Source organism: Solirubrum puertoriconensis (genome assembly GCF_001483135.1).
GTDB lineage: Bacteria > Bacteroidota > Bacteroidia > Cytophagales > Hymenobacteraceae > Solirubrum > Solirubrum puertoriconensis.
On sequence record NZ_LNAL01000002.1, the window covers coordinates 1 to 56,352 of the forward strand.

Here is a 56,352-nt window from a genome sequence, read left to right on the forward strand (position 1 = left end):
GCCATGAAGRGCGTGGGCGAGGTTATGGCCATCGGCAAAACCTTCGAGGAAGCCGTGCAAAAGGGCCTGCGCATGCTCGACACCGGCCGGCGCGGCTTCGTGGCCAACAAGCCCGAGCCCATCGACCTGGCGGACCTCGACCGGCTGCTGAGCGAGCCGAACGAGGAGCGCATCTTCGCCATCAACGAGGCCTTCCAGGCCGGCTACGACGTGGAGCGCGTGTACGAGCTGACGCGCATCGACCGGTGGTTTTTGCAGCGCCTCTACGGCATCTACCAGCTGAGCCTGCAGCTCGGTGAGAAGCGCCACGAGGGCGGCCTCGACGCCCTCGACACCGACCTGCTGCGCCAGGCCAAAAAGTCGGGCTTCTCGGACCAGCAATTGGCCGTGCAATTGCTCGGCCCGGCCGAGGTGAAGGCCAACGAAATGCTGGTGCGCGCCCGCCGCAAGGCCCTGGGCGTGCTGCCCGTCGTGAAGCAAATCGACACGCTGGCGGCCGAATTCCCGGCCCAGACCAACTACCTCTACCTGACCTACCACGGCACCGAAAACGACCTGGCGCCGGAAACCGACAAGTCGGTGGTGGTGCTGGGCTCGGGCGTGTACCGTATCGGCTCGTCGGTGGAGTTTGACTGGTGCGGCGTGAATGCGGCCCAGACGGTGAACGAGGAGGGCTACAAGTCCATCATCATCAACTACAACCCCGAAACCGTAAGCACCGACTACGACGTGTCAGACCGCCTGTACTTCGAGGAACTGAGCTACGAGCGGGTGATGGACATCCTGGACTTTGAGGCGCCGCAGGGCGTGATTCTGAGCACCGGCGGGCAGATTCCGAACAACATTGCCACCCGCCTGGAGCAGGCCGGCGCGCCCATCCTGGGCACCGCCGCCGCCCGCATCGACGAGGCCGAAAACCGCCACAAGTTCAGCAGCATCATGGACGAGCTGGGCATTGCTCAGCCGCGCTGGAGCGAGTTGACCACGATGGAGGCCATCTACGGCTTCGTGAAGGAAGTCGGCTTCCCGGTGCTGATCCGGCCGAGCTACGTGCTGTCGGGTGCGGCCATGAACGTGGTATCGAACCGGCAGGAGCTTGAGGAGTACCTGAAGCTGGCCGCCGAGGTCAGCGCCGAGTACCCGGTGGTGGTGTCGCAGTTCATCCAGGATGCCAAGGAAATCGAGCTGGACGCGGTGGCCGACAAGGGCGAAATCGTGTCGTACGCCATTTCGGAGCACGTGGAGTTTGCCGGCGTGCACTCGGGTGATGCCACCATGTACTACCCGCCGCAGCGCGTGTACGTGGGCACGGTGCGCAAGCTCAAGGTCATTGCCGAGAAGATTGCCCGGCGGTTCCAGATCAGCGGGCCGTTCAACATCCAGTTCCTAGAGAAAAACCGCGAAATCCGCGTCATCGAGTGCAACCTGCGCGCCTCCCGCAGCTTCCCGTTCGTGAGCAAGGTATCGGGCAACAACCTGATTAAGAAGGCCACGAAAGTGCTGCTGGGCCTGCCCGTGGAGCGCGACGCGAGCGAGTTGGTGTACGACCTGCCCTTCGTGGGCGTGAAGGCCTCGCAGTTCTCCTTTACCCGCCTGCAGGGCGCCGACCCGGTGCTGCGCGTGGACATGACGAGCACCGGCGAAGTGGGCTGCCTGGGTGACACGGCCGAGGAAGCGCTGCTGAAGTCCCTGCTGTCGGTGGGCTACCGCATTCCGGAGAAAACGGTGCTGATGTCCAGCGGCCCGCTGACGTCCAAAGTGGCCCTGCTGGAATCGGCCCAGGTGCTGGTGCAGCGCGGGTACACCATCTACGCCACGCACGGCACGCACAGCTTCTTCGCCGAAAACGGCGTGCCCAGCTCCCTGGTCTACTGGCCCGACGAGCTGCAGGAGCCCAACGCCCTGACCTACCTGCGCGAGCGGAAAATCGACCTGGTCATTAACATCCCGAAGAACACGACCAAGGGCGAGCTGGACAACGACTACAAAATCCGCCGCACGGCCGTCGACTTCAACATCCCGCTCATCACCAACGCCCGCCTGGCCAAAGCCTTCATCCACGCCTTCACTACGCTGAAGCTGCAGGATTTGAGCATCAAGAGCTGGAAGGAGTTCAAGGCGCAGGCAGTAGAGGCGTAGTTGGCCGCTGACATTCGAAAAGAAAGCACGTCAGCCGGAAAAGGCCGTCTGTCGTCATGCTGAGCTTGTCGAAGCATCTCTACTGCTTCGTTGTATGGCGTCAGCGCTGACCGACTGAAACCAGAACGTCATGCTGAGCGAAGCCGAAGCATCTTTACTGATAGTAACTCCTCTCGTGAGGACGACCCCAGTAGAGATGCTTCGACAAGCTCAGCATGACGTTCTAAAGTTTCGGCGGTTCTGCGTAACGTAGCCGCATGTACGTCTACATCCTGACCAACCCGACCCAAACCGTACTCTATATCGGCGTCACCAACGACCTGGCCCGCCGCCTTTATGAGCACAGCCAGGGCCGCGGCGACGCAAATAAGTTCACCGGCCGCTACCAAGCGGACTTACTGGTGTATTTCGAGCAGTGCCCGGATGCCAAGCAGGCCATTGCGCGGGAAAAGCAGTTGAAAGGCTGGACGCGGCAAAAGAAGGACGCGCTGATTGCCGCGTTCAATCCAACGTGGCAGGCTATTGATTTGGAAACGTGGGACGGTTAAGCAACCAACAATCGTTGTTATGTCTGAGGTAAGAGTTTACAGATCACGCAAGGCTTTCGACAGTCAAAAGCCCTCTTTGGCATTTGACACAAAAGGAATACACACTTTTCAAATAACGGAGTATACAAATTCTCGAAGCGTCAACAGCTATTGTTTTAAGCTTACAGTTGACGACAAAGAGTATGCATTCTGTTATGGTAAAATCCACAACAGGGATGAATGCTTAAGCCGATTAATTCTTGGAATTAAATCCATTCAGGAGCACAACATTCCTCTCGTAAACGTCATGCTATACTAGATAATCGGCCTTTGTGATTAGACCAACGAAGCGGTAGAGATGCTTCGACAAGCTCAGCATGACGGCCTTTTCTGTCTGCCGTTCTGAAATACCGTAGAACCACCTCATGAAAAAATTCACCTCGTTCGCCGACGTACCGGACTACCGCGCCCTGCTGCAACAGGCGCTGGAGATTAAGCAGAACCCCTTCGGCTACCAGCAGCTAGGCAAGAACAAGACCGTCGGGCTGATTTTCTTCAACCCCAGCCTGCGCACCCGGCTCAGCTCCATCAAGGCGGCCTACAACCTAGGGGCGCAAGCCTGGGTGCTCAACGCCGGCGCCGACTCTTGGACCCTGGAAATGGCCGACGGCGCGGTGATGAACGGCAGCACGCAGGAGCACATCAAGGAAGCCATTGCCGTGATGAGCCAGTACTGCGACGTGTTGGGCGTGCGCACCTTCCCCGGCCTCAAGGACCGCGACGAGGACTACAACGAGGTGGTCTTCAATAAGATTCTGCAGTACGCCACCGTGCCCGTCATCAGCCTGGAAAGCGCCACCCTGCACCCGCTGCAAAGCTTCGCCGACCTCATCACCGTGGCCGAAACCAAGCAGACCGAGCGCGTGAAAGTGGTCTTGACCTGGGCCCCGCATGTGCGCGCCCTGCCCCAATGCGTGCCCAACTCCTTTGCCGACTGGTTCTCGGAGGTAGACTGGGTAGACTTCGTCATCACCCACCCCGAAGGCTACGAGCTGGCCGAGCAGTTTACCAAGGGCGCCCGCATCGAGTACGACCAAGCCAAGGCCCTGGAAGGCGCCGACTACGTGTACGCCAAGAACTGGAGCAGCTACCGCAACTACGGGCAGGCCATCACCCAGGACCCGAGCTGGATGGTGGACGCCCGCCACATGGCCCTGACCAACAACGCGAAATTCATCCACTGCCTGCCCGTGCGCCGCAACGTGGAAGTTTCGGACGCCGTGCTCGACTCGCCCAACTCCTTGGTGGTGCAGGAGGCTGGCAACCGCGTATTCTCGATGCAAACGGTGCTGCACGAAATGCTGAAGTAGCCGCTTCTATCCTACTGCTGAAAACAAGAAAGCCGGACCTAGGTCCGGCTTTCTTGTTTGGTACATGGCAGCGCGCTGCGCCTAGGTGCTAGTGTCCTAAAGCGGGTCGGCGGTTACCTTAAATTTGGAATCGGCGCGCATGGTGATGTCCTGCGTTACGGCCGCCCGGATGCGTGCTTCGGTAGTGAGGGTGTAGCTCGAAGCCTTGATGTACTTATCGAGCTTGGCGCCGCTGGGCTGCAGATCGATGGTGCGCACGCCACGCGGAATTGAGCTAAGAGAGGCCAGGGGCACGCGGTCGTTCTGGTCGGTGCTGATGTAGATGGTGATGCTTTCGAGGAAGTCGAAGTTGGCGGTGTTGGGGTCGGTGATGGTGAGCGTGAGTTTGGTAAGGCTTACGTCCTTTACCAGGTCGGCGCGGGTGTCTTCGTTGCGGAAACGGTCTTCTGACTTGGTGGTAACCGAAACCGGCGCCACCGGAATAACCGAGCCGAAGGGCAGGTTGCTACCGGCAACCCGGATGTTCTGCGAGTCTTCGATGGTGAAGGTGAGGATCTTATCGAGTTTTTTGCAGGCAGCCGCCCCGATGAGCAGCGCAGCAGCGAAGAGCAGGAGGAAATTTCTCATGGCAGGTGAAGAAGAATGGGCGAAAATACGGTGCCCCGTTTCCGCTGGTTTGGCAGAAACGGGGCACCGAGCAATTTTCGTTCCGGAGTACTACAAGGCAATAATTAAATGCCATGTCGCGCCGGCAGCAAAACCATTTGCTAGCCGGCCCATTCGCGCACAATAAAGCGCTGCAACAACCACAAAAGCAGCGCACTGTTGCCCGCTATGCTAAGCACCAACGCTGCTTGGCGCACGCGGGGGTGGGTACTCGCCGTAGCCAGCACCACCATGGCGGCCAAGCCAAGCAATAAATAAGCAGTCAGCGTCCGGACGTGACCGTAGGTCCGGAAAAGCCCCAACCAGCATACTTCGGCGGCCAGCCACACCCAAAGCAAACGCTTGCAATCCAAACGTACCTGGCCGAGCACCCACCCAAGCAGCACCACAAAGAATGGCGAGGCAAATGCATAGCGGCTGAGGCTAGCCATAATGCCTCCTTTGGTAGCCACGGTAATGGTAGCCACGCCCGCTATATAAAGCATCGAGAATATCACCCCAAAAGGCAGTGAGGCCGCTTTGCTGGGTTGCAACAACAAGTAAGCAAGGTATAAAGCGCAGGCAACGGCCACCAGCAGCGCCAGCGACTCGTAGCGGGTCATCGTATCGCCACCCCAGCTAGACAAGGGCCACGCGGGCACCTGCAGGTGGTTGTTCCATCCTTCGCGCTGAGCCCGCACGAATGCCAGCCAGATACCGGTGTCGCGGTAGTGCACCCATAAGCTAATTAGCATGCCTGCAACCGAAGCCAGCACTCCACCTAGGGCTTGCCGCCATACCAACCGAGCGCCCTGATGACGCAACAGCCAAGCAGTGAGCAGCAAGGCCGGGACAAACATGAATGCTACCGAGCGCGTGCAGCTACACAGTAGCAGGCCTGCCCACGCCAATGGCATTTGCTGTTGGCGCCACCCGATTAGCGTTGCCGCGCCACCTACAAAAAACAGGGCCTCGCTGTAAGCCACGCCCATGAAAAACATCGACGGTATTGATAGCGCGAGCAGCTGTTGCCCCACCGGGAGGCGCCACGCTCGGGCCAAGGCCGCAAACGCCAGCACAAAGAGCCCTAGGTTGAGCACGCATATGCCAACCGTACCCAGCCCCGTAGCACGCCAAAGCAGCGGAAATGCCGGGAAGAAAGCCGTTCGGATGAGGTCGTAGCCCTGGTTGCAGATGAACAGGTAATGCTCGGCATCCCATTCTTGCAGTCCGCGCGCGGTAATGGGCTGTGCCCCTAGGTAGGGCAGCAGCACAGCCGCCAGCAGCACCATGCTGGCAGTATACAAGGCGGGCACCAGCAAGTAGCGCCAAAAGATGCCCGGCTTGCTGGCTTCGTCGGTGGCTTGTGCCGGGCCGATAATAGTACCGGACGCTGCGGTGGCAGCGTCCGGTACATTTGATTGTGACATACTATGCACTCTGGGTTAATCCATCATGTCGGCCGGTTTGGGGCCGGCGTGTGGGTAATCGGGGTTCCAGCTCATGGGGTAGCCGGTGTCTTCGTACTGAAGGGCCGTTTCGGTGAGGTAGAGCGGGCGGAAGGTGTCGACCATTACAGCCAGCTCGTGGGTTTCCTTTTTGCCGATGCTGGCCTCCACGGTGCCCGGGTGAGGGCCGTGTGGCAGCCCCGAGGGGTGCAAGGTAAACGAAGCCAGATCGACGCCGCGGCGCGACATGAAGTTGCCGGCCACGTAGTACAGCACCTCGTCGGAGTCGACGTTGCTGTGGTTGTAGGGCGCCGGAATGGCCTCGGGGTGGTAGTCGAACAGGCGCGGCACAAAGGAGCAGATCACGAAGTTGTGAGCCTCGAACTGCTGGTGCACGGGTGGCGGCTGGTGAATGCGGCCCGTAATCGGCTCGAAATCGTGGATGCTCATGGCGTACGGAAAAAAGTACCCGTCCCAGCCAACCACATCAAAAGGCGTGTGGGCATAAACTAGCTCGTGCAGGGCGCCTTCGCGCTTTACCAGCACGCGGTACTCGCCGCGGTCGTCGTCTTCGGTTACCAGCTCGTGCGGCGGCCGGATATCCCGCTCGCAGTAAGGCGAGTGCTCGAGCAGCTGCCCGAAGTGGTTGCGGTAGCGGCGGCAGGTTTCGACGGGGCTGAACGACTCGATGACGAGCAGCCGCACGGGCCCTTCTTCGAAGTGAAACTGGTGAATGATGGTGCGCGGAATCACCACGTAGTCGCCAGGCTCGAACGCGACTTTACCCAGCTGGCTCCACAGCTCGCCGCGGCCCTCGTGCACGAAGATGACCTCGTCGGCCAAGGCGTTTTTGTAGTAGTAGTCCATGCGCGTCTGCGAGGGGTTGCAGATGCTCAGGGCCACATCGGCGTTGGCCAGCAGGGTTTGGCGGGCGCCTAGGTAGTCGGTGCCGGTGCTGGTTTGGGGCAGCGTACGCAAGTGCGTGGGCTGCAGCGGGCGGTCCTTCAGCAGCTTGGGGCTGAAAGGCTGCGGCTCGCCCACGCGCTTAATCTGAGTGGGCGGGTTTTTATGGTACAGCAGCGACGACAAGCCCGAGAAGCCCAGCGTGCCCACCAGCTGCTCGGAGTAGAGCGAGCCATCGGGCTGACGGAACTGGGTGTGGCGCTTGCGCGGAATCTGACCTAGGCGGGTGTAATACGGCATAAGCAGATGAGAAACTGGGTGGGAATACGAGCAGATTGGGTAGCCGTGAAGGTACGAAAAAGGCCCGCCGACCGATGAATACGCTCCGGCTTTGGCTGCCGCTGCCATTCACGGGCATTCACATGATTGTGCTATGGCGCCCGCCCTGCCTGCGTGCTTAATTGCCTGAGTATTGCCGCTATTCTTTCGCTCACATACCGCTTTCAGCCATGACGCTACGCCTACGCTTGCCTTACGTTGTTGCGTTTCTGCTCTGCACGCTGGTGTTTACGGAACTGCACGAGCTGGCGCACCTCACGGTGGCCGGCCTGGTGTGCGGCTGCTACGGCCCGCGCGACTTCAACGTATGGGAAACCTGCGTCCAGTGCAGCAACCCCGAGCTAGGCTTTTTGGCCAGCGCTGCGGGGCCGCTGTTCTCGTACGCCATGATGTGGCTCGGCATGTGGGGCCTACGCTCGGCTAACCCGGTGCGGCGCGGCCTGGGCTTAACGCTGCTGTTTGCCAACCTGCCGTTTGCGCGCCTGCTCACGGTGGCCATGGGCGGCGGCGACGAGCTAACGCTGGTGCGCGCACTGGCAGGCAGCAGCGAAGCTTACGCCTTGTACCGCGGCATTGCCACCGCCGTGGTGTTCGCCCTAGGTGGCATTCCACTGATAGTGGCCCTGCGGCGCATCGGTAACCGCCGCGCATGGCTGTGGGTAGCAGGCCTTTGCGTGGCACCGCTGCTGTTCGAGTTCGGCTACCTGTTTCAGCTGATGAACGGCTTGCTCGAGCGCGGCACCTTGGCCGATGTGTGGTTTATGGGTACGCCGGGCCTAATTTGGGTGCACAGCCTCTTGGCCCTGATGTTGTTGCTGCTAATGCTGCCCTACTTGCCCAGTATTGATGCCAACGTAACCATCTCCAAAGGCACTCAGCTGATTACCGAGTCCGAAGCTGCGCCCGTAGCGGTGCGGGCCTAAACAGCCTGTATTCAACAAGCAATATTTATTCGCTTGGCTGCTTAAGCGCCAGCTTGGTGCTGCCGTTTTGCAGAGCACGCAGGGCCTGCTGCAGCTCTAGGTCCTGGTCGCGCATTACGGCGTAGTAGGCATCCTTGCCGTAGGCGCTGCGAGCCACGAGGGCTTTCAGCTGCACACGCAAGGCGGCAGCGCTGCGGCGCAGGCTCGCGGCATCGGTGCGTACGCCATCCTGCGCACCGCGGGCGGCCAAGGCTTGCAGCTGCACGTCGCTTACCTCGAAAGTGCGCGCAAACTGCTGCTGCGTCATTTGCTCCAGCTCGGGGCGGTGCTGCTGATACAGGTTTAGGGCAAACTCGCGCACCACGTTGGCCGCTTGCAGGCGAGCGTAGTAGCGGTTGTTTACGAGGGTATCGCGCGGCACAAACAAATCGGGCATAATGCCGCCGCCGCCGTACACGGTGCGCCCGTGCGAGGTACGGAAGCGCAGCTCGGGCGCGAAATGCACGCTATCGGCGTGAAAGGCTTCGCCGCGGGCGTAACGCTCCTGCAGCTCCCGGTCGTAGGCAGCCACGCCGTTGCGGTAGGGCTTCTGGATGGAGCGGCCCGAGGGCGTGTAGTAGCGCGCAATGGTCAGGCGCAGCTCCGAGCCATCGTTGAGGGTAATGGGCTGCTGCACCAAGCCTTTGCCAAAGGTGCGGCGGCCCACCAGCAAGGCGCGGTCGTGGTCTTGCAGGGCGCCGGCCAATACCTCGGAGGCCGAGGCGCTGCCTTCGTCGACGAGTACTACTAGCTGCCCGTCCTCAAACTCGCCCAACACGCGCGAAAACGTTTGGCTGTCGTATTGGTCGCCTTTGCCATCGGTGTACACGATTTTGCGCGTACCGGCAATAAACTCGTCGGCCACTTTGGTAGCGCGGTCGAGGTAGCCGCCGGGGTTGCCGCGCAGGTCGAGCACCAGCTTCTCCATTCCCTCGCGGCGCAGCCGACCTAGGGCCGCCTTAAACTCGTCGTAGGTGCCAGCAGCAAAGCGGCTGACTTTGATATAGCCCGTTTGCTCATCGATGAGGTAAGCCACATCAACTGAGCTATTCGGGATACGGTTGCGCGTGAGGGCAAACATCATGGGCCGCGTTTGGCCGCGGCGCAGCAACAGCAAGCGCACGGTGCTGCCACGTGGGCCCCGCAAGCGGGCAAATACGTGATCGGTGGTGTAGTGCTGGCCCGATACATTCTGGCCATCCACGGCCAAAATCCGGTCGCCTGGCTGCATGCCGGCTTGCTCGGCGGGCCCGCCGCTCAGCGGCGATACCACCGTTACCGTGTCGCGAAACAGGTTAAACTCCACCCCTACCCCATCGTAGTCGCTCTGCAAGAAAGCAGCGGCCTGCTGTTGCTCTTTGGCCGGAATGTAGGTGGAGTGCGGATCGAGGCGCTCGAGCAGGCGCTTGATGGCGTAGTCCGATAGCTCCTCGGCGTTAACCGAATCGACGTACTCGCGGTCGACGTAGCTCAGGATTTCCTTGAACTTAAGGTACCCACGCGCGGTGGCGTCGGGGTTTTGCTCCGAAGGCCGAAACGGGTTGGCACCCAAGAGCACACCGCAAGCCAATGCTGCGCTCAACAGTATGGGCTGCCGCCAACGCGCCCACACGCTTCGCTTACGCGCGGCCACAACAGGCTGAGAGGCTTCGAGCCCTGAAGCGAGTTTCATCTGTTAGTGGAGCGGGTAAATGTGAGCAATAAGCGACGGGTAAGCCAACGGATACTACTCAAAAATACTACAACTATTCCAAGACAACGGGGTAGCAGATGCAGACATTCTTATTTTCTAATAAAAAGACAAATTAACATTATATAAACGCAAATTCAACCGCATTAACCCGTAACTATAAGTAAAAATACCCTAGGTGCTGAGACACCGACTCAAGCTGAGGAGCAGCCACGAAATAGCACATTTCCGTAACCTCGGGCATTCGAGCCTGTTGGGCTCAAAACGGCACAAAAGCGACAACTCCCAGACTTGGTGAGCAAGCCTGGGCGCCGGGGTGGTACCGCCGTGGCGGCTATTGCCGCACTAACTTCAGGCGGCTTACCTGCGCACCTTGCTGCAGCACGAGCACGTAGGTGCCCGCGGCCAATTTGCCCGCGCCTACCACCTCAACTTCGGAGGTGCCTACTGCCAGCTGTGCTTGTTGTTGCAGCACCTTCCGACCTAGGGCATCGGATACCACCAGGGTAGCGGGGCCCGGCACAGGCGTGCGTACCTGCAGCGTCAGCCCATCGGCACCGAAAGGCAGCGGCCACGCCACAGCGGCAAAGGTTGCTAGCGCACCCACCCGCACGGTGCGCACCGGCGAAAGGTGCTCGGTACCATCGGCATCAATCTGGCGCAGGCGGTAGTACACCAGCTCGGCGCCGTAGTTAAGCAGGCGGGCATCGGTGTACTGGTACTCGGTGCGCTGGGTGCGGTTGCCGGCCCCGGCCACGGTGCCCAGGTGCTGAAAAGTGCTGCCGTCGGCGCTACCCTCTACCTCGAAGCGGTTGTTGTTGCGCTCCGTGGCTGTGGCCCACCGCAGCCAAGCGGCATCGTTGCGGCGCTCGGCCGTAAAACTGATCAGCTCAACTGGCAAGGGGTTTTGCGCCGTCGAAACCGTCCAGCGCGAAAACTGCGTGGCATCAACGCTAATGCTGCGCGTGGCCGTGGCATTGCTGGCGGCCCCAACGGCCTCCCACCGATTGGCGTTGGGGCTGGTTTCGCGCCAGGCTACGGCTTTGCTGAAGTCGGTAATCTGGTTGTCGTTGTCGGAGAGCCAGCCGAGGGTAAGTTGCACAGGCGCGGTGGGTTGCTGCGTGGGCTGTATGCTCCAGATCTGGTCGATGCCCTTTAGAGCGGCGTTTTGCGGGTGCACGGCGTAGCTGGTGTGCATGGTTTGCAGCCCCGCCGCGCGGGTAGCAATTACAGCACCTAGGTTTTGCCCACGAGGGTTGATGCGCAAGCCGGGCCCAAAATCGACGGCGGTGCTGCCGCTCACGGCGCGGCTGATTTGCAGGTTGCCCTGTACGTAGCGGCCCACTTGCTCGCCCGTAACCGTAGCCCCATCGGGCAAAATTACCTTGGCGGCCGCGGCGGTTTGCACCATGCCGTTGCTAAGCGTAAGCTGGTTGCTGATGGTGAGGTCGGCGGGCACTTGCACGGTGTTTTGGCCGGCCGTGGTTTTGTCGATGGTGAGGCGGTAGAGCGTGGCCCCGCCAGCGGCCAAAGTTTGGTCGGCAGCGCCGTTGAGCACTACCGTACCCGAGCCCGGCACCACGGTGCCGGTGTTGGTAAGGTTGCCTTGCACCGTAAGCGTACCCGCACCTAGGGCCAGCGTGCCGGTATTTTGCACCGCACCGGCCGAGTACAGCGTGGCCCCATCGCCGATGTACAGCGTGGTTCCAGCTTGGGTCGTTAGCTGCGCCAAGGCCGCGCCGGGCGCCAATAAGGCCAAACCAAGGAGGGGTAAAAAGTGCTTCATGCAGGCAAAACAGAGCGGGAGCGATATACAAACGGAGCAAGCCCAAGCAGCTTGCTCCGCGGGGCTGCGGCAAGGCATAGCACATCAGCCCGACAAAACTCGCTTTTACAAGCCATAAATGCATTAGATAAATTGAATATTTATAAAACCGAACGGCAACTCTCTCGGCTCATAGGAGCCGTACCGTTTGCCGTTCATTAACCCAACTACCAGCCCTAGGTGCGGCGCCCACTTTTGCGAGCTGCACCTACTGCCAACCGGCTGCCGTATCTTTGCCGCGGCTGCGCCACCTAGGCACGGCTTGTTTTCGGCTCATTTTCAAGCTCCTTATGGCCCGCCTTCTTGCCATCGATTACGGCCACAAGCGCGTGGGCCTGGCCGTGACGGACCCGCTGCAACTTATTGCCACGCCGCTCGACACGATTCATAGCCAGGACTTGTTCCCTTTCGTGAAGAAGTACCACCAGCAGGAGCAGCTAGCGGGCATCGTTATCGGCATGCCGCGCACGCTGATGAACGAAGCTACCGACTCGACCTCGGCCGTGGTGGGCGTGGTGCGTAAGCTGCGCCGCGAGCTGCCCGATGTGCCCGTGCACGAGGTGGACGAGCGGTTTACCTCGCGCATGGCGCACCAAGCCATGCGCGACGGCGGCCTGGGCCAAAAAGCCCGCCGCGACAAAGCCTTGGTGGACCGCGTAAGCGCCACCATCATTCTGCAATCTTTTCTTGACTCTCGCCCTGTATGATTTACCCCATCGTTGCCTACGGTGACCCGGTGCTGAAAGCCCGCGCCAAGGACATCCCGGCCGATTTTTCGGCGGAGGAGCTGCAAAAGCTCATCGCCGATATGTACGAAACCATGTACTACGCCCACGGCGTAGGCCTTGCAGCGCCGCAAATCGGCAAAGGCGTCCGTCTGTTCGTTATTGATTCGGAGCCGATGGTGGATGACGACGAGGACGACGATGCCCCCGCCGAAACCGGCGTGAAGCGGGCCTTCATCAACCCCGTAATGATCAAGGAAAGCGGCGAAGAGTGGCCTTTTGAGGAGGGCTGCCTGAGCATTCCGGGCGTGCGCGAACGGGTATTCCGCAAGCCCGATATCATCATCCGCTACGAAGACGAAAACCGCCAAGTGCACGAAGAAGGCTTTTCGGGCATGACGGCGCGCGTAATTCAGCACGAGTACGACCACCTCGAGGGCGTGCTGTTCACCGACAAAATTTCGGCGTTCAAAAAGCAGCTGATCAAGAGCAAGCTGATGCGTATTGCCAAAGGCGATGCCAAAGCCGACTACCGTATGCGCTTTGCCGGCCAGCGCGGCCGCTAAACCCTAGGTTGATTTAAGCCTGAAACGCCCGGCCATGCCGGGCGTTTTTGCGTTCTTTAGGCTCCTGCTTTGTGCCATATCAAATGGTTATGCTGCTGCGGCGCGCTTCGCCTTTTCTGCTGACTGCCTTGCTGTGGCTGCTACCGCCGCAGCCCCAAAGCCACGCGTGGGGCTTTTTTGCGCATCGCAGCATCAACCGCCTGGCCGTGTTTACGCTGCCGCCCGAAATGATCGGGTTCTACAAAAGCCGCATTGAGTACCTCACGGTGCAGGCCACCCGCCCCGACTCGCGCCGTACCGTGGTGGCGGGCGAAGCCCCTCGGCACTTCATTGACTTGGACGTGTACGGCGACTCGGCTGCGTACAAGCTACCCCGCTCCTACGCCGATGCCGTGGCCCGCTTTGGCGAAGACTCGCTTTTGCGCCACGGCATTGTGCCCTGGCACGTAGCGCGCATGAAAGGGCAGCTCACCGAGGCCTTCCGCACCCGCGACGCCGAACGCATCATCAGTCTCTCGGCCGACCTAGGGCACTACATTGCCGATGCCTGCGTGCCGCTGCACACCACCCGCAATTACAACGGCCAACTTACCAACCAGCGCGGCATTCACGGTTTGTGGGAGTCGCGCCTACCCGAGCTGCTGGCCACCGGTTACGATTTCTTTACTGGTCCGGCGCCTTACCTCGAGTACCCCACCGGCACCATTTGGGCAACCGTAGCCCGCTCCAATGCCGCCGTCGATTCGGTTTTGCGTTTCGAGAGCGAGCTGACGCGCAAGCTACCCGCCGACCGCAAGTACAGCTACGAAGAGCGCAATGGCCACACCTCGCGGGTGTACTCCCAAGAGTTCAGCCGCGAGTACCATCAGCGCCTGAGCGGGCAAGTAGAGCGGCAAATGCGCTTGGCCGCGCGGCTCACGGGGGCGTTTTGGTACACCTGTTGGGTTGATGCCGGCCAACCCGACCTTAACCACATGCCCCGCCTCACCGAAGCCCAGATGCGCCAACTGGCTTTGCAAGCCCAGCAAGAGCAAACCGCCCCAGCTACCGACACCCACGGCCACGTCGACTAAGCGCAATTCAACTGCCTAGGTTATCAGGGTTCGGCAAGTAAATGACAGGGGATACAGAACTTTGCTTGGCGGCTTCAACAGCTCCGCCTCTGCTGCTAATTCGATTATGAAAGCCTTCCTCACCATTGCCCTGCTCTGCGTTTCCAACCTGTTCATGACGTTTGCCTGGTACGGGCACCTGTACTTCAAGAAGCTGCCGTGGTTTGCCAAAACGGGCATCGTGGGCGTGGTGCTGCTCAGCTGGGGGCTGGCATTTTTCGAGTACGTGTTTCAGGTGCCCGCCAACCGCATCGGCTTCGAGGCCAACGGCGGCCCCTACAACCTGTTTCAGCTGAAGGTTATTCAGGAGGTGATTTCGCTCACGGTGTTCACGCTGTGCGCCGTGTACGTGTTCAAATCCGACAAGCTGGCCTGGAACCACCTGCTGGGCTTTGTGCTGCTGGTAGCGGCGGTGTATGTCATTTTCAAGAAATGGTAGGCTAGGCTGGTTCGAGCAACTGAGCCATTTGTTTTAAGTGTTCAACCAAGCAGAGTGTATATTTTTACCTCAATGAACAGCCTCGTTGCTTGTGCTAAGAACCCAACAGTAAGCCGCAAATCACCATCCAGCAGCTACATGATAGCCAGCGCATAAGTTTAGGTTAAAACAGCAGAGGCACAGGCAACAACCCCGACCGCAGGCGTGCGTAGGTAGGCCGTTGCCCTTCCTTTCCTCTCCTGTTGTATATGCCTCGCTTTTTACGCCTCGTTGCAGGCTTTCTTCTTTCTTTTTGTGTTCTGACTGGCAGCGCCGCCGCCCAACGGGTGGGCGTGGTACTTTCGGGTGGCGGGGCTAAGGGCCTTGCCCACGTGGGCGTGCTGAAGGTGCTCGAGCAAAACGGCATCCCCATCGATTATATCGTGGGCACGAGCATGGGCTCGGTGGTGGGGGCGTTGTACTCGGCCGGGTACTCGCCGCGCGAAATCGAGCAGATTGTCATTCAGCCCGAGTTTCAGTATTGGGTATCGGGCAAGCAACCCGCCGACCGCACCTTTAACTACCTCACCGCCGACCCCAACCCCTCGTCGCTACACGTGGGGCTGGCCGTCGATTCGTCGTTCCGGACGCGGGTTACGCCCAACCTCATCAACGACGTGAACCTGAACTTTGTGCTGGCCAAGATGCTGGCGCCGGCCGGGGCCATTTCGGGCTACAACTTCGATAAGCTGTTTGTGCCGTTCCGGTGCCTGGCTGCCGAGGTATTCACGCGCAACCAGGTAATTCAGCGCGAAGGCTCGATTTCCGATGCGGTGCGCAACTCCATGGCCGTGCCGCTGGTATTCCGGCCCATTCGCAACCCCGATGGCCGCTACCTGTTCGATGGCGGCATCTACAACAACTTCCCCACCGATGTGATGCGCTCCGAGTTCAAGCCCGATGTCATCATTGGGGTGAACGTGGGCGACGTGGCCTACAAGAAGTACCCCTTCGGCAAGGACGACGAGCTGCTGCTGGGCTCCATCGTGTTTCTGGGTGCCGACGTGGCCGACACCTTGGCCGTGGGTAAGAATGGCGTGTTCATTCAGCCCGACCTGGAGGGCTTTGGGGCTACCGACTTTGCCCGGGTGCGCGAGCTGATTGACTTAGGCGAAAAGGCCGCCACTGCCAAGCTGCCCCAGGCGCTGCAGCGCATTCAGCGCCGGCAGGATACGCTGGAGCTAGCAAAGCGCCGCCAAGGCTTTCAGCAGCAGGCGCCGCAGCCGCGGTTTGCCCGCGTGGGGGTGCAGGGCCTCAACGATCAGCAAGCGGCCTTTGTGCGGCGCTTTTTCCGGCGCGACGGCAGCACCTACACCATCGACGATATCGAGGAGGGCTACTACCGCCTCGCAGCCGACGACTTTTTCCGGAACGTGTACCCGCGCATCCGCTACGACCGCACCTCCGAGGGCTACGTGTTTCAGGTGGATGCGCGCCAGAACAACAACCTTTCGGGCGAAGTGGGCTTCGTGCTGAGCTCGCGCCCCATCGATAACTTTTACCTGGGGCTGGAATACCGCTACCTACGGCGCTTTCTGTACCAGGCTTCGGCCAGCGTAAACATCGGCCGCTTCTACAACGCGGCGCGTGGTTCGTTTCGCATCAATGTGCCGGCACGCTACTCCTACTACCTCGAGCCGACCATCATTTACAACCAGTGGAACTACCAGAAAACCGGGGGCCTGCTGGGGCGCGACGTGGTGAGCACGCAGGTGCGTCAGCAGGATTTGAAGGCCGGCGTGCAACTGGGCTTCAGCCCGAACTACCGCAGCCGCATTTTGCTCGAAGGCGCTTGGTTTACACGGCAGGATGAATATGCCAATGTAAACGAGATATCGAACACCGACCGCCTCGACGAAACCGATTTTACGGGCTACACCGCCGCCGCGCAGTTTGCCCGCAACTCCCTCAACCGCAAACAGTACGCTACCAGCGGCCGCCGGGCGGTGTTTACCACGCGCCTGGTGTACGGCCGCGAGCAGCTGACGCCCGGCACTACCTCGCTCATCGAGGAGGAGCGCGAGCGGTACTTACGCTGGCTGCAGATCCGCGCCTTCACGGAGCAGTTCTTCCCGCTGAAAAACGAAAAGCAGAGCTGGGGCTACTTCGGCGAGGTGATGATTAGCGGGCAGCCGCGCTTTTACAACTACCGCTCGTCGGTTACGGCTGCGCCCATTTTTGCGCCCTTGCCCGACTCGCGCACGTTGTTTTTGGAGAACTACCGCTCGGCGCGCTACGTGGCCGCGGGCTTGCGCTTCAACCAAGGCGTAATAGGCAAGCTCGAATGGCGCACCGAGGCCTATGTGCACGTGCGGCACCAGCCCTTGCGCATGGGCGACAACCAGGAAGCCGAACGCAACGGCCGCTTTTCGGTGGAGCGCCCGCGCCTAACGGCCAGCACCGGCCTGGTGTACCAAACGCCCGTGGGGCCGCTGGCCGTGCACGTTATTCACTACGACGACTCGGCCAAGCGCTGGGGGGTGTTTGGGCACATTGGCTACCTGCTGTTCCAAAGCCGAGCTCTGGAATAGCGCTTCAACCCGTAGCTGAAAGCACCTGCTCATTAATGCCAAACGGCCCTAGGTTCAATTCGAACCTAGGGCCGTTTGGCATTTGGATGGCCGCCTCATAGTTAACACAACTTTGAATTACAACTTTTTGTCTTGTGAAAATTATGTGATTGCGCCAGGGCATAGGCACCGGGTACCTTAGCTGACGAAACCGAACCCCATACCACCTTCGCTATGAAAACTTTCCGCTTTGCCCTCGCCGCCCTCCTGCTCGCCGGCACTCTCAGCACCGCCTCCGTAGCGCAGTCGCGCGAGATTTACGAGAACCCGCAGTTCAAGACCCTTGCGCAAAAGCACAAGCAACTGGCCATTCTGCCCTTTGCCGTTACCATGACGACGAAGAAACTGCCCAAGGGCGTAACGCAGGAGCAGGTGCACCAGCAAGAAATGCAAGAGGGCAAAAATGTGCAGAGTGCCCTGCACACCTACTTCCTGAAACACCAAAGCTCCGACAACTTCACGGTGACGTTCCAGGACATCAACAAAACCAACTCCCTGCTCTCGAAGGCGGGCATCACGCCCGAAAACATCAGCGGCAAAACCTCGGAAGAGCTGGCCACGCTGCTCGGGGTTGATGGCGTGGTGTCGGGCACGTTCGTGACGGACAAACCCCTCTCCGACGGCGCGGCCGTGGCCATGGCCGTGCTGGTGGGCGTATCGGGCCCCACCAACTCGGGCCGCACCAGCATCAGCATCAACGACGGCGCCACGGGCGAGCTGCTTTGGAAGTACGACAAGGCCCTGTCGCGCGGCCTCGGCTCCGATACCAGCACCATCATCAACGCCATTATGCGCAAGTGCTCCAAGATGTTCCCCTACGCCAAATCGTAAGGCCTGAGCACCTAGGGCCACGTTGCCCACACGAGCGAAACGCCCGGGTTGCCAACGCAGCTCGGGTGTTTCGCTTTTGGGCGGGCTGCCGAACCTAGGATAAGCGAGGGCCAAGTCAATCAATTAGCGCGGGCCAAGCAACGCTGCGCCGGTTTTTTCATCCGTTAGGTTGCTGCTATTACCTTGCTGCTATGAAATATACCCTGCGCTACGGCCTGTTGGCCGGGCTGCTCATGGCCGGGCTCACGGCCCAGGCCCAAAAAGAACTGACGTACACCGTCGACATCGACCCGAAAGTATCAACCAACGAGTTTCGGGTGCGGCTGCAACTGCCCAAGCTCAAGAAAGACCAAGCCGTTTACCAGTTTGCCTCCACGGCACCCGGCACCTACCAGGTAATGGACATGGGCCGGTTCGTGAGCAACTTTCAGGCCTTCGACAGCAAGGGCAAGCCCCTAGGTGCCAAGCAGGTTTCGACGAACCAGTGGCAGCTGGAGCGGCCCGACAAAACGCGCGAAATCCGCTACACCATTGCCGAAACCTGGGATACGCCGGTTAATGAGCACCGCATTTACCGCATGTGCGGCTCGTCGCTGGAGGCCGACCACGCCTTGATTAACGGGCAAACCGTGTTTGGCTACCCGCAGGGCATGCAGGGCAACCCGCTGCGCATCAAACTGAACTACCCCGCCGATTGGAAAGTAGGCACCGCGCTAGTACCCGATGCGCAAGGCTACTACCGCACCAACAGCTACGACCACGCCGTGGACTCGCCCATTTTGCTGGGCCGCCTCACGCAAGCCAGCACGAAGCTGGGCGATGCCGAAGTAGCGCTGTACACCTACTCCAAAACCGACGTGGTGCAGGCCGAGCCGCTGCTGGGCTACATGCAAAAGATGCTGAATGCGGCGCAGGCCTTTTTGGTGCAGCTACCCGTGAAGCGCTACGCCTTCCTGTACCACTTCGAGGACCAAGACCAGGGCGCTTGGGAACACTCCTACAGCTCGGAATACACCCTGAAAGAGCGGCCCCTCACGCCCGAATCGGCGCAACCCATTACCGACATGGCCGCGCACGAGTTCTTCCACATCGTAACGCCGCTGAACATCCACTCCGAAATCATCGAGCGGTTCAACTTTGTGCAGCCCACCGGCTCGCAGCACCTGTGGCTGTACGAGGGCACCACCGAGTGGGCCGCCCACATGATGCAGCTGCGCGGTGGCCTGATTACGTTGGATGATTACCTCGCCACGCTGCGCAACAAAGTGGGTTACAGCCAAGAGCGCGCCGATACCACGTACTCGCTCAAGCGCCTAGGGCTGAATTCATTTTCCGACGAAGGGCAGCAGCAGTACGGCAACATTTACCAGCGCGGCGCCCTCACGGCCTCCCTGCTCGATTTGCGTTTGCTGGAGCTATCGGGCGGCAAGCGTGGGCTGCGCGAGGTACTGTTGGAACTGGCTAAGCAATACGGCCCGAGCAAGCCCGTAAGCGAGCAAAACTTCTTCGACGACTTCACGAAGGCGACTTACCCCGAAATCCGCGACTTCTTTACGCGCTACGTCGAAAACGCCGAGCCGCTGCCGCTCAAGGAATACTACGCCAAGGTGGGCATTCGCTACGATGCTGCGCTGCGCACCGGCCGCAAGCTGGCCTCGCTGGGTGCCAATGGTTACGCCATGACGGCCAACGGCGGCATTGGCTTCAGCCAGGTAAGCCCCTTGCTGCAAGCCTGCGGAGTAGCCCAAGGCGACCAATTGGTAGCTTACAACGGCACTGCAGTACAGCCCCAGAACATGCGCGATATTCTGACGGCCATGCAAGGCGGCAAACCCGGCGACCAAGTGGAGCTAACCATTCGCCGCGACGGCGCCGAGAAGAAAATCCGATGCCGCTCGGTGGAGCGCGAGGAAATCAAGCGCTACCATTTCGCTACGGATCCGAACGCCACGCCCCAGCAGCTTGCCCTGCGCGACGCCTGGAGCAAAAATTTGTAGGCCAGCACCTACTTGCCAGCAAGCCCCGGCCATTGGTTTGGCCGGGGCTTGCTGCTTTTTGCGCAGCTTGGCCGCGCAATACTTCAAATTGCCACGCGCGGCTATCTTTGCCGCCCCGCCTCGCTAATGCGAGGCCGGCCCCACGAACCTACCGACACGCGATGCGCCCCCAAGAGGTGATAGAGAAGCAGCTGTGTTGTTGTTGCCGCCCCGCAACAACCTAGGCTACCTGTATCTGCGCGGCTTTGCGGCTGCGCCTTCTCTTCCTCTCCGCATCCATTTTCATGTCGAATACCGTTGCGCCGGCCGTGCAGCCAGGCCTCATCCGGGGTATCCGCCGCTGGGACTTCGTGGCCCTGATCATCAACATCACCATCGGGGCCGGCATCCTGGGCCTGCCGTCCAAAATCTACAACCTGGTGGGCGCCTACAGCCTGGTAGCCTACGGGGTGAGTGCGGCCGTGGTCACGCTCATCATTCTGTGCTTTGCCGAGGTAAGCAGCCGATTTAGCGGCACCGGCGGGCCATACCTCTACGCCCGCGAGGCTTTCGGGCCGTTGGTGGGGTTTGAGGTTGGCTGGCTGCTGTGGGTGTCGCGGTTGGCAAGCTTTGCTTCCATCTGCAACCTGCTGGTAAGCTACGCGGCGTACTTCTGGCCGGCGGTGGAGCACGGGTGGCCCAGGGCGCTGGTCATCACCGGGCTCATTGGCACCCTCACCGCCATCAACCTGATTGGGGTGCACACGGCGTCGCTGGTGAACAACCTGTTCACGGTAAGCAAGCTGCTGGTGCTGCTGCTGTTTACCGGCGTCGGCTTGTTTTTCGTTGACTTCGACGCCTACTCCTTCGCTACGCCGCCCACCTACGCCAACTTTTCGATGGCGGCCATGCTGCTCATCTTCACTTTTTCGGGGTTCGATGTGGCGGCCATACCCTCGGGCGAAGTAAAGGACCCGCAGCGCACCATTCCGTTTGGGTTGTTCACGGCCATTGCCACGGTGGCGCTGCTGTTCTGGCTGGTGCAGGCGGTGTGCATCGGCACCTTGCCCGGCCTGGCCGCCTCGGAGCGCCCCCTGGCCGATGCCAGCCAGCGGTTCCTAGGTCCGGCTGGCGGCGCCTTCATTGCCGTAGCCGCTTTGCTTACTGCCCTAGGTACCCTCAACGCCCTGATGCTGACGGGGCCTCGCCTGCTGTTTGCCCTGGCCGAGCAGAAGCAAGTACCCGCCTGGTTGGGCGCTACGCACCCGCGCTTCCGTACGCCGCACGTGGCGCTGCTTATTTCGGCGGTGCTGAAGCTGGTGCTGGCCATTACCGGCACGTTTATCTACGCCCTCACCCTGAGCACCATCATTCGGTTGTTTTACTTTGGGCTTACCTGTGCGGCCTTGCCGGTGCTGCGCCGGCGGCAGCCCCAGGTGCCGGCGCCGTTTCATTTGCGCGGTGGCTGGGTGGTAGCCGGTTTATCGGTGCTGCTGTGCGGCTGGCTGCTCTCCAACAGCAAGGGCGACGAAGCCCGCGACGTACTCATTGCCGCCGCTGTTGGCCTGGTGCTTTATTTCTTTTCGCGCCGCGGCAGCCGCGCTGCAAGTTCTAACAAGCCTTAACTCTTCTGTCATCCACTTCCGCCTTGCCGGTTGGCCAATAGCTAAGCACCTAGGGCAACCGCAGCAGCGCGGCCGATTTCAGCTATGCCACTCTCCCTCCCCATCGAATCCGTAGCCATTCGCACGCAGCCGCGGGTGGCCGAAATTGCCTGGTTCGACGACCTGTGCGGCGGCGACACCCAGTTTCTGAGCGTACTCGACAACGAGCGCCGCAGCTCCTGGCAGCACTGCTCCGACATCACCTTGGAAGCCGACCGCCTAGGCTACAGCAACATTCTGCTGCCCACCTCCTACACCGTAGGGCAGGATGTGCTCACGTTTGCGGCCGGCATTGCCCCGCAAACCAAAAACATCAACCTGCTCACGGCCATTCGCACCGGCGAAATTCACCCGCCTATGCTGGCCCGCGCCCTGGCCTCGCTCGACCACATGCTGCAGGGCCGGCTCACCATCAACATCATCAACTCCGACCTGCCCGGCCTGCGCGAAGACCCGGCCCTGCGCTACCAGCGCTGCGCCGAAACCATCGAGATACTGCGCCAGGCCTGGACGCAGGAGCGCATCGTGCACAAAGGCGAGCTGTACCAGTTCGATATGGCCGCCGACCCGGCCAAGCCATACCAGCAAAACGGCGGTCCGCTGCTGTACTTCGGTGGCACCTCCGAGGGCGCCCGCGAGGTGTGCGCCAAGTACTGCGACATGTTCCTGATGTGGCCCGAGAAGGAGGAAATGCTGTACGAAACCATGCAGGACATGAGCGCCCGCGCCGCCCGCTACGGCCGCCAAATTGACTTTGGCTTGCGCATTCACGTGGTGGTACGCGAAACCGAAGCCGAAGCCCGCGCCTACGCCCGGCACCTGATGTCGAAGTTCGACCCGGTAAAGGGCGCCGAAATCAAGAGCCGCGCGCAGGACTCGTGGTCGTTGGGCGTGCACCGCCAGAACCAGATGCGCGAGTACGCCGACAAGGAAGGCTTCGTGGAGCCGTTGCTCTGGACGGACATCGGCAAGGCCCGCTCCGGCGCCGGCGGCGCTTTGGTAGGCGACCCCGACCAGATTGTGGAGAAGCTGCAACGCTATATGGATATGGGGATGCGCGCCTTCATCTTTTCGGGCTACCCGCTGATTGATGAGGCCAACCTGTTTGCCCGCTACGTGCTGCCGCGCCTGCCCAACGTATCAATGCCCAAACTGCAAGGCCGCATTCCTGCAGAAACACCCGTAACTCCGCTCACCACGGCCCCGCTACGCTAGAGCTATGCTACAGGCTAGTACTAGTTCCCCTCCTCAGATGAATTCCGCGCCTGGAGCGGCGTGGGTTAGGGGTGGTTGAAAGGCTAGAGTTACAGACTAGTTCTAGATGCTGTTCAAACGTCAACCACCCCTAGCCCCTCCTCAGACGAGGAGGGGAATTAGCTTGTAGTTTTAGCTTCTAGCTTATTTGCCCATCTGCTCTTCCAGCTTGTACTGATTCATCAGCGTTAGTAGCACGCCGTTGGTCCAACCGAAACCATCTTGCGTGGGGTACTCGCCGCCCCCGGCTTCGAGGTGCGTGTTTACGACGTTGTACTTCTCGAGCAGCTTGCCCGTTTGCCTGAATACGTTCACGTTTAGGGCTACCCAGCGTGTGGCAATGGTGCGGGCCAGCTCGCGCTGCCGGTAGTGCCCGAGCCCTTCGATAGCCACGTACTGCAGCGGGGCCCAGCCGTTGGGCGCATCCCATTGTTCGCCGCTGCTGTTGAGCGTAGTGAGCAGGCCGCCATCCTTCAGAAAGTCGCGCTGCAGACCGGCGGCTACGGCGCGGGCCTGCCTAGGTGTGGCTATCTGCACGAACAACGGGAACACGCCCGCCAGGGTACGAATGGCGGCCGGCTGCTGCGCCGCAAAGTCGTAATCGGTAAACCAATTGGCTTGTGCATTCCAGCAGTAGCGGAGCAGGGCTTGCTTGCGTTGCGCCGCTTTTCCGTCGAATGCTTTGGCTTGCGCGGCCTGGCCTTGTATGCGGTAGCTGCGGGCAATGGTTTGCTCCAGCGTGTAAAGCAGGCAGTTCAGATCGACAGGCACTAGCTCGGTAGTGCGGATAGAGCCTAGGCCACCGGCCGGGCCAAACCAGCGCGTGCTAAAATCCCAGCCCGAGGCCGCGGCGGCGCGCATGTGGCGGTAAAACACCGGCTTGGGCTGTGCGCTTTGGGCAGCGGTAGCAACATCCTCGGCGTATGATTCTTCTCGGGGGTAGTCGCCGCTGTCGTAGTAGCGGTTGAGTACCTCGCCGCCGGGCAGGCGCACAACGCGGCGCGTGGCTTGGTTTGGGGCCAGCGAATCGGCGCCAGCCATCCAGTAGGCGTACTCTTGCAACAGCTGGGGGTGGTAGCGGCGCAGCACCGTATCACCTTGGGCTTGGGCCAGCAGCTGCACCATCAGGGCAAAAAACGGCGGCTGCGAGCGGGTAAGGTAGTAGGTGCGGTTGCCGTTGGGCACAAAGCCGTAGCGGCCAATCAGCGAGGCAAAGTTGTCAACCATGCTGCGCATCAGCGGTGTGCGGCCGCTTTCGCGCAGGCCCAACATGGTGAAGTACGAATCCCAGTAGTATATCTCGCGAAAGCGTCCGCCCGGCACGATGTACGGCTTGGGCAGTTGGATCAGCGAGGCATACGGACCTACCGAATCCTGCGGTTGGCGCTGCAGCACCGTCCAAAGCGTGTCGAGGTGGCGCCGGATACCGCCGCTCACGTTGGCGCGGTAAGTGCCTGCTACCTGCGCGGGCAGTTCGAAATGCGCCAACACAAACTGCCGCAGGTTAAAGCCCGGTTGGTTTTTCTGCTGCTCGTAGGTTCGCACAATGGCGGCGGGTTGCGCTTTGGGGCGCGCATCCACAAAGGTTTTGCTGTCCTCGAACACGCGGCCCGTTTGCACGGGCTCAAACAACCCTGGGTACAGCTGTCGCGGCGACGACTGCGCCCCGGCACCTAGGCTCAGCAGCCAGCAACAAACAACGAGCAGGTATTTCATAGCGGCGAAGGGTGGCATCTTGCCCGAAGTACGTAAGCCCCCCACTCCACGGCCGACCTAGGACCCCAGGAAAAGCCCCGGCCCCGGCTGCAAGTGCAACCGGGGCCGGGCCGAAGCGCCAGGCCGCTCTTAGCGGTTGCTGCCGCGGCCTAGGTCGAAGGTGCCGTTGCTGATGGTAACGGGCACCTGCTTCATGCCGTTGGCCATATCCATGTAGGTGCCCTGGGCCTCGAACGTACCCACCAAGCGGCCGCCGTACTGGCTGATGGTGACGGAACCACCCGTGATGGACACGTCGCCGATACTGCCCTCGCCGTTGTTCATGATGGCGCCCGAAGCAATGGGGTACGTGCCCGGCTTGTCGGCATTGGCCGAAGGAAGGCGCAGGATCACGCCGTTGGGCTTTTCGTGGCTGGCGTCGAGCACGGTACCCATTTCGCTCTGTGCCGACCAAAAGCCGATGGCGGCGCCGGGGCGGGTGGCCGCATCGGTGGGGTGCGCCACCGTTACGCGTTGGTTGTTGAAGGGCCCGCCGCTGAGGGTAAAGCCGTACGCCTCGGCGTTGACGGGCGCCGTTGCGGCCGGTGCGGTACCGGGCTCGTTGGCCGCGGCAGCAGGCGTAGGTGCCGCCGACGTAGCGCCGGGCGTACTAGCGGGGTTGGCGTTGGGGTCGGTGGTAGCGGCGGCTTCGTTTTGCTTGCCCGAGCAAGCGGCCAGCAGCAGCAGGCCGGCAAATAACGGTAGGCGGAGGTAGTGCATAGCGCGTAGTTGAGAGGGGACCTTAACGGAACGCCCCTTGGCAGCCACCTAGGGCTGTGGGCGCGGCCGCAAGGTAGAGGCCCTAGGTGCTACCGCGCATCACATCATTGGGTGGCTGGGCACCTGCGGATTCAGCCGCCGCAGCCACATGTAAGCCGAGGCCACGTCGTCGAAGGTGCTTACTACCGGTTTCTGAATCACCATCAGGGTGCTTTCGGTGGCGCGCCTGGCCTCAAATTCGCGGGGCAGTACCCAGGCCACATATTCCAGCCCGGCGCGCATCATCTCCTCGAGCCACCACGCGCCCCATAGCGTAAGCTGCACGGTGGTGCGCGTAATGTTGGAGTTGTCGTTCAGGATTTTGCTGCATGGCCGCTGCCGCATAGCCTCGAGCATCAGCATGCATCCGGCCTGCGAAGTTTCCTGATCGTGTTCGCCGCGCCAATCAACGTACAGCCACTCGTTGGTGGTGTCGTAGCTGATTGTAATGAGCTCGGTTTGGGCAATTAGCTGCAGTTCCATGCAGTATGGGTAGGGCTTGGTGGTGGGGTGATGACGCCGAGGCGCGGCTACCTACTTGCAGAAAGATAGGCATTTCGCGCTACCGTGGGCCGCAACCGGCTAGCTTGCCGCCGCGGCGGTTATACCTGCAGCGCTCCTGTGCGTAAGCACCCTCTACGGTTGCGCCGCCCAGGCAGCGCAGCCGCCCAGTTGCCCAGTGTCCGCATCAACTACCTGATTCTGCATGACGAAGACCATCTTCATTGCCTCGGCCGAGCCGTACAGCGGCAAGTCGCTAGTTGCCCTAGGGCTGGTAAATATGCTGCTCAGCAAAGCGCAGAAGGTAGGCTACTTCAAGCCCGTTATCAACACCGGGCCCGATAACCGCCTCGACCCGCACATCGACACGGTGCTGCGCTACTTTCAGCTGCCCGTAGCCTACGACGATGCCTACGCCTACACCGGCGCCGAGGTGTTGCGGCTGATCGAAACCGAGCGGCAAGGCGAGATGATTGATACCATCATTCGCCGGTACAAGCAGCTCGAAGACCAGTACGACTTTACGGTAGTAGAAGGTACCGACTTTGTGGGCCAGGGCACCGCCTTCGAGTTCGACCTCAACGTGACCATTGCCAAGAACCTGGGCGTGCCGGTGGTGCTCGTAACCTCCGGCGAAGGCAAAACCACCGCCCAAATGGTGAGCGGTACCCTCACGGCACTGCGCGGCTTTGAGGCGCGCGAAGTACAGGTGCTGGCCATTGTGGCCAACAAAGTGCGCCCCGAGCAAGCCCTCGATGTGCAGCAACTCTTGCGCGCCCAGCTGCCGCATGAGGTCATACTGTCGGTAATACCCGAAGACAAAGCCCTGCTGAACCCCACCATGCAGGAGATTCACGAGAACCTAGGGGGCCAGCTGCTGTTCGGGCAGGAGCTGCTCGGCAACCAGGTCGACAACTTCGTGACCGGGGCCATGCAGGTGCCCAACTTCCTGAACTACCTCAAGGACAACGTAGTAATTGTAACCCCCGGCGACCGGGGCGACATCGTTATCTGCGCCATGCAGGCCAACATGTCGGCCAACTACCCCAAGGTGGCGGGCGTGGTGCTTACGGCCGGTTGGGAGCCCGAAGAGCCCATTTTGCGGCTGCTGCGCGGCTTGCAGGGCGTAATGCCCATTATTGCCGTGCAAACGGGCACCTTCGAAACCAGCGCGCGGCTCGGGGCTATTAAGTCGCGCCTCTCGCCCAACAACCCCAAGAAGATTCAACTGGCTATTCGCACCTTCGAGCGCTACGTGGATGTGCGCGCCCTCGACGAGCGCATGGTGGCCTTTAAGCCCGAAGGCATTACGCCGCACATGTTTCAGTACCGGCTGCTGCAGTGGGCCAAGCGCCAGCGCCGCCACATTGTGCTGCCCGAGGGCAACGACGACCGTATTCTGCGCGCCGCCGCCCACCTGCTGCAGCAGGATATCGTGGACCTCACCATTTTGGGCAACCCCACCGAGGTAGCCGCCTCAGCCAAACGCCTCGGCCTGAGCATGCCCCTAGGTGGCCACCTGCGCGTGATTGACCCCGTGCACTCGGAGTACTACGACGACTACGTGCAGACTTTTTATGAGCTGCGCCAGAGCAAAGGCGTAAACCTCGACATGGCCCGCGACCTGATGCGCGACGTGTCGTACTTCGGCTCGATGATGGTGTTCAAAGGGCACGCCGACGGCATGGTATCAGGGGCGGTGCACACCACGCAGCACACCATTCGGCCGGCGTTGCAGTTCATCAAAACCAAGCCGGGCATTTCGCTGGTGTCGTCGGTGTTCTTCATGTGCCTGCCCGACCGCGTGGTGGTGTTCGGCGACTGCGCCGTGAACCCCAACCCCACCGCCGAGCAGCTGGCCGAAATAGCTATTTCGTCGGCCGAGAGCGGCATGCGTTTCGGCATCGAGCCGCGCATTGCCATGCTTTCCTACTCCTCGGGCACCTCCGGCGAGGGCGCCGAGGTAGATAAAGTGCGCCGCGCCACCGAACTGGTGCGCCAACTGCGGCCCGACTTGAAGGTGGAAGGCCCCATTCAGTACGATGCCGCCGTCGACCCCATCGTGGGCAACCAAAAGCTGCCCGGCTCGGAGGTAGCCGGCCAAGCCAGCGTGCTCATCTTCCCCGACCTGAACACCGGCAACAACACCTACAAAGCCGTGCAGCGCGAAACCGGCGCGCTGGCCATCGGCCCGGTGCTGCAAGGCCTCAACAAGCCCGTAAACGACCTAAGCCGCGGCTGCACCGTCGACGACGTATTCAACACGGTAGTCATCACGGCCATCCAGAGCCAATCGGCATAGCAAGCCATACGTTGGGCAAACAACGCTTCGATTGGCCGGGTCAGCCAGCCGTACAAGCGGCCAAGACCTAGGGCTGGTGCCATGCCGTTCGGGAAACCGCCATAACTTGCCGCTTGGTAAAAACGAGAGGAAAGCACAACGCTTTCCGATTCAGGAATAGAACACCCAACCTTCAATATGCCTTCAGGATTTTTTGCGCTGCTAGATGACGTATCGGCCTTGGTAAAAGCAAGCGCCGCCAGTTTGGACGACGTGCCTACGCAGGTAGCCAAAACCACCAGCAAGGTATCCGGAATCGTAATCGACGACACGGCCGTTACGCCCAAATACGTAGTTGGTCTCGATCCATCGCGCGAGCTTTCCATTATCTACCAGATTGCTAAAAAGTCACTGATTAACAAGCTGCTTATCCTTACCCCGGCAGCTTTGCTGCTAGGTTACTTTGCTCCATGGGCCATTACGCCAATTCTGATGATGGGCGGCGCCTTTTTGTGCTTCGAAGGCTACGAGAAGGTGCATTCGATGTTCAGCAAGCACCACGATGTGCAGCCCGAGGACGAGGCAGTAAAAGCCATTACCCCGGAAGAGCTGGAGAAAGAGCGGGTTACCGGTGCTGTTCGAACCGATATTATTCTATCGGCAGAAATCATGGCCATTGCCTACAGCCAAGTAACCGATCAGCCGGTTGTAAACCAGATTGCAGTAACGCTGGCCGTAGCCGTTTTCATCACCATTGGCGTGTATGGCTTTGTAGGCTTAATCGTAAAAGCCGACGATTTCGGCGTGCATTTGGCTAAGGACAAATACGGCCCCGCTACCCAGAACTTCGGCCGGGGCTTGGTAAAATTCATGCCGCACTTCTTGCGTATTCTGAGCTACGTGGGCACGGCGGCCATGCTGTGGGTAGGCGCCGAGATTATCGCCCACGGCATTCCGTTTACGGCTCATTTGCTGCACGATTTAGAACACGCCTTGGCCGATGTGCCCGTAGTGGCGTGGTTTGCCAAGGCAATTGCCTGCGGTATTGGTGGGCTTATCCTAGGCTTTTTCATCGAGAAAATCGTGGGGCTAGTGAAGAAGGCATTGCCAGCCAAAAGCTAAAATTCAGCATAACGGCTAATCTAATTACTTTTGAGTGAACAAGCACATTTATTATCGCCTATAATCAGCGCAATAAATATTTATTATGAAATATTATTTATCAACCTTGAATGTAATGGTAGTAGTATTGTAATAACCAAATATAGAAAACCCATTGTTTTCAACAATCTTCATTCGAATCTCTCTGAATTCAGGATAAATATCTACAACCGATGAACCTAGAATATTATTTACGATACTGTCACATTTTTGCGAATACAGCCTATTATCATCCTTTATACTATTCAAAGTTTTTGAGTTATAAATAGCCAACTCCAAGTAACTTTCTTCTCCGGAAGATTGTCCATCCGTTGTTGTGGTAGTGCTAAGATGATAAAGATCCACCCTATCAGCCTTGATAGAATCGGCAACTTCGCTTTCCCAGTCATCCATTGGCTCCACTTTATCGGAGCAGGAAATTACAATTAATGAAAGCAAGAAAATTTTAAACAATTTCATTTTATGATGGATTTTCATTATCCTTTACACATTGAAAGACTGTTCAAATATACTATATAACAGAGACCCCATTCATTTCACCCACTTATAAAATCATGTTTAATATCATAAATTATACTATTAATTACTAATCAACTCAATCGATGAGAGAGGTTACAAACAGTACTAAATGTAAGTAATTCAGAACCCCATTCTTGTAATTGCTCGTTGCTACTGCACAGTCGATAATAAGCGGCTCGTACTTTGCCACTATAATTTCCGTACAATCTTCTTGATCACAACTGCCCAGCTGCTGTAATTCCTTCTTTGAGCACAGAGACTTACAATGGCGTAGACCTCCTAATATGAACATCTTCGTCGTCAATTCCGGTAGCTCGTCTATTAAGTATCAGCTCTTCCGGCTGCCTGCCGAGCAGCCCTTGTGCAGCGGTTTGGTGGAGCGCATTGGCTTGGCCGCGCCGCGCATTACGCATAAGGTATATACCGGCGGCGAAGAACAGGTCATCCGGCAAAGCCCCGCAAGCCTGCCCGACCACCGCGCCGGCCTACAGGCCGTGCTGCAGCTGCTGACCGATGATGCCCTAGGTGTAATCCGCGAACCGAGCGAGATAGAAGCCGTGGGGCACCGCGTGGTGCACGGCGGCGAGGCGTTTGCTGCCACTACCGTGATTACTGAGGAGGTAAAAGCCGAAATCAAACGCCTGTTTTCGCTGGCGCCGCTGCACAACCCCGCCAACCACCTAGGCATTGAGGTGGCCGAGCAAATCTTTCCGCAGGCGCAGCAAGTAGCTGTATTCGATACAGCCTTCCATCAAACCTTGCCCGAGCAGGCTTACCGCTACGCTTTGCCGCACGCGCTGTACCACGAGCACGGTATTCGGGTGTACGGCTTTCATGGCACCAGCCACAAGTACGTGGCCGCGCAAGCCGCTGCCCACCTAGGCAACCCCGACGCCCGACTGATTACCATTCACCTAGGCAACGGCTGTAGCATGGCCGCGGTGCGCGGAGGCCGCTCGCTCGATACCACCATGGGCTTTGGCCCGCTGGCCGGCCTGATAATGGGCACGCGCTCCGGCGACCTTGACCCCTCCATCATCTTCCACCTCATCGAGCACCTAGGCTACTCGCCCGCCGAGGTAAACAACCTGCTCAACAAGCAAAGCGGCATGCTGGGCCTCACGGGCATGAGCGACATGCGCGACATCGGCCGCGCCCTCGACGAAGGCGACGAACGCGCCCGCCTTGCCTACGAGCTCTACGCCTACCGCATCAAGAAATACATTGGCGCCTACGCTGCCGTACTGGGTGGGCTCGATGCGCTGGTATTCACGGCCGGCGTAGGCGAAAACGACCCGCTTACACGCCGCCTGGCGTGCCAGGGGCTGGAGTTCCTGGGTGTGCGGATTGATGAGCAGCAGAACCAACTGCGCACCGGCGCAGTGCGCGAAATAAACGAGGCCGATGCGCCGGTGAAAGTGCTGGTGGTGCCCACCAACGAGGAGCTGGAAATAGCCCAGCAGTGCTACGAGCTGCTGCACCTAGGGTAGCCCAGCCAGTCGTTAGTTTACCGTTCCACCACCTTTATCAGCGAACCGGCGTTGAGCTGCTCGTTGAGCGGCATGCCGTTGAGGATGGCCATTTCTTCGTGACGCTTTTCAGGTACTTGCAAAGTGCGTAAAGCCTGCTGCAGGGTGCTGCGCAACTTCAGGGTTTTCACGCGTACGCGCTCGGGTTGGCGGTTTATTTTGTCGGGGTCGGAGAGCTGCCGGAAGCCCTGGGCAGTGCTGCTGAACAGCGGGAAGTAGGTAGTAAAATCCTGCGGGCTGCTGGCGCCCAGCATCAGGTAGTTTTTGTCGGTGTAGCGAATGAGGTAGAGCAGCGTGCGGGCCGATACCTGCGCCTGCTGTTGCGGAGCGGCTTGTCCTTGTTGCTGCTGGGCTATTTGGTCGGCCACTATGGCCAGCGCGGGCAGGCCGTTTACCGTGGTATTCTTCGACTCGGCCACCTGCAGCTGGTACTGCTGCACCAACTGTTGCGCGGCGGCCTCGAGGGTTTGGCCCGCCACCAGCGTAAATATCAGCAGGGCTTTGCCATCCTTGGGCGCCATTTGCACCTGCTGTGGGGTATTCTGGTGCTGCCAACCAGTGGGTACTGGAAACTGAAACCGCAGCTCGGGGTGGTAGAACACGCTGTTTTCAACAAAGCCCTGCTTAGGATCTTCGCCGTACACGATGCCGTCGATCATCCGCAGGTACGAGTCGCGGTTTACCTTGGCATTGGTGAGGCCGGCTTTCTGCTGCCATTCGGTAGCCAGCTGGTTTACCGTCACGAAACGGTCGCCGGGGTTAGGGTGCGTCGACAAGAAATCGGGCAGTGCCTCGCCTCCGCTTTTCTCCTGTTCGCGCTGCAGCGTCTGGAAGAAGTCGGCCATGTGGTGGGCATCGTAACCAATTTTGGTGGAGTACTCCACGCCCAGTTGGTCGGCCTCGCGCTCGTCGTCGCGGCCAAACTTCAGAAACAACAACCCCAACCCCTGCTGCGCCTGCTCGGCGTATTGCCCAAAGCGCGGCGAGGCAATCATGGCACCTAGCAAGCCTACCTGTGCCAGCGTGGCTTTGGTTTGCTGCTGGGCCGAATGGCGCGCCGTTACGTGGCCTATTTCGTGGCCGAGTACGCCGGCAAACTGCGCCTCGTTGTTGAAATGGGCCAAAATGCCGCGCGTGAGGTACACGTAGCCGCCGGGTATGGCAAAGGCATTGAGCACCGGCGAATCAACCACCTTGAACTCGTACGGCAGGTTGGGCCGGTGCGACACGGCTGCCATTTGCTTGCCCCGCTCCTGCACAAAGCGCTGCAGCTCGGCGTTTTCGTACAGCCCGTACTGCGCCACAATTTGCGGATCGGCCTGCTTGCCCAGGGCCACCTCCTGCCCTTCCGACACCAGGCTTACCTCGCGCTTGCCGCTGACGGGGTTGGTTGAACAGCTATTCAGCAACAAGAGCAGCGCGGCGCTGTAGCCGGCAACAAAAGGAGTTTTCATGAGGCTAGGTGGGTTGCAATGGGAGCGGGGCTGCCCGAGCCGGCCTTGTGGGCAAGTACCTAGGAGGGAGCAGCACAGCGGGTTCGGTTTTGCCCTAGCAACGCTACCGCTGCCGATAGGTTACGCCGCCTTGTTTGCGCTAACTTACTACGTGCTTTGGGTAGCCTGCTGCCCCGAAAGCTCGACATTAAGCCAAGAAACCTTACTATTGCTTTAACTCTTAGGCTACTGCGGCGCGTGAATCGTATCTAACGCGCCCACCCCTCCTTACCCAACGCGGGTTCGCAGCCCGTTTGGCCACCTACTTGCATCCAGCGCACGTCCGAGCCGCCCCTCCCGCACGGCTCGTCTTTTCCCAACTCTTACCCCCGACGACATTGCCATGGATCAACGCGCTACACTTCTGCTCTGCTTGGGCCTGTTGCTTGCTCCTGCGGTGGGGCAAGCCCAAACCGCGTCCCAGCCGGCTACCCCACCAACGCTCCCCTGCGACACCCTGCTCGGCCGCGTTACCAACCTCTTCGACGAGCCGCTTACCGGCGCTACTGTAATGCTGGCGGGCACTACCAACGCCTCCAGCACCAACTCCGAGGGGCGTTTCATCCTGGCTTCCCGATCGGCTATTCAGCGCGGGGCCATGCTGCAGGTAAGCGCCGCTGGCTACAGCAGCGTGGAGCTGCCGCTCATCAACTGCAATGCCCTGGATGTATCGTTGGAGCTGCTGCCCGGTACCCGGCTCAGGTCGGATGGCCGCATCAAGAAAACCAGCAAAACCGGCAAGGTGCACTAAGCCGCTCCCGAGAGCATAACGTGGTGCTGGTGCGCTGCAGGTGGATATACATGAGCTCAACCATTACGGCGGGTTCACGTTCTAAGCACATCTGTAAGCCTCTATACCCTGCTCAGCCAATGCGCCACCTGCTACCCTTTGCTTGCTTTGCTGCTTTATCGATTGCCCCGTTTGCTGCCAATGCTCAACACGGCACTGCCGGTCCGCAAGCCTCGGCAATGGCCGCTGTAGCGTCCGAATCTGCTGCTGGCACTGCGCCCAACAGCATTGAATGCGGTAGGGTGCAAGGGCAAGTACTTAATGCCAACGGCCAGCCGCTGATTGGTGCTACCGTAATGCTGGCCGGCAGCAAACGCCCCTACATAACCAACGGCGAGGGCCGCTACCACATAGCCGAACCAGTGTACCGCGGCCAACAGCTGCGCATTGAGGCCGCTGGCTACATCAGCCGCTACTACGAGTTGCACACCTGCGAAGCTCCAGTGGTAAGCCTGGAGCTAGCCGAAGGCACCAAAGTAAAACGCAGCGGCAAGCGCGCCGGCCAAATCGTGCGCGCCGGCCAAGCCTTTCGCCAGTAACGCATTCGCCTAATACCGCCTATTGCCATTGCGGCGTGCTTACCGGGCAGCGGTAGGCACGCCGCTTTTTGTTTGCCAACGCAAGCCCGACCAGCGGTAGCCGCCGTTCGTGTGTGCTTAGGGTTAGGACTTAGCCCTGCAATACCGGCGCAGTTGCCAATTGCAAAGCCCGGCAATGTGCCAGCCATTGCATGGCTACTTGCTCCTCGATAAACCGGCGCACCTGGTAGGGCCGGTTATCGAAGTAGTTTAAAGAAGGCAGGTTGGTATCCGTCTCCAGGTCGTTGAGGTGCGCGGGCGTAAACAGGTACCCTAGGTACGTTTGCCCTCCGAGCCGGGTCGCCAGTTGCGGAAAGAACGTCTCCATCATCCAGCGCGAGTCGCTGCTGTGGGCGTGGGTGCGGCGGCGGCCATCAACCAGCCAAAAGCGGCACTGTAGCTCGGCAGCGGCCTCCAACATTAGGTGGTAGCCGGCTTGTAGCTCCTCCGTGGTAAGCGGCTGCAGCCAGCGGCCAACCAGCACACCCAACTCGGGCCGGTAAACGAGCTGCAAAAATTCCGGAGAAGGCAGGGTACGCATAGCTGAAAACGACAAAGCGGCTTGTAGGTAAGCCTTAAATGGAGGCTACGCGCATCCGCTGCCCTAGGTTCGGCCGCGGACGATGCCCACTACCAGCCATGCCATCTGCCAATTGCACCTGATTTACTTCGGCGTACTGTGGCTTTGCTTCAGCGCGGCCAATCAGCCAACACTCTTCACGTACCCCGCTTTGCACTAATGTTTGTACGGCCGCGCTTATAAGCCAATTTTCAATTGATTAAATACAAATATTTTGTAATTTAAAGCATACCGCGCCAGCTGCTCTTCTCCAGAACAGCCTCCCTATCTACACCTATTGTTACACCTCAACTGCTTGTGCCCATGAACCTATCCTTAATGCTACACCTATGCCACTATCCAGCAATGCAGTTCTGGTGGCTGCGCCGCCCAGCCTACACCGGCAGGGCCTGCTTGCCACCCTACGCGAAACCTGGCCGCATCTAGCACTCAACATCACGGCCGACGCGCTGCAACTTCCGGCACTTCTTCGCCAGCAGTCCTACGCGCTGCTGGTGCTTGATTATGCCCTTACCGCGCAGCCGCTTCCGCGTGTATTGGCGCAACTCCATGCCATCCGTAGCCAACAACCGGTATTGGTGCTTACCGCCCAACGCCTCAGCCCCACCATGCGGGTTGAACTGCTGCAAAGCGGGCCCCACTTACTCCTGCCGCGCTACACTACGCCGCACGATGTGGTAGTGGCTGTTGCGCCGTGGGTGCTTGGCGGCTCTGGTTGCGCCACACCTTCCAATGAAACCACGCCTACCCGCCATCACGCGCCTCCTACCCCATTCAGTAGCCGCGAATTGGAAGTGCTGCACCTTGTGGTAGCTGACTGTTGCAATCAGGAAATAGCCGAGCGGTTGTGCCTCAGCGTGCGAACCGTGGAAAGCCACCGCCGCGCGTTGCTGCAAAAAACCGGTGCTAAGACGTTGGTGGGGCTGGTAGTGCAGGCTGTGCGAGAGGGATGGGTGGTTGCGTAAAGTTCAGTAGAAGCACGGTTGTTCACACTCCATCCCTGTTCAATCTTTCTGTTGTTGATAAAAGACCATCAGACTCTCAACTTACGCTAACCACAAGTAGGCTAAATGACTTATAATAAGAATAATAGCTAACAATCAGGATGTATTCGTATTGAAAGCCTAGACCGTGCTTTATGTTAAAAACACGAGAGCCGCCGAAGTCAACTTCGGCGGCTCTCGTGTTTTTTAGTTTAGGCTGCGGTAGCGCACTCGCTTGGGCTCTACATCACCTAGGCGCTTCTTCTTGGCTTCTTCGTAGTCCGAGAAGTTGCCCTCAAACCACACCACCTCCGAGTTGCCTTCAAAGGCCAGGATGTGCGTGGCCAGACGGTCGAGGAACCAACGGTCGTGGCTGATGATAACGGCGCACCCGGCGAAGTTTTCCAGCGCATCTTCAAGGGCCCGGATGGCGTTCACGTCAAGGTCGTTGGTTGGTTCGTCGAGCAGGATGAGGTTGGCGCCCTGCTTGAGCGTGGTAGCCAAGTGCACGCGGTTACGCTCACCACCCGAGAGGTTGCCTACTTTTTTCTCCTGGTCGCCGCCGCGGAAGTTGAAGTTGCTCACGTAAGCACGCGAGTTCACCTGGCGGCCGGCCAGCAGCATGGTTTCGGTGCCCCCCGAAATCGTTTCGAACACCGATTTGTTGGCGTCGAGGCTTTCGTGCTGCTGATCAACGTAGGCTACTTTCACGGTGGGGCCTACCTCAAACGTACCGGCGTCGGGTTTTACCTGGTCGGTGATGAGGCGGAACAGCGTGGTTTTGCCGGCGCCGTTCGGCCCGATGATGCCCACAATGCCACCTTGCGGCAGCGAGAACGACAGGTTCTCGAACAGCAGCTTATCGCCGAAAGCTTTGCTGATGCCCTGCGCCTCGATAACCTGCGCACCTAGGCGCGGGCCGTCGGGGATGAACAGCTCTAGCTTCTGCTCCTTCTCGCGGGCGTCTTCGGAGGCCATTTTGTCGTAGCTGGCAAGGCGGGCCTTGCTCTTGGCCTGGCGGGCCTTCGGTGCCATGCGCACCCACTCCAGCTCGCGCTGCAAGGTTTTCTGGCGCTTGCTCTCGGTTTTCTCCTCCTGGGCCAGGCGCGAAGCCTTCTGCTCCAACCACGAGGAGTAGTTGCCCTTCCACGGAATACCTTCGCCGCGGTCGAGTTCCAGAATCCAGCCGGCCACGTTGTCGAGGAAGTAACGGTCGTGGGTTACGGCAATTACGGTGCCTTTGTACTGCTGCAGGTGCTGCTCCAGCCACAACACTGATTCGGCGTCGAGGTGGTTGGTGGGTTCGTCGAGCAGCAGCACGTCGGGCTCTTGCAGCAGCAGGCGGCACAAGGCTACGCGGCGCTTCTCTCCACCCGATAGGTTACCAATGATGGCATCTTCGGGCGGGGTACGCAGGGCATCCATGGCACGCTCCAGCTTGTTGTCGAGGTTCCAGGCGTCGAGCTGGTCGAGGCGCTCCTGCACCTTGCCCTGGCGGTCCAGCAGCTTGTCGAAATCGGGGTCTTCGCCGCCGAAAGCTTCGTTGATTTCCTCAAATTCCTTGAGCAGCGCAACCGTTTCGGCTACGCCTTCTTCGATTACCTCGCGCACGGTTTTGGTAGCGTCGAGCTGCGGCTCCTGCTCGAGGTAGCCCACCGAATAACCCGGCGACCACACCACTTCGCCTTGGTATTGCTTATCAACACCGGCAATGATTTTCAGCAGCGACGACTTACCCGAGCCGTTGAGGCCGAGTACGCCGATTTTAGCGCCGTAGAAAAACGATAGGTAAATGTTCTTGAGAACTTGTTTCTGGGGCGGGAACACCTTGTTCACGCCAGCCATCGAGAAAATAATGGTGGGCTGGTCGCTCATGCAGTAAGCTGAATGTGTAGATATCGGGTGAGGTAAAACAACGGCCTTGCCCGGGCGGGTAAGACAGCCCTAGGTGCGCCGGTTGGGTTGCAGCCGGAGCAGCCCCAGGTGGCGCACCGCGGGCCAAGCTGCGCCGCTGGTGTGCTTTGCCAAGGCCCAGGTGCCCAGCCACAACCTACCCCGGCACTGGCTAAGCCAAGCGCAGGCACCCACCTAGGCGGGCGCAAAACGCGGGCAAGTGCGGGCGTACTGCAAAGCTAAGCCGCGCCCGGCACAGAAACACACCGCGTAAGGCTTGCATTGTAAGCAAACTTAGGTGCAACTTCCGGCTGCGTACGCTGTCTTCGCATCAAGCACGAAGCTTGGCGGCGCTATTCACTTTCTTTAGCCCAACGAACCTCGTCTTTTACCGTACCGCCAAGTAGCTACGAATCCCGTAAACTTGTGCGTTTATCGCTTCCCGCCACCCACCACTCCGCTCCTGTTTAGGACGTTTATCCTTATGGAACAGCAAGAGCAGCTGCTCAATCAGGCTCGCCAATTTGGCTATATCGAAGGCGACCAAGTATGGCTTCGCCCGTTCATGGACCTGCCCGCCCGGCAGGTAGGCCAGGTAAAAGACACCGAAGACGCGGCCCTGCTGTACTTCGCGCAGCGTTTCGAGAGCTTCCGCGGCAAGGTCGATGACCTGCTCAGCCGCATCGAAGAATCAGAAAACAAGGGTTCATTCCTGATGAAGGCGCTGCACCTTAAGGAGCAGATTGCCTCGTACGATGGCCTAGGCGACTTTACCGAGCTACACCGCCGCCTCACCGACGCCGAGGAGCACATCCGCACGCTGGTGGCCCGCAACCGCGAAAAGAACCTCGCCACCAAGGTGAAGCTTATTGAGGAGGCCGAGTCGCTGCGCGACACCATCGACTGGCAGGCCAGCGGCGAAAAGCTGAAGGAACTGCGCCAGGCGTGGATCAAAACGGGCCCCGTAAGCAAGGAGCTGACCGACGAGATGGAAACGCGCTTTCAGGCTTCCATCGAAGACTTCTACGTGCGCAAAAAGGCCTTCCAGGCTGATAAAAAGGCCATGACGAACCGCGCGTTCGAGAAGTACAAGTCGCTCATTCATAAATCGGAAGCGCTGCAGAATTCCGATGACTGGGAAGGCACCACCGCCCAGCTGAAGCAACTGCAGCAAGAGTGGAAAGAGGTAGGTGGCTCGCTGCCCCGCAAAACCGCCAACGACCTCTGGACGCGCTTCCGCGCCGCGCACAACCGCTTTTTCGACCGCTTGAAAGAGCACATCAGCTCGAAGCGCTCGGAAGCCAAGGATCAGTACATGGACGACAACCTGGGCCGCAAGCGCGCCTTGGTAGCCGAGGCCGAAGCCTTGCTCGAGCGCCCCATGCACGAAGCCGTAACCCGCGCCAAGGAGCTGCAGGCCGCCTGGAAAAAGGTAGGCCCCGTGCGCGGCCCCGAGTCGGACCAAGTGTGGGAGCAGTTTTTGGCTGCCTGCGACAAAGTGTTTGAACTCAGCTCGCTCGAGCACTACATCCGCAAGCGCCAGCCGCAAGAGGGGCCCAAGCCCAGCTCGCAGGAACAGCTTACGCAGCGTGTTACGGCTTTGCGCGAGTTCATCAAGTACGACCGCCAGGAGCAGGACGTGCTGCAGGAAAACCTAGGCAAGCTGAACGACTCGCCGGGCAACGATGCTTTCCGTACGATGCTGCAAAGCAAAATCAGGGCGTTTGAGCGGAAAATCCGCACGAAAAACGAGCTGATCGACCTGCTCCGTCAGCGATACGCCGAATAATCTAACATTTCTTTGCGTTTTACGTTGTCCAAACGCCTGTTGAACTGACGCCTTGGCGCACTATATTTCGGCGGCCGGATTTTTGTTAGCGGCATACCGCGACTTTACCCAACTCATTTTACGCACAACCTTACTATGTACTGGACCCTGGAACTCGCCTCGTATCTGGAAGATGCTCCCTGGCCCGCCACCAAGGACGAGCTCATCGACTACTCGATTCGTTCGGGCGCTCCGATGGAGGTAGTGGAAAACCTGCAGGCCCTCGAAGATGACGGCCAGCCTTACGAGAGCATCGAAGAAGTTTGGCCGGACTACCCGACCAAAGAAGACTTCATGTTCAACGAAGACGAGTATTAAGCCAGTTATCGGTTTTTAGTTGTCAGTTGTCCGGGTCTTTGCTGCCCTGAAGCCGCCTATTTAATGAGTCTGCTGACTGACAACTCACAACTGACAACCGACAACGCTCCCATTGCGCTGAGCGCAGTAAATTTGGTTGCGGGGTACGAACATCGCGTTCTGCTCCGCAACCTTTTTTTGTCGGTACCCGAAGGCGCGTTTGTTGCGATTGTGGGCCACAACGGCGCCGGCAAAACCACCTTGTTTCGGGTGCTTACGGGGCAACTGCCCTACACCGGCCACGTACAGCTGCACGGCCGCGACTTGCAGCACATTCGGCGGCCGGCGGCCGAGGGCATACTGGCCCATTTGCCGCAACGCAACGCCATCAGCTTCCCGATTGAGGTGCGCGAGTTGGTGGTGATGGGCCGCTTCCGGCAGCGCCGCGGCATGCTCGCCGGCTACACCACGCAGGATTACGCCCTGGCCGACGAGGCTTTGCAACAGGTAGGCGCTGCGCACCTAGCGCACCAGAATTTTACCCTGCTTTCGGGCGGCGAGCAGCAATTGGTATGGCTGGCGCAACTGTTGCTGCAAGATGCCCGCCTGTGGCTGCTCGACGAGCCCACGCAGCAGCTCGATGTGTACTACCGCCGGCGCGTGTTTAGCCTGCTGCAGCAGTGGGTGCAGGAGCGTCACAAAACCATCCTCTGCATCACCCACGACCTCGATCAACTGCCTAACCTACCCGGTTACCTGCTTAACCTTTCGGCGCCGGAACCGCAGCTGCAGCCCCTGAGCGAGGCCACCGTAACCGCCGCACGCGAGTGGTTGGAAAACGAAGCTAGCTTACCTACGGTGTACGCCCGGCCCTAGGCCTGCACCAACTGCCGGGCAGCCGGCACCTCGCGCATGCCCGGTTTGCCCCGTAGCACGTTGGCAATCGAGTGCATAAATGGCCAGGGCGTTACAGAGTTCATCACCTGAAAATTCTCGACCCAATTGGTGCGCTCGTCCAGAAAATCGAGGATGCGCTCCACGGGGTTGTTAGCGAACAGCTCGCTGAAAATTTCGCTGGTTCGCTCACCCTCTCGCTGCATGATATCGAGCAACAAGGTGTCGAACAGGCGAAACTGCCACTCGTCGCCGGTAAGGTCGGCAGGCAATGTGCCAGTATTGGCCAGGGCTGTCGTGAGCCGCGCAGCGTGCTGTTGCATGCGTAGGAAGGCATAGCCGGTACTGGCTTTTACGCGGCCACCCCGGGTGCCTAGGTGCACAATGTTGGCGCCGGCGCTTGGCTCGAAGTAGTGGTCGGTCATCGGGATGGCGCCGGCCTCGGTTTCGGCAATGCGGTAGGGCTTGCCGCCCAGGTGTTGGGCCAAGTACTCGCGCAGGGCCTGCTCGTACTCGGCTTGCGGCAGCAGCGTGCCCGAAAACAGCGTGTACTCAATCAAGGCCCGCCGTGGCGAAAACGGCAGCACATACACAAAGCGGCACTCGTGGTGTTGCGGCACCCGAAAATCCATGAACACCGGGGTGCTGGCATCAAAGGCATCGTAATCGGTTTCTACCTCCCAGCCCACAAAGTGCTGCCAGAGGTAGCGCTTATCGGCGCGGCGCTCGGGCTTGGGCGGTCGGCTATCAAAGCCAAACCGGGCGCTAAAGCTACCGGCCGTAGTGTGGGCTACTACGCCATCGGGGGTATTCTCAAGCTGCTCAACGCTGGCTTGCACTAGGGTAAACTGCTCTGGCCGGGCACCTAGGGCTTGCTGCACAAAACGGTAAAAATCGAGGCCGCGCAGGGTGCAGTAGCGGTACCGCCGCAAGGGCAACACCACATCAATCCGTGGGCTCCGAAACGCCAGCTGCCGCCACTCGGCCGCCAGCACGGCATCGTAGGGCGTGGGCTGGTCCGTCCAGAACGACCAAGTACGGTCGTTGTGGCTTTTCTGCTCCGGCTCGAGCAGCAGCACGCGCTTGTGGCGCAGGCGGGTCTCCTGGCTGATGTGGTAAGCCAAGCTCAGCCCGGCCGCGCCGCCACCAGCGAGTAGATAGTCGAAATCAGACCGAGTTGTCGTCACAGGCACAAAAGAACGCAGCAGCCTTGTTTGTTTAAGCCAAGCTACGCACCAATTGCCTAGGTGCGCCCTGGCTCATACGCAACCTTGGCACCTAAAGGCCACTGCCGTCACAAACAAAAGCGGCCCTGGTGCATACCAGAGCCGCCCAAATAGTGCCGTAGCAGCGCCGCCGAGGCTTAGAAGTTCGGCGAGAGCAGGTACTTGCTGTAGAACTCGTCAATGATGCGCACGGCATCCGAGGGGTCGTCTACGATCTGCACCAAGCTCATGTCCTCGGGCGAGATGTTGTGCTCCTCGTGCAGCATCACTTCCTCGATCCACTTGAACAGGCCGTTCCAGTAAGCCGAGCCCACCAGCACGATGGGGAAGCGGCCGATTTTACGCGTCTGAATCAGGGTAATGGCTTCGAAGAGTTCGTCGAGGGTGCCGAAGCCGCCGGGCATGCCAATGAAGCCCTGCGAGTACTTCACAAACATCACCTTGCGCACGAAGAAATAATCGAAGTTGATAACCTTATCGGGGTCGATGTAGATGTTGTGCGTCTGTTCGAAAGGAAGTTCGATGTTGAGGCCTACCGACTTACCGCCCTCGGCGCGGGCGCCTTTGTTGCCGGCTTCCATGATGCCGGGGCCACCACCTGTGATTACGCCGTAGCCGTGGCGTACCAGCTTGGCCGCAATGTCCTCGGCCATTTGGTAGTAGGGGTTGTCGGGTTTGGTGCGAGCCGAACCAAAGATGGATACGCACGGACCGATTTTGGCGAGCTTCTCGAAGCCCTCCACGAACTCGGCCATCACCTTAAAGATCTGCCACGAGTCGGCAATCTTAATCTCGTTCCAGTCCTTATCAACAAACGCCTTGCGGATCTTCTGCTCATCGTCGAGCTGCACGGTACGCTCGCCGTGGGTTTGCTCCCGGATGTCGCTGATCGAGGTAACCTTGTTGTCGTTAACGTCGGGCTGCGTGATGATGCGGCCGCTGCCGGCGTTGTGAGCTTCTTCCTGGAGTTTGGTTTTGCTCGTTTTTTTCAGTTTGGTCATAGCCACGCTGATGAAGTAAGGGGTCTGCCAACGGGCTTGCTCAACCGCACGGTTTCGGGCACGGCAGACCGGGTAGTGAAAGGTGGGAAAAGAAAGGGCAAAAAGAAAGCCGCTCTGCCCCTACGGACACAGCGACCAAAAGTATCGGCGGCCAAGTTAACAATTTGTTAACTTGGCGCTAGCCATATGGTTAAATTGTTAAGCACTGAGCCGCAGCCAAGCTGGCAACTAACGCAACCACCTAGGGCAGAGTTACCGCGGAGCAGAAGACAGCAGTATCCGGGCCGCTCACCTCGTATTATTTCGAGCGAATGGCAATAACGGGGTCCATCATGGAGGCTATTACCGCCGGCACAATCCCCGAAATTACCCCGATCAGCACCGAAAGGCTCAGGCCTAACATAATGCGATTCGCCGACATCGATACTTTCAGGGCATCCTGAGGCACCAAGGTAACCAGCCACACCAAGAACAAGCCCGCCGCACCGCCTACCAGGCACAAAAACACCGCCTCGAACAGGAACTGCGACAGGATAAAGAAGTTGTTGGCGCCAAGCGACTTCTGAATACCGATGATGTTGGTCCGCTCTTTTACCGACACGAACATGATGTTGGCAATGCCAAAGCCGCCCACCAGAATAGCAAACGAGCCAATCACTGCGCCGGCTACGCCAATTACTCCAAACAGCTTGGTAATGGCATCGGCCAGCATTTCGGGGCGGTTCAGGGCAAAATCGTCTTCCTCGCGGGGTTTCAGGCCCCGAATGTTGCGCATGGCCCCGCGTACCTCCGCTTCCAAATTCAGCAGGCCGGGGTCGGTGTCGGTGCCTTTGATGCCGATGGTGGCTTGCGCGCCCCCTAGACTACCGGTGCTCAGGGCAAACATTTTGGTGAAGGCACCTAGGGGCAGCAGGCAGTTGGTGTCGTTGCTGGGGGTATCGAGCAGTTTCTTGCCTTCCTTTTCCATCACGCCCACGATGGTAAACTTCTGCCCTTGAGTACGAAACTCGCGACCTAGGGCCGAGCCGTTGGGGTACAGGTTGTGGGCAATGTCGTAGCCTACCACGGCCACGTTGCGAGCAGCGTCCATCTCCTGTGGCGTAAAGTAGCGGCCCTCCTGTATCGGCACGCTCGATACCTGGCGGTAGTCGTACGTAACGCCTTGCAGAGCAATGCCCTCCACGCTGTTGGTACCGGCCTTGAGCGTGTTGCCGCCGCGCGCCGCAAACACGGCTACGCCGCGGTTGTTCTCGGCCGTAAGCCGGCGCTGCAGCTCCCGAAACTCCCGCACCGAGGGGTTGGGCCGGTTAAAATACTTCCACCAGGGGTAATCGCCGCCAAAGGCCCAGGGCCACTTCTGCACATAGATGACCTTGTCGCCCACGAAGTTCATGCTCTGGCGGATGTTGGCCTCGAGCGAATCGACCACCGTGAACACCGAGATGATGGCGAAAATGCCCACCGTAACGCCCAGCAACGACAGCACCGTGCGCAGCAAATTGGAGCGAAGCGCCTGCCAGGCAAAGCGTAAACTCTCGAATAACAGGCGCAACGATTTCATAGCGGCGAACTTGGGTGTCAGCAATTACTGGGGAAAGGTACAACACCGAAGCTCAGCCAAAGTATTGCCGGGCGTCATCTTTCCGGTGCGCTTTCACGTAGTGAAGGCTTTTCAGATTTCTAAGGGAAAGTAACGATATATCCAAGCCCGTTGCGTACTTTTGCAATCCGAAAATTTTGCGTATTCTCCCCGTTTTCTTGCCTGTTCTAAACGCCGGCCATGAAGCTCTCCGAGTTCAAGTTTGAATTGCCCGATAACCTGGTCGCTCAGCACCCTGCCAAAAACCGCGACGAATCGCGGCTGATGGTGGTGCACCGCGATAGTGGCCGCATCGAGCACCGTACATTTAAAGATATCATCGAGTACTTCGACGATGGTGACGTAATGGTGGTGAACGACACGAAAGTGTTTCCGGCCCGCCTTTACGGTAACAAGGAAAAAACCGGCGCCAAGATTGAGGTATTCCTGTTGCGCGAGCTGAACAAGGAGCTGCACCTGTGGGACGTGCTGGTTGATCCGGCTCGTAAAATCCGGGTTGGCAACAAGCTGTACTTCGACGACGACGGCATCATGGTGGCCGAAGTTATCGACAATACCACTTCGCGTGGCCGCACGATCAAGTTCTTGTTCGATGGCCCGGAGGAGGAGTTCTACAAGGCCCTGCACGACCTAGGCGAAACCCCGCTGCCTAAGGAGTTTATCCCGCGCGACCCCGAAGCATCAGACAAAGAGCGTTACCAAACCATTTACGCCAAGCACACCGGCGCCGTAGCGGCTCCGTCGGCTGGCCTGCACTTCACCCGCGAGGTTATTAAGCGCCTCGAGATTAAAGGCGTGGAAATGGTGCCGGTAACCCTGCACGTAGGCCTGGGCACGTTCCGCCCCGTCGACGTGGAGGACCTCACCAAGCACAAGATGGACTCGGAAAACTTCATCGTGCCCACCGATTCGGCCTCGATGGTAAACCGCGCCCTCGACCACAAAAAGCGCGTGTGCGCCGTGGGTACCACCACCATGCGCGCCATGGAGTCTTCGGTATCGGCCAACGCCCGCCTGAAGCCGACCGAAGGCTGGACGGACAAGTTTATCTTCCCGCCTTACGACTTCAAAATCGCCAACACGCTGCTCACGAACTTCCATATGCCCGAGAGCACGCTCATGATGATGGCCGCCGCCTTTGCTGGCTACGACCTGCTGATCGAAGCGTACCAAACAGCCATTAAGGAGAAGTACAAGTTCTTCACCTACGGCGATGCCATGCTGATTCTGTAAGCAGCACCGCTGGTAGCAATTACCCCGAAGCCCGACCGCGAAAGCGCGTCGGGCTTTTTGTTGCCCCTAGGTAGCAGTTGCCGCAGCTACCTAGGGGCATATTGGGTTGCGGGTATGATGGTAGCGCACTTGCGGGCTACTTTTGGCCAGCCAAGGCCCAACGCAGCCTTATTCCTGCTTATGCCCCTTCCTCGCTTTGCCATTATCGTAGCGGGTGGCACCGGTACCCGCATGGGCGCCGGCCGCCCCAAGCAGTTTTTGAAACTGCAGAACGAGCCCGTGCTGCTGCACACGTTGCGCCGCTTTGCCGCTCCGGCCTTGGGTGTGCAGCGCCTCGTGTTGGTGCTACCTGCCGATCAGTTCGACGTTTGGCAAGAGCTGCACGCCCAGTACGCCCCGGAGTTGCAGCACGAGGTAGTAGCCGGCGGCGCTACCCGCTGGGCCTCGGTGCGGCAGGGCTTGCTGCAACTAGGCGAGCAAACCGAAGGCGTAGTAGCCGTGCACGACGGCGTGCGGCCGCTCACGCCGCTTAGCGTAATCGAAAACACGTATGCCGCAGCCGAGCAGCACGGCGCGGCCATTGCTGCCGTACCGCCCAAGGATTCGGTGCGCGGCTTATCGGCAACGGGCTCGTACGCACTCGACCGCTCGCGGCTTCGCTTGGTGCAAACGCCGCAGTGCTTTGAGTTGGGTTTGCTGCGCCGCGCCTACCAAATGCCCGAGCTGCCCACCTTTACCGACGATGCCAGCGTGGTAGAAGACCTGCACCCCATTCAGCTCGTGCAGGGCGACTACTGCAACATCAAAATCACCACCCCCGACGACTTGCTGCTGGCCGAAGCCCTGCTGCGGCACACCTAGGCCACCAACGCCCGGCACTGCGGCTTGGCTACTAACTTGCGCACCCTACCATTCCCACTCCCGATGTCGAACTACACCTGCCTGCTTTACGAAGTACGCCCCGATGGCGTGGCTACCATCACCCTTAACCGCCCCGACGTATTCAACGCCTTCAACGACGCGCAGAGCTACGAGCTGCAGGATGCCCTGAAGCAAGTAGCCCGCGATGCGCAGGTGCGTGCTGTGGTGCTTACGGGTGCAGGCCGGGCGTTCTGCTCGGGCCAGGATCTGAAAGCTTCGCAGCAAGCGGAGGTTACCAGCGACCGGGCTTTTTATGATTCCCTGCACCAGCGCTACAACCCTATTATCCGGGCCATGCGGGCCTTGCCGAAGCCCATCATCTGCCGCCTCAACGGCGTAGCCGCGGGCGCCGGCTGCTCCCTGGCCCTGGCCTGCGACGCTATCGTGGCGTCGTCGGAGGCTTCGCTGATTGAGGTGTTCATCAACATCGGGCTCGTGCCCGATTCGGGTTCGTCGTACTTTTTGCCGCGCGTTGTGGGGTCGCTCAAGGCTTTTGAGCTTTGCACCCTCGGCTCCAAAGTACCCGCCGACGAGGCCTTGCGCCTAGGTTTAGTAAACCAAGTGGTAGCTCCTGAGCAACTCGACGAGGCGGCTTATGCCCTAGCCTCCCGCTACGCATCGGCGCCTACCAAAGCCATTGGCCTGATCAAGCAAATGCTGAACAAGTCGGGGGCCGCTACCCTCGACGAAATGCTCGATTACGAAGCCTATTGTCAGCAAATTGCTGGTGAAAGCGCCGATTACCAAGAAGGCGTGCAGGCGTTCAGCGAGAAGCGTAAGCCCGTATTTCAGGGCAAATAAGCTAGTTAACCAGCCCTTTACACAGCCTGCTCCGCTACCTCGGAGCAGGCTGTTTTTGTACCAGCGGGCTGCTGCTCCGAGGTCTTTGCAAGGCCACTTAATCTAGCATGTGAGCCTTAGGCAGCATTGCCCAATTATGTAATTCAAAAACTCCGGGCCCATACGTAGCCCTAGCAGCTGCTTTTGCGTACATGCCATCCGCGGCCTGCCTCAGATGCAGGCACGTAGCCAAGCCAAAACCCTACTTATTCTACCCGCTATGGAAAACCAGCTCCAGCAAAACCTCGACAAAATCATGCCCGAGGACCTGGCCCGCACTTTCGAAAGTGCTTACCACGTGATTCAAGGCAACAACGACCACATGGAAGACCTGCTGCGCCACGGCGGAGCACTGCTGCGCAAAGCCAGCCAGCGCTTCACGCCTACGCAGCTGGTACTCGGCATTGCGGTACTGGCCGTTGGTACGGTAATCGTGCTCACTAAGTATTCCGATCAGATTCAGGATGCGATTGAGGACTTGACCGACGACAACGACAACAACGGCCAACAGGGCCGCGGTGGCGCCCAGCCGAAAAACAAACAGCCGCAGCAAGGCCAGCAATAGTCTGTAACAGCCTCTAAGTCAGAAGGCCCGCTTTGGAAAATTCCTTTCCGAAGCGGGCCTTTTTGCGTGTTCACATCATCATGTGATTGCACTTAGCCGTCATTAGCCTGTAATCTTGCATCATAAACAAACCATACGCCACCAATAAAGTACCACACTGCACTGCTATGAAAACCCTTTGCTTCAGCCTGCTCTTCGCCGTTTTGGCCGCTGCTCCCTTTGAGGCCTCGTATGCTGCTTCGGCTACCGCAACCGAAACCACTGCCTCCGTTTCGGCCGATACCAACGAGTTTGGCGGCGGTTATAAGCTCAAGCGCAAAAAGCGCAAGAAAAACCGCTCGATGCGTCGCTACCGCCGCCTGCGCGGTTTGCGCTAGGTTGCGCGCCCCTTTGGCCTGCTTCAGTAAGCGCAATCAGTCCCTTACGGCCCCGGTTCAGGAGAAGATGCCTGATCCGGGGTTTTTATTTCTTTTTATATAATTACTTGTATTTATCTATTTACAATCATTGATTAGCACAACAATAACTAAATACAACACCAACTAACAACCAAACCACCGTATGAAGCTAACCTGCTACGCACTGTTGCTGGCGGTACTGGCCTCTGTGCCGGCCGAAGCCGCCGTTTCCGAAACTCCCGACGCCGCGGCCACGCCCAGTGCCGTGTTGAAAGCCGATGAATTGGGTGGAGGCGACAAGTTCAAACGCAAAAAGCGCAAGAAGAACCGCACCGCCATGCGCCACCGCCGGCATCGTATGCGCATGCGCTAAGCAACCTAGGCCGCGGGCTCCAGCACCGAAGGGTCGTTGTGAGCGGGCGAGTTTACCAGTGTCGTCACGGCATACTCTTTCAGCAAGCCGTCGGGCAACGGGCGCAATAGCGCCTGGTGTTCGGCGGCTGTTGCGTCTTCATCCAGCCAAGCAAGTTCGGCTTCGCGCGAGGGCAAAATCACGGGCATGCGGTTGTGCAACCGCGCCACCAGCTCGTTGGGCTCGGTGGTAACAATAGTGAACGTGGGCACCACCTCGCCCGTGGTGCGGTCGGCCCATTCGTCCCACAACCCAGCAAAGGCAAAGGGCTGCTCGTCGAGGCGCAGAATGCGGTGCGGCACCTTGCCACGGGCCGTTTGCTGCCATTCGTAAAAGCTATCGGCCAGTACCAGGCAGCGGCGGCGCTGCAGCAGCTGCCGAAATGAGGGCTTTTCACCTAGGGTTTCGGCACGGGCATTGATGGGCTTGGCCGCTTGGCGTACCTCTTTCACCCAAGCGGGTATCAGGCCCCATTGCACCAATTGAATTTCGTGCGGTGCAAGGTTGGTAACAATGGGCATGCGCTGCGAAGGCGCGGCATTGTAGCTGGTTGGGGCGGGTTCGGTAAAAGTGGCGTCGAAGCGCTGCTCTACCGTTGGAGCGGGGGCAATAAAGGTGTAACGGCCGCACATAGGAGCATTCAGAAGATTGGCTTTGTCCTAAAACGGAATAACACGGCATAAGATACTTTTCAACTAATAATTGATGAGCTAGCCGTGGTTTTGCTTTGGCCAAATAGTACCTTTACTAAGTCGGAATCAACCTTTTGTACCAATACAAGCTGCACTAGCTTTTTAGCAAGGTTGATTTTGATGTTGCTGCCCGCCCCACCGCTTGCTTCTGCCTATGCCCCAATTTTACTCTTTGCACGAAAGCCCCGGAATTACCATTTCGCACGACAAGCAGAACTGCTGGCTGTACATGCAATGGCTGGGCAACCAAAACGCGGAAAGCATTCGGGAAGGCTGCTTGCTGCTGCTGCATTACCTGCACGAAACAAAGTGTGTGAAGCTGCTTAACGACGACACACACGTAACCATTGCCGCGCAACCCTCGGGTACCGCTTTGAACTGGCAGGCAGAAGAAGTGCCTCTCGAGGGCTCGGCGGCTTGGGTGGGCAGCTCGTTTTACACCATGCTGGCCGATGCAGGCCTGCAGTACATTGCTTGGGTAAACGCACCTAGCGTACTCAACCGCCGTACCGCCGACTTAGCCTTGGCCGTAAGCGAAACCGTGCAGCTATCCGATAACCGCCCGCTTGTTGCCACCTTCGACGACTTGGCCTCGGCGTACGAGTGGCTGCAGAAGCGCGAAGTCAAGCGCACGTTTTCCAGCGAGGTACCGTCGTTCATTCATTAAGCTACTGGTTTACGCTTCGCGCTCGGTGGCGTGCGCATCGGGGTATTGCGGCGGCTCGGCAGCATCGGCACTTTGGTAAAGTGGCCCGCCTGTGCCGCTTTGGCAACCCGCCAGCACAGCACACGCCAACGGTTGCCCGTGGTATAAGCGCTGAAACAATACGGTAGCCCCCCAAGCGGCGGCTGTGGTTGCCACGATATAAATCCAGAGCCCCTGGTAACTACCCGCTGCCACGGCTGCTCCCAGCGAGCGGGCTGGGTTCAAGCTCATGCCCGAATACGGCGTTTCGAAGTAGATGTACAAGGCCAGCAGCACACCCACCAACCAGCCGGTGTACTTCTTGTAACGCTCGGAGTGTAGCGCTAGCAGCAGTACCAGCATCAGCACGAACGTAATCACAAACTCGGCGCTAAAGGCCAGCCACCAGCCGTTAGGGCCGGGCGGTGGGTGCGTCACTACATGATTCACGGCCGGGTGCGCGTACAGCTCGCCCAACACCAGCTTCATGAGCTGCCCGGCGCACACGGCACCCAGGCATTGCGCAAGCACGTACCACAAGGCATCGGCGGTGCTGATTTTACCGAGGTGCCAAAAGCCTACCGTTACGGCCGGATTGATGTGCGCCCCCGAGCGTTTACCCCAGGGGCTGTACACAATGCCCACAATCACCAAGCCCATCAGCAGGCCCATAATACCTAGGCGCAATTGGTGCTGCTCGGCAAACGCCTGCCGCACCCACGATGCCGGGTGCTCCAGCACGACCGTAAACAAGCTGGCACTGCTCAAAAAGAAGGCAATGCCGGCGGCTTCGGCTAAGTAATAAGGCCAATGGCGGCGCAGAGCTGCGCCTAGGTGAAGGGCAACGGACATGGACTGGTGCAGGCAACAACCCTAGCTAAAACGCGGCTCCGGCTGTTGGGTTGAGTGGCAGTGATAAGCTTGCGTGCCGAATTGCCTACTTCCACCGAATCTTTTTGCCGGCGCCTTTCGCCTGCAACCGTTCCGGCACCCGGTCCAGGATGATGTCGCGCAGGGTGGTGAGCAGCGGCAACCGCACAAAGCTGTGGTGCACCACCAAGCTTACCTCGCGCACCGGTTCGGGCGCTGCAAAGCGCTTAATCATGGGATTGTTATTGATTTCATCGAGCACCGATAACTCAGGCACCAAGGTGTAGCCGCGGTTCAGGCGCACCAGTTGCTTTAGGGTTTCGATGGAGCCACTCTCGTAGGTAAAGGGGCGGTTATCGGTGGCTGCAGCGGGCGTGCAGATGTTTAGCACCTGGTGCCGGAAGCAGTGGCCCTGCTGCAGCAGCCACAGCTCGTGCGCTTCTAGGTCGGCGGGCGCTACGGTAGCTTGCCCGTACAGCGGGTGCCCCGCCGATACGTAGGCCAAAAACGGCTCTTCGAGCAGCGGCACCTCTTGCAAGGCACGGTCTTCGAGTGGCGTTACGAGCAAGCCTACATCGAGGCGGTTGTCTTTCAGGCGCTGCACTATCTGCTCGGTTTGCAGCTCCTCTACCTGCACGCGCAGCTGCGGGTGCCGCTCAACCAGCTCTAGCAAAAACAGCGGCACAATGTACTGCGCCAGCGTTGGGATGATTCCTAACCGCAGCTCACCTACCAACTCACCTTTCTCGAGCTGCACGGCCTCTTTGAGTTGCTTCACGGAACGCAGCACCTCGCGGGCATGCTGCACCACCTTGGCGCCAATGGCCGTGGGCTCGATGCCACCTTTTGTGCGGTGAAACAACAGCACGCCGAGTTCATCTTCCAGCTTTTGCACCTGCATGCTGAGCGTGGGCTGCGACACGAAGCATTTCTCCGCTGCCAGCACAAATTGGCGGTGCGTGTCGAGGGATACTAGGTACTCAAGCTGTTGCAGCGTCATCGGCCTAGGGCTGTGTTCTTATATTATATTTATTAATACTCAAATCAAAATTATCGATTTTACTTATAAAACCCAGCCATTCACCTTTGCAGTGTTCCTCAACAGTAAAACGTTGCCACCCATGGCCGATCAAACCAACTCGAACAAACTGACGACTGCCTCGGGCCGTCCTATCTGGGACAACCAAAACTCTGTATCGGTAGGCCAGCGCGGCCCTTTACTGCTGCAAGACTACCTGCTGCACGAAAAGTTGGCCCACTTCAACCGCGAGCGTTTGCCCGAGCGCGTAGTGCACGCCAAAGGCTCGGGCGCTTACGGCACCTTTACTGTAACGCACGATTTGACGCGCTATACCCGCGCCAAACTGTTTTCGGAAGTTGGTAAGCAAACGCGCGTGTTTCTGCGCTTCAGCACCGTAGGGGGCGAAAAGGGCTCGGCCGACACCGAACGCGACCCGCGCGGTTTCGCCGTGAAGTTTTACACCGAAGACGGCAACTGGGACTTGGTGGGCAATAACACGCCGGTGTTCTTCATCAAAGAACCGGTGAAGTTTCCCGACTTCATCCATACCCAAAAGCGCGACCCGTTTACCAACTGCAAGTCGCCCACGGCCATGTGGGACTTCTGGAGCCTGAACCCCGAATCGTTGCATCAGGTGCTCATTCTGATGTCGGACCGCGGCACGCCCTACGGCTACCGCCACATGCACGGCTTCGGCTCGCACACGTTCTCGTTTATCAACCAAGATAACGAGCGCGTGTACGTGAAATTCCACTTTATCACGCAGCAAGGCATCAAGAACTTCTCGGCCGAAGAAGCTACCGCAATGAAGGGCCTCGACCCCGACTTTGCGCAGCGCGACCTAGTAGAAGCCATTGAGCGCGGCGACTTCCCGCGCTGGACGCTGAAGGTGCAGATCATGACCGAGGAGCAAGCCGCCGCGTTCCGCTGGAACCCCTTCGACCTAACCAAGGTGTGGCCCAAGGCCGATTTCCCGCTGCACGAGCTGGGCGTGCTGGAGCTGAACGAAAACCCCGTGAACTACCACGCCCACGTAGAGCAATCGGCGTTTGCACCGGCGCACGTGGTGGATGGCATTGGCTACTCGCCCGACCGCATGCTGCAGGGCCGCATTCTCTCCTATCCCGATGCGCAGCGCTACCGCCTAGGTGGCAACTACGAGCAACTGCCCGTGAACCGCTGCCCCTACGCCACCAACAACTACCAGCGCGACGGCCTGATGGCCTTGGGCGACAACGGCGGTGCCGGCCCGAACTACTTCCCGAACTCGTTCGGCGGCCCGCAGGAAGACCGCACCGTGGGCGAGCCCGCCGAGCACCTCGCGGGCTTGGCTGCCCGCCACGACCGCAACTCCCCCGGCGAAGACGACCACTACACGCAGCCCGGCAACTTCTACCGCCTGCTCGACCTAGGCGCGCAGCAGCGCCTGGTGCAAAACATCGTGGGCGCCATGAGCGGCATTGCCGGCCCCAAGCGCGACGAAATCATTAACCGCCAGCTTTGCCACTTCTTCCGCGCCGACCTAGGCCTCGGAATGGCCGTTGCCCAGAGCCTGGGCGTGAATATCTCGATGCCGGCCCACCCCGCCCCGGCCGAAAGTGCAACCGTGTAAGGGTTGTAAATACATCGGTTTAAGTAAACTCATTGCACGGAAAAAGCCAGCTTCCCTAGGGAAGCCGGCTTTTCTTCTTTCTATGCAAGCCCTACTGCAACGGAATGCCGAAAGCCTTGGCCATTACCAGCGGATTGAAGTACTCGGTGTACTCCACGATGCGCCCATCCTGTAGGCGGAAGGTGCCGAGGTAATCGTTCTCGTACTTGCCGCCCGCTTTGATGTCGATTTCGCCGCGGAACTGCACGAAGAGAAAATTGGGGTCGTCGGTGGCGTAGATGGTGCGAGGGAAGCGCATTTGCCCAAACTGCTGCGGCAACGAGCTATACTGCCGGTAAATGGCCTCGCTGCCATCGAAGCTGGGTGGGAAGCCCGCAGGCACGTATGGATTGAGCTGCCGGCCGTGTTCGGCGAATACTTCGCGCAGCAACTCAAATTGCTGCGTTTCGAGGGCCGTGAAGAAGGTATCGACTACGTGCTTGTTGCGCTGTACCAACTCCGTATCGGCGGTGAGTAGTTCGGCTTGCGTTTCCATAAGACTGGTTCAAGTGATGAAATTAAGTGTTAGGGGGCGGGTCCTATCCCAGTAGTGGAACGGCCTGTTTAGCCCGCTCGATGGCCAGCTTCGGTAGCTCTAGGTTGCCGTCCTGATACTTGAAGTTGAAAGTCATCTGATCTGCTTTCCAAGTGTCGCCCAAGCGCACCAGATGCAAGTGGTAAGTGCCTACCACTGTCCACACGCTACCGCCAATGGGCTGCGGCAGATAGTGCGTGGCCGTGCCGTAGCAGAACACAGTGGCTTCGTCGGCGCTGAGCTGCACGTCGAAATTGCCGAGCTGGTGGTGGGTGTGCTCGAAGCCGGGCAGTATACCCTGCCAGCTTTCTACGACTTGCGCGGGCGTGAGCGTAGCTGGTTCGCCACCGCTCATGGAGCTGTAATCGAGCAGTACTTCCGGCGCGAAAGCAGCTTGCACGCGATTCCAGTCGTGTTCATCGGCCCCGATAAAGATGTCCAGAGTGGTTGTGGTAACGGCGGCGGTACTCATAAGAGAAATGATTGACGGCTGGCTTTGGCAAAGTTTTGCAATTGGGGAAGGCAGCTTCCGCGGCGTTCGGGCCGGCTACGTCAACACCGCCTCGGGATGCAGCACGCGCTTATAGTGGTCGGTGATAATGCGAGCAGAGCGGTGCACGTAAGGTTCTTGGTCGTAGAACTGAGTATGCTCACCAGTGGTCCAGTGCAGGTCTTTCTCGGTGCTGCCCAGCTCCTCAAAGAAGCGCTTCACGTTCTGCGGCAGGGCCGAGCCGTCGGAATGCACCATCTGTACGGGTACTTTAATGGCCTTGGCTGGGGCTATGGCATCCATGGTCAGCCATTCGCGCCAGCTCAACACCGCAAATTGATTATGCCAGCTGGGCACGCGTCCCCGTTCGGGATTGGCGTAGTAGTCGATGGGGAAGAACATGGCCGCGCCGCTGCCTTCGGCAGGGTCGTAGGCGGCTACGTAGTCCATGTCACCAGTTTGCTCGTACTTGGCCTCGGCCTGCTCGGCGAACTTCAGCCGCTGCTCTACGCCTTCAGCACCGCCGTAGAAAAGGGGCGTAGTATCGGGGTGCTGCAACCAAGCGGCCACTGTGCCCACGGCTTTGATGCGGTCATCTTGCGCTGCTGCAAAAGCCACTACGCTGGCGCCAGCGCACACGCCCAAGATTCCAATCTGCTCCGGATCTATCACGCCCGCGAGCGTTTGGAGGAAGCTGACGGCGTGGTGCAGGTCGCGCACTTTGGCTAGGGTCGATTCCAGCTGCCGGGGCTCCCCGCCGCTTTCGCCGTAGAAGCGGAAGTCGAAGGCCAGCGAGGCTAGGCCCTGTTTCGCAAGTTCGCGGCCGTAGCGGTAGCCAATTTGTTCCTTTACCTGCGTCCAGGGGCCGCACACTACCACGGCCGCCAAGGGCGTACCCGGCTGGTACACCGCGGGCAAAAACAAGGTTCCAATCAGCGTTTCGCCTTCGCTGCTGAAGCTGACGGCGTTCGGGCCGGGCTGGTAGTTAAGGATTTGCATGGGGCTGATGCGTTGCGTGAACGAACACTGCAAAGGAGCACCAATCAGCAGCTCGAGGGGTAACGAAAATCAACGCAGCTATGACCGGTTTCAACGCACCGCGTGCTGCCCGCGGAACTGCAGCGGCGTGTGACCGGTATGCTTCTTGAAAAAGCCCACAAAATGGGTCGGCTCGGAGAAATGCAGGCGGTACGCCACTTCTTTCACGCTCAGTGTGGTACTGATCAATAAGCTCTTGGCCGAAGTCACGACGGCCTCTTGCACTAGCTGCGAGGCCGTTTTGCCGGTAATGCGCTTGGCTACGGTGTTCAGGTGGTTGGGGTGGATGCAGAGCTGCTCGGCGTAATA

Annotated in this window: 52 protein-coding genes (1 of these 52 only partly in view); 30 read left to right on the plus strand and 22 right to left on the minus strand. The window is 59.3% G+C overall.

What is annotated here, in order from left to right:
- The 3 genes from carB to ASU33_RS00030 form a co-directional block, all read left to right on the plus strand.
- A partial coding sequence (gene carB, locus ASU33_RS00020) for a carbamoyl-phosphate synthase large subunit (protein ID WP_059066894.1) occupies positions 1-2,139 on the plus strand: 2,139 nt, incomplete at its 5' end.
- Positions 2,140-2,396: 257 nt separating this feature from the next.
- A complete protein-coding gene (locus ASU33_RS00025) occupies positions 2,397-2,687 on the plus strand; it encodes a GIY-YIG nuclease family protein (RefSeq protein ID WP_059066896.1) in 291 nt (96 codons plus the stop codon).
- Positions 2,688-3,091: 404 nt separating this feature from the next.
- Positions 3,092-4,036 carry an N-acetylornithine carbamoyltransferase gene (locus tag ASU33_RS00030; protein ID WP_059066898.1) on the plus strand — a complete coding sequence of 315 codons (945 nt, stop codon included), beginning with the start codon at positions 3,092-3,094 and terminating at the stop codon, positions 4,034-4,036.
- A gap of 96 nt (positions 4,037-4,132) precedes the next feature.
- On the opposite strand, the gene ASU33_RS00035 is transcribed toward ASU33_RS00030, so the two are convergent.
- The 3 genes from ASU33_RS00035 to ASU33_RS00045 form a co-directional block, all read right to left on the minus strand.
- On the minus strand, positions 4,133-4,663 hold the full coding sequence (locus ASU33_RS00035; RefSeq protein WP_059066900.1) for a hypothetical protein: 531 nt from the start codon (positions 4,661-4,663) through the stop codon (positions 4,133-4,135).
- A 140-nt stretch (positions 4,664-4,803) separates the two neighbouring features.
- Positions 4,804-6,111 (minus strand): hypothetical protein, encoded by a 1,308-nt coding sequence (locus ASU33_RS00040; RefSeq protein WP_059066902.1) that lies wholly within the window; start codon positions 6,109-6,111, stop codon positions 4,804-4,806.
- A gap of 15 nt (positions 6,112-6,126) precedes the next feature.
- Positions 6,127-7,332, minus strand: a complete 1,206-nt coding sequence (locus ASU33_RS00045) for a homogentisate 1,2-dioxygenase (protein ID WP_059066904.1) — start codon at positions 7,330-7,332, stop codon at positions 6,127-6,129.
- A gap of 209 nt (positions 7,333-7,541) precedes the next feature.
- Between ASU33_RS00045 and ASU33_RS00050 the strand changes: the two genes are divergently transcribed.
- Positions 7,542-8,294, plus strand: coding sequence for a hypothetical protein (locus ASU33_RS00050; protein WP_059066906.1), 753 nt, complete (start codon positions 7,542-7,544; stop codon positions 8,292-8,294).
- 25 nt (positions 8,295-8,319) lie between these two features.
- Here ASU33_RS00050 and ASU33_RS00055 read toward each other — a convergent pair whose 3' ends face one another.
- Positions 8,320-10,005 carry a S41 family peptidase gene (locus ASU33_RS00055; RefSeq protein WP_078062735.1) on the minus strand — a complete coding sequence of 562 codons (1,686 nt, stop codon included), beginning with the start codon at positions 10,003-10,005 and terminating at the stop codon, positions 8,320-8,322.
- A 352-nt stretch (positions 10,006-10,357) separates the two neighbouring features.
- Positions 10,358-11,809 (minus strand): T9SS type A sorting domain-containing protein, encoded by a 1,452-nt coding sequence (locus ASU33_RS00060; RefSeq protein ID WP_059066908.1) that lies wholly within the window; start codon positions 11,807-11,809, stop codon positions 10,358-10,360.
- Between the two features lie 329 nt (positions 11,810-12,138).
- Between ASU33_RS00060 and ruvX the strand changes: the two genes are divergently transcribed.
- The 9 genes from ruvX to ASU33_RS00105 all read left to right on the plus strand — a co-directional run bounded on the left by ruvX (position 12,139) and on the right by ASU33_RS00105 (position 22,985).
- Positions 12,139-12,555, plus strand: coding sequence for a Holliday junction resolvase RuvX (gene ruvX / locus ASU33_RS00065; RefSeq protein WP_059067018.1), 417 nt, complete (start codon positions 12,139-12,141; stop codon positions 12,553-12,555).
- Positions 12,552-13,139: a peptide deformylase gene (gene def / locus ASU33_RS00070; RefSeq protein WP_059066910.1), complete on the plus strand. Its 588-nt coding sequence runs from the start codon at positions 12,552-12,554 to the stop codon at positions 13,137-13,139. Before ruvX ends, def begins: the two co-directional genes overlap by 4 nt.
- Before the next feature lie 71 nt (positions 13,140-13,210).
- Positions 13,211-14,212, plus strand: coding sequence for a zinc dependent phospholipase C family protein (locus ASU33_RS00075; protein WP_286130377.1), 1,002 nt, complete (start codon positions 13,211-13,213; stop codon positions 14,210-14,212).
- Between the two features lie 106 nt (positions 14,213-14,318).
- Complete coding sequence (locus tag ASU33_RS00080) at positions 14,319-14,690, plus strand: DMT family protein (protein WP_059066911.1); 372 nt, start codon at positions 14,319-14,321, stop codon at positions 14,688-14,690.
- Between the two features lie 248 nt (positions 14,691-14,938).
- Complete coding sequence (locus tag ASU33_RS00085; RefSeq protein ID WP_078062736.1) at positions 14,939-17,260, plus strand: patatin-like phospholipase family protein; 2,322 nt, start codon at positions 14,939-14,941, stop codon at positions 17,258-17,260.
- Between the two features lie 213 nt (positions 17,261-17,473).
- Positions 17,474-18,130: a hypothetical protein gene (locus ASU33_RS00090; protein WP_059066915.1), complete on the plus strand. Its 657-nt coding sequence runs from the start codon at positions 17,474-17,476 to the stop codon at positions 18,128-18,130.
- 191 nt (positions 18,131-18,321) lie between these two features.
- Positions 18,322-20,127: a M61 family metallopeptidase gene (locus ASU33_RS00095; RefSeq protein ID WP_059066917.1), complete on the plus strand. Its 1,806-nt coding sequence runs from the start codon at positions 18,322-18,324 to the stop codon at positions 20,125-20,127.
- Positions 20,128-20,411: 284 nt separating this feature from the next.
- Complete coding sequence (locus ASU33_RS00100) at positions 20,412-21,731, plus strand: APC family permease (protein WP_059066919.1); 1,320 nt, start codon at positions 20,412-20,414, stop codon at positions 21,729-21,731.
- Between the two features lie 84 nt (positions 21,732-21,815).
- Positions 21,816-22,985 carry an LLM class flavin-dependent oxidoreductase gene (locus ASU33_RS00105; RefSeq protein WP_059066921.1) on the plus strand — a complete coding sequence of 390 codons (1,170 nt, stop codon included), beginning with the start codon at positions 21,816-21,818 and terminating at the stop codon, positions 22,983-22,985.
- A gap of 183 nt (positions 22,986-23,168) precedes the next feature.
- Here the strand turns inward: ASU33_RS00105 and treF are convergent, their stop codons facing one another.
- From treF to ASU33_RS00120, 3 genes are all read right to left on the minus strand, one after another.
- Positions 23,169-24,740, minus strand: a complete 1,572-nt coding sequence (gene treF, locus ASU33_RS00110) for an alpha,alpha-trehalase TreF (protein WP_059066923.1) — start codon at positions 24,738-24,740, stop codon at positions 23,169-23,171.
- Between the two features lie 129 nt (positions 24,741-24,869).
- Complete coding sequence (locus ASU33_RS00115; protein ID WP_059066925.1) at positions 24,870-25,499, minus strand: hypothetical protein; 630 nt, start codon at positions 25,497-25,499, stop codon at positions 24,870-24,872.
- A 99-nt stretch (positions 25,500-25,598) separates the two neighbouring features.
- Positions 25,599-26,021 carry a hypothetical protein gene (locus ASU33_RS00120; RefSeq protein WP_059066927.1) on the minus strand — a complete coding sequence of 141 codons (423 nt, stop codon included), beginning with the start codon at positions 26,019-26,021 and terminating at the stop codon, positions 25,599-25,601.
- Between the two features lie 223 nt (positions 26,022-26,244).
- On the opposite strand from ASU33_RS00120, the gene pta reads away from it, so the two are divergent.
- Together pta and ASU33_RS00130 are read left to right on the plus strand one after the other, a co-directional pair.
- Positions 26,245-28,341 carry a phosphate acetyltransferase gene (gene pta, locus ASU33_RS00125; protein ID WP_059066928.1) on the plus strand — a complete coding sequence of 699 codons (2,097 nt, stop codon included), beginning with the start codon at positions 26,245-26,247 and terminating at the stop codon, positions 28,339-28,341.
- A gap of 177 nt (positions 28,342-28,518) precedes the next feature.
- Positions 28,519-29,442: a DUF808 domain-containing protein gene (locus tag ASU33_RS00130; RefSeq protein ID WP_059066930.1), complete on the plus strand. Its 924-nt coding sequence runs from the start codon at positions 28,519-28,521 to the stop codon at positions 29,440-29,442.
- A 93-nt stretch (positions 29,443-29,535) separates the two neighbouring features.
- On the opposite strand, the gene ASU33_RS00135 is transcribed toward ASU33_RS00130, so the two are convergent.
- Complete coding sequence (locus tag ASU33_RS00135) at positions 29,536-29,958, minus strand: hypothetical protein (RefSeq protein WP_059066932.1); 423 nt, start codon at positions 29,956-29,958, stop codon at positions 29,536-29,538.
- Positions 29,959-30,284: 326 nt separating this feature from the next.
- On the opposite strand from ASU33_RS00135, the gene ASU33_RS00140 reads away from it, so the two are divergent.
- Entirely contained in the window at positions 30,285-31,490 is a 1,206-nt protein-coding gene (locus tag ASU33_RS00140; RefSeq protein WP_059066934.1) for an acetate/propionate family kinase, read from the plus strand.
- Between the two features lie 17 nt (positions 31,491-31,507).
- Here the strand turns inward: ASU33_RS00140 and ASU33_RS00145 are convergent, their stop codons facing one another.
- Positions 31,508-32,983, minus strand: coding sequence for a M48 family metalloprotease (locus ASU33_RS00145; protein ID WP_059066936.1), 1,476 nt, complete (start codon positions 32,981-32,983; stop codon positions 31,508-31,510).
- 382 nt (positions 32,984-33,365) lie between these two features.
- Here ASU33_RS00145 and ASU33_RS00150 point away from each other — a divergent pair, with 382 nt between their 5' ends.
- Together ASU33_RS00150 and ASU33_RS00155 are read left to right on the plus strand one after the other, a co-directional pair.
- A complete protein-coding gene (locus ASU33_RS00150) occupies positions 33,366-33,773 on the plus strand; it encodes a carboxypeptidase-like regulatory domain-containing protein (RefSeq protein WP_149866968.1) in 408 nt (135 codons plus the stop codon).
- 119 nt (positions 33,774-33,892) lie between these two features.
- Positions 33,893-34,351, plus strand: a complete 459-nt coding sequence (locus ASU33_RS00155; RefSeq protein ID WP_059066940.1) for a carboxypeptidase-like regulatory domain-containing protein — start codon at positions 33,893-33,895, stop codon at positions 34,349-34,351.
- A 130-nt stretch (positions 34,352-34,481) separates the two neighbouring features.
- Here ASU33_RS00155 and ASU33_RS00160 read toward each other — a convergent pair whose 3' ends face one another.
- Complete coding sequence (locus ASU33_RS00160; protein ID WP_059066942.1) at positions 34,482-34,931, minus strand: hypothetical protein; 450 nt, start codon at positions 34,929-34,931, stop codon at positions 34,482-34,484.
- 368 nt (positions 34,932-35,299) lie between these two features.
- Between ASU33_RS00160 and ASU33_RS00165 the strand changes: the two genes are divergently transcribed.
- On the plus strand, positions 35,300-35,935 hold the full coding sequence (locus ASU33_RS00165) for a helix-turn-helix transcriptional regulator (RefSeq protein ID WP_059066944.1): 636 nt from the start codon (positions 35,300-35,302) through the stop codon (positions 35,933-35,935).
- A gap of 225 nt (positions 35,936-36,160) precedes the next feature.
- Here ASU33_RS00165 and ettA read toward each other — a convergent pair whose 3' ends face one another.
- Complete coding sequence (ettA, locus tag ASU33_RS00170; protein WP_059066946.1) at positions 36,161-37,828, minus strand: energy-dependent translational throttle protein EttA; 1,668 nt, start codon at positions 37,826-37,828, stop codon at positions 36,161-36,163.
- A gap of 502 nt (positions 37,829-38,330) precedes the next feature.
- Here ettA and ASU33_RS00175 point away from each other — a divergent pair.
- From ASU33_RS00175 to ASU33_RS00185, 3 genes are all read left to right on the plus strand, one after another.
- On the plus strand, positions 38,331-39,635 hold the full coding sequence (locus ASU33_RS00175) for a DUF349 domain-containing protein (RefSeq protein ID WP_059066948.1): 1,305 nt from the start codon (positions 38,331-38,333) through the stop codon (positions 39,633-39,635).
- Positions 39,636-39,770: 135 nt separating this feature from the next.
- Positions 39,771-39,992, plus strand: coding sequence for a DUF2795 domain-containing protein (locus ASU33_RS00180; protein ID WP_022821757.1), 222 nt, complete (start codon positions 39,771-39,773; stop codon positions 39,990-39,992).
- A gap of 63 nt (positions 39,993-40,055) precedes the next feature.
- Positions 40,056-40,847 carry an ABC transporter ATP-binding protein gene (locus ASU33_RS00185; protein WP_078062739.1) on the plus strand — a complete coding sequence of 264 codons (792 nt, stop codon included), beginning with the start codon at positions 40,056-40,058 and terminating at the stop codon, positions 40,845-40,847.
- On the opposite strand, the gene ASU33_RS00190 is transcribed toward ASU33_RS00185, so the two are convergent.
- The 3 genes from ASU33_RS00190 to ASU33_RS00200 all read right to left on the minus strand — a co-directional run bounded on the left by ASU33_RS00190 (position 40,844) and on the right by ASU33_RS00200 (position 44,653).
- Positions 40,844-42,052: a lycopene cyclase family protein gene (locus tag ASU33_RS00190; protein ID WP_160328099.1), complete on the minus strand. Its 1,209-nt coding sequence runs from the start codon at positions 42,050-42,052 to the stop codon at positions 40,844-40,846. The genes ASU33_RS00185 and ASU33_RS00190 overlap by 4 nt on opposite strands.
- 176 nt (positions 42,053-42,228) lie before the next feature.
- Positions 42,229-43,092: an LOG family protein gene (locus ASU33_RS00195; protein ID WP_078062741.1), complete on the minus strand. Its 864-nt coding sequence runs from the start codon at positions 43,090-43,092 to the stop codon at positions 42,229-42,231.
- Between the two features lie 298 nt (positions 43,093-43,390).
- Positions 43,391-44,653, minus strand: a complete 1,263-nt coding sequence (locus ASU33_RS00200; protein ID WP_059066952.1) for an ABC transporter permease — start codon at positions 44,651-44,653, stop codon at positions 43,391-43,393.
- 219 nt (positions 44,654-44,872) lie between these two features.
- Here ASU33_RS00200 and queA point away from each other — a divergent pair, with 219 nt between their 5' ends.
- From queA to ASU33_RS00230, 6 genes are all read left to right on the plus strand, one after another.
- The gene (gene queA, locus ASU33_RS00205) at positions 44,873-45,925 is read left to right on the plus strand and encodes a tRNA preQ1(34) S-adenosylmethionine ribosyltransferase-isomerase QueA (protein WP_059066954.1); all 1,053 of its coding nucleotides are present in this window, start codon (positions 44,873-44,875) and stop codon (positions 45,923-45,925) included.
- A 180-nt stretch (positions 45,926-46,105) separates the two neighbouring features.
- On the plus strand, positions 46,106-46,786 hold the full coding sequence (locus ASU33_RS00210) for a 2-C-methyl-D-erythritol 4-phosphate cytidylyltransferase (RefSeq protein WP_059067026.1): 681 nt from the start codon (positions 46,106-46,108) through the stop codon (positions 46,784-46,786).
- A 63-nt stretch (positions 46,787-46,849) separates the two neighbouring features.
- Positions 46,850-47,647: an enoyl-CoA hydratase-related protein gene (locus ASU33_RS00215; protein ID WP_059066957.1), complete on the plus strand. Its 798-nt coding sequence runs from the start codon at positions 46,850-46,852 to the stop codon at positions 47,645-47,647.
- Positions 47,648-47,906: 259 nt separating this feature from the next.
- Positions 47,907-48,251 carry a hypothetical protein gene (locus tag ASU33_RS00220; protein ID WP_059066959.1) on the plus strand — a complete coding sequence of 115 codons (345 nt, stop codon included), beginning with the start codon at positions 47,907-47,909 and terminating at the stop codon, positions 48,249-48,251.
- Between the two features lie 167 nt (positions 48,252-48,418).
- Positions 48,419-48,628: a hypothetical protein gene (locus ASU33_RS00225; RefSeq protein ID WP_059066961.1), complete on the plus strand. Its 210-nt coding sequence runs from the start codon at positions 48,419-48,421 to the stop codon at positions 48,626-48,628.
- A gap of 184 nt (positions 48,629-48,812) precedes the next feature.
- Positions 48,813-49,022 carry a hypothetical protein gene (locus ASU33_RS00230; RefSeq protein WP_059066964.1) on the plus strand — a complete coding sequence of 70 codons (210 nt, stop codon included), beginning with the start codon at positions 48,813-48,815 and terminating at the stop codon, positions 49,020-49,022.
- A gap of 5 nt (positions 49,023-49,027) precedes the next feature.
- Here the strand turns inward: ASU33_RS00230 and ASU33_RS00235 are convergent, their stop codons facing one another.
- Positions 49,028-49,693, minus strand: coding sequence for an SOS response-associated peptidase (locus ASU33_RS00235; RefSeq protein ID WP_059066966.1), 666 nt, complete (start codon positions 49,691-49,693; stop codon positions 49,028-49,030).
- A gap of 214 nt (positions 49,694-49,907) precedes the next feature.
- Here ASU33_RS00235 and ASU33_RS00240 point away from each other — a divergent pair, with 214 nt between their 5' ends.
- Positions 49,908-50,420, plus strand: coding sequence for a hypothetical protein (locus tag ASU33_RS00240; RefSeq protein ID WP_059066968.1), 513 nt, complete (start codon positions 49,908-49,910; stop codon positions 50,418-50,420).
- 9 nt (positions 50,421-50,429) lie between these two features.
- On the opposite strand, the gene ASU33_RS00245 is transcribed toward ASU33_RS00240, so the two are convergent.
- The gene (locus ASU33_RS00245) at positions 50,430-51,290 is read right to left on the minus strand and encodes an MIP/aquaporin family protein (RefSeq protein WP_059066971.1); all 861 of its coding nucleotides are present in this window, start codon (positions 51,288-51,290) and stop codon (positions 50,430-50,432) included.
- Between the two features lie 85 nt (positions 51,291-51,375).
- Positions 51,376-52,308 (minus strand): LysR substrate-binding domain-containing protein, encoded by a 933-nt coding sequence (locus ASU33_RS00250; protein ID WP_059066972.1) that lies wholly within the window; start codon positions 52,306-52,308, stop codon positions 51,376-51,378.
- Between the two features lie 121 nt (positions 52,309-52,429).
- Between ASU33_RS00250 and ASU33_RS00255 the strand changes: the two genes are divergently transcribed.
- Positions 52,430-53,941: a catalase gene (locus ASU33_RS00255; RefSeq protein WP_059066974.1), complete on the plus strand. Its 1,512-nt coding sequence runs from the start codon at positions 52,430-52,432 to the stop codon at positions 53,939-53,941.
- Positions 53,942-54,032: 91 nt separating this feature from the next.
- Here ASU33_RS00255 and ASU33_RS00260 read toward each other — a convergent pair whose 3' ends face one another.
- The 4 genes from ASU33_RS00260 to ASU33_RS00275 form a co-directional block, all read right to left on the minus strand.
- A complete protein-coding gene (locus tag ASU33_RS00260) occupies positions 54,033-54,476 on the minus strand; it encodes a nuclear transport factor 2 family protein (RefSeq protein ID WP_059066976.1) in 444 nt (147 codons plus the stop codon).
- 43 nt (positions 54,477-54,519) lie between these two features.
- Positions 54,520-54,987 (minus strand): nuclear transport factor 2 family protein, encoded by a 468-nt coding sequence (locus ASU33_RS00265; RefSeq protein ID WP_059066978.1) that lies wholly within the window; start codon positions 54,985-54,987, stop codon positions 54,520-54,522.
- A 75-nt stretch (positions 54,988-55,062) separates the two neighbouring features.
- The gene (locus ASU33_RS00270; protein WP_059066981.1) at positions 55,063-56,004 is read right to left on the minus strand and encodes an alpha/beta hydrolase; all 942 of its coding nucleotides are present in this window, start codon (positions 56,002-56,004) and stop codon (positions 55,063-55,065) included.
- Positions 56,005-56,094: 90 nt separating this feature from the next.
- Positions 56,095-56,352 carry the 3' end of a helix-turn-helix domain-containing protein gene (locus ASU33_RS00275; RefSeq protein WP_059066983.1) on the minus strand. It continues 645 nt past the right edge of the window, so 258 of the gene's 903 nt are visible here — the last part of the coding sequence; its start codon lies off the right edge, out of view; the stop codon is at positions 56,095-56,097.

Excerpts from the sequence above, each read along its gene's own strand:
- ASU33_RS00145 (WP_059066936.1), bottom strand. The coding sequence starts at position 32,983 with ATGAAAACTCCTTTTGTTGCCGGCTACAGCGCCGCGCTGCTCTTGTTG.
- ASU33_RS00255 (WP_059066974.1), top strand. The coding sequence starts at position 52,430 with ATGGCCGATCAAACCAACTCGAACAAACTGACGACTGCCTCGGGCCGT.
- ASU33_RS00200 (WP_059066952.1), bottom strand. The coding sequence starts at position 44,653 with ATGAAATCGTTGCGCCTGTTATTCGAGAGTTTACGCTTTGCCTGGCAG.
- ASU33_RS00215 (WP_059066957.1), top strand. The coding sequence starts at position 46,850 with ATGTCGAACTACACCTGCCTGCTTTACGAAGTACGCCCCGATGGCGTG.
- ASU33_RS00230 (WP_059066964.1), top strand. The coding sequence starts at position 48,813 with ATGAAGCTAACCTGCTACGCACTGTTGCTGGCGGTACTGGCCTCTGTG.
- ASU33_RS00265 (WP_059066978.1), bottom strand. The coding sequence starts at position 54,987 with ATGAGTACCGCCGCCGTTACCACAACCACTCTGGACATCTTTATCGGG.
- ASU33_RS00220 (WP_059066959.1), top strand. The coding sequence starts at position 47,907 with ATGGAAAACCAGCTCCAGCAAAACCTCGACAAAATCATGCCCGAGGAC.
- ASU33_RS00180 (WP_022821757.1), top strand. The coding sequence starts at position 39,771 with ATGTACTGGACCCTGGAACTCGCCTCGTATCTGGAAGATGCTCCCTGG.
- ASU33_RS00090 (WP_059066915.1), top strand. The coding sequence starts at position 17,474 with ATGAAAACTTTCCGCTTTGCCCTCGCCGCCCTCCTGCTCGCCGGCACT.
- treF (WP_059066923.1), bottom strand. The coding sequence starts at position 24,740 with ATGAAATACCTGCTCGTTGTTTGTTGCTGGCTGCTGAGCCTAGGTGCC.
- ASU33_RS00140 (WP_059066934.1), top strand. The coding sequence starts at position 30,285 with ATGAACATCTTCGTCGTCAATTCCGGTAGCTCGTCTATTAAGTATCAG.
- ASU33_RS00245 (WP_059066971.1), bottom strand. The coding sequence starts at position 51,290 with ATGTCCGTTGCCCTTCACCTAGGCGCAGCTCTGCGCCGCCATTGGCCT.
- ASU33_RS00185 (WP_078062739.1), top strand. The coding sequence starts at position 40,056 with ATGAGTCTGCTGACTGACAACTCACAACTGACAACCGACAACGCTCCC.
- ASU33_RS00055 (WP_078062735.1), bottom strand. The coding sequence starts at position 10,005 with ATGAAACTCGCTTCAGGGCTCGAAGCCTCTCAGCCTGTTGTGGCCGCG.
- ettA (WP_059066946.1), bottom strand. The coding sequence starts at position 37,828 with ATGAGCGACCAGCCCACCATTATTTTCTCGATGGCTGGCGTGAACAAG.
- ruvX (WP_059067018.1), top strand. The coding sequence starts at position 12,139 with ATGGCCCGCCTTCTTGCCATCGATTACGGCCACAAGCGCGTGGGCCTG.
- ASU33_RS00035 (WP_059066900.1), bottom strand. The coding sequence starts at position 4,663 with ATGAGAAATTTCCTCCTGCTCTTCGCTGCTGCGCTGCTCATCGGGGCG.
- ASU33_RS00050 (WP_059066906.1), top strand. The coding sequence starts at position 7,542 with ATGACGCTACGCCTACGCTTGCCTTACGTTGTTGCGTTTCTGCTCTGC.
- ASU33_RS00240 (WP_059066968.1), top strand. The coding sequence starts at position 49,908 with ATGCCCCAATTTTACTCTTTGCACGAAAGCCCCGGAATTACCATTTCG.
- ASU33_RS00060 (WP_059066908.1), bottom strand. The coding sequence starts at position 11,809 with ATGAAGCACTTTTTACCCCTCCTTGGTTTGGCCTTATTGGCGCCCGGC.
- ASU33_RS00235 (WP_059066966.1), bottom strand. The coding sequence starts at position 49,693 with ATGTGCGGCCGTTACACCTTTATTGCCCCCGCTCCAACGGTAGAGCAG.
- ASU33_RS00250 (WP_059066972.1), bottom strand. The coding sequence starts at position 52,308 with ATGACGCTGCAACAGCTTGAGTACCTAGTATCCCTCGACACGCACCGC.
- ASU33_RS00030 (WP_059066898.1), top strand. The coding sequence starts at position 3,092 with ATGAAAAAATTCACCTCGTTCGCCGACGTACCGGACTACCGCGCCCTG.
- ASU33_RS00080 (WP_059066911.1), top strand. The coding sequence starts at position 14,319 with ATGAAAGCCTTCCTCACCATTGCCCTGCTCTGCGTTTCCAACCTGTTC.
- ASU33_RS00025 (WP_059066896.1), top strand. The coding sequence starts at position 2,397 with ATGTACGTCTACATCCTGACCAACCCGACCCAAACCGTACTCTATATC.
- ASU33_RS00130 (WP_059066930.1), top strand. The coding sequence starts at position 28,519 with ATGCCTTCAGGATTTTTTGCGCTGCTAGATGACGTATCGGCCTTGGTA.
- ASU33_RS00155 (WP_059066940.1), top strand. The coding sequence starts at position 33,893 with ATGCGCCACCTGCTACCCTTTGCTTGCTTTGCTGCTTTATCGATTGCC.
- ASU33_RS00100 (WP_059066919.1), top strand. The coding sequence starts at position 20,412 with ATGTCGAATACCGTTGCGCCGGCCGTGCAGCCAGGCCTCATCCGGGGT.
- ASU33_RS00175 (WP_059066948.1), top strand. The coding sequence starts at position 38,331 with ATGGAACAGCAAGAGCAGCTGCTCAATCAGGCTCGCCAATTTGGCTAT.
- ASU33_RS00260 (WP_059066976.1), bottom strand. The coding sequence starts at position 54,476 with ATGGAAACGCAAGCCGAACTACTCACCGCCGATACGGAGTTGGTACAG.
- queA (WP_059066954.1), top strand. The coding sequence starts at position 44,873 with ATGAAGCTCTCCGAGTTCAAGTTTGAATTGCCCGATAACCTGGTCGCT.
- ASU33_RS00150 (WP_149866968.1), top strand. The coding sequence starts at position 33,366 with ATGGATCAACGCGCTACACTTCTGCTCTGCTTGGGCCTGTTGCTTGCT.
- ASU33_RS00135 (WP_059066932.1), bottom strand. The coding sequence starts at position 29,958 with ATGAAAATCCATCATAAAATGAAATTGTTTAAAATTTTCTTGCTTTCA.
- ASU33_RS00120 (WP_059066927.1), bottom strand. The coding sequence starts at position 26,021 with ATGGAACTGCAGCTAATTGCCCAAACCGAGCTCATTACAATCAGCTAC.
- ASU33_RS00040 (WP_059066902.1), bottom strand. The coding sequence starts at position 6,111 with ATGTCACAATCAAATGTACCGGACGCTGCCACCGCAGCGTCCGGTACT.
- ASU33_RS00165 (WP_059066944.1), top strand. The coding sequence starts at position 35,300 with ATGCCACTATCCAGCAATGCAGTTCTGGTGGCTGCGCCGCCCAGCCTA.
- ASU33_RS00195 (WP_078062741.1), bottom strand. The coding sequence starts at position 43,092 with ATGACCAAACTGAAAAAAACGAGCAAAACCAAACTCCAGGAAGAAGCT.
- def (WP_059066910.1), top strand. The coding sequence starts at position 12,552 with ATGATTTACCCCATCGTTGCCTACGGTGACCCGGTGCTGAAAGCCCGC.
- ASU33_RS00085 (WP_078062736.1), top strand. The coding sequence starts at position 14,939 with ATGCCTCGCTTTTTACGCCTCGTTGCAGGCTTTCTTCTTTCTTTTTGT.
- ASU33_RS00095 (WP_059066917.1), top strand. The coding sequence starts at position 18,322 with ATGAAATATACCCTGCGCTACGGCCTGTTGGCCGGGCTGCTCATGGCC.
- pta (WP_059066928.1), top strand. The coding sequence starts at position 26,245 with ATGACGAAGACCATCTTCATTGCCTCGGCCGAGCCGTACAGCGGCAAG.
- ASU33_RS00270 (WP_059066981.1), bottom strand. The coding sequence starts at position 56,004 with ATGCAAATCCTTAACTACCAGCCCGGCCCGAACGCCGTCAGCTTCAGC.
- ASU33_RS00115 (WP_059066925.1), bottom strand. The coding sequence starts at position 25,499 with ATGCACTACCTCCGCCTACCGTTATTTGCCGGCCTGCTGCTGCTGGCC.
- ASU33_RS00210 (WP_059067026.1), top strand. The coding sequence starts at position 46,106 with ATGCCCCTTCCTCGCTTTGCCATTATCGTAGCGGGTGGCACCGGTACC.
- ASU33_RS00160 (WP_059066942.1), bottom strand. The coding sequence starts at position 34,931 with ATGCGTACCCTGCCTTCTCCGGAATTTTTGCAGCTCGTTTACCGGCCC.
- ASU33_RS00105 (WP_059066921.1), top strand. The coding sequence starts at position 21,816 with ATGCCACTCTCCCTCCCCATCGAATCCGTAGCCATTCGCACGCAGCCG.
- ASU33_RS00225 (WP_059066961.1), top strand. The coding sequence starts at position 48,419 with ATGAAAACCCTTTGCTTCAGCCTGCTCTTCGCCGTTTTGGCCGCTGCT.
- ASU33_RS00045 (WP_059066904.1), bottom strand. The coding sequence starts at position 7,332 with ATGCCGTATTACACCCGCCTAGGTCAGATTCCGCGCAAGCGCCACACC.